Raw genomic sequence first — 55952 nt, 5'->3', positions numbered from 1 at the left:
CGGCAAGGACAGCTGCATCCTTATAACCGTAAGCTCTGACAAGAAAAATATTGGTCTGGGTGTTCGGAGAGGTGATGCCGGCCGTTCCGCTTGCTACATGCAGAAGGCCATTTAACAAGTTGACATTACGCACGCCGCCCCCTATCGCGATGCCGGTTCTTGCGGAATCATGGATAACAAAATCAGAAATAAATACATCGTCGGTCATCTGATCGCCGCCGGTGATATAAATGTCACAATCAGCCTTTTTAAATCCGGTAATGTGCAAGTTGTTTACTGTTATCTTCCTGCTTTTATACTGGAAGGCAATGATCGAGCCGTCTTTGTAGTCATATGTCGGATCGCCAATCGCTTTAAAACCGATTATCTGAACACGCTGGTACGCCGAAACGACAAGGGCTTTCGGAGCTAATCCTTCATAAAGCGAATTATAGACGGGTTCACGGGATGTGCAGTCTACTAACGTCACATCACGAGCCGTCTCGCTCCAAGGGTCTTTTACAAGATGGTGATCAATATGCCGTAAATCAAATGAGCGAACGTCACGAAATGATTCATGACCGCGAATGTGAACGTCACTCGGTGCCGGCCATTCCTTATGAGCTTTTACCTCTACGCCCCGCACATTCCCCTCCGTATAATTATCTATAACCCAGACATGCTTAGAGCCGTCGTCCACTTCAATTCCGTTTGAATTGGCTCCGCCTTTACGGTGTGCAGTACCGCGCGGATTCGTCATCACATTGTTTGTGATGAAAACATACTCGCTGTAATGGGTCGTAATGCCGTCGTCACCATACCCAGAGCCAACACACTTGTCGATCCAAATATATTTGCTCCCTGTTGCCGTGTAATCTTTTGCTGTGATGTTATAAGAAGGCGCTGATACATCAAAACAATGCAAACCTGGGTTAATGCCTTCAACACCACGTGCAATGCCAAACTTTACTTGCGCAAAAAGCAGACAGCTTGAATGTACACCACCGGTTGCGCCTACGCCGCCCTGGCGATCAGGATTCCAGTCAAGCGACATACCTTCCACAACGATATTCCGGTTGCCTTTCGCATGATCAGCATTTGTGACAACCCACTCACTGGCCGGCGTGTCCTCGTGCAGCTTCAGAGTGGTGACGCCCATGCCCTGGCCGATCAAATACGTCCATGACGGCAGTTTGACGCCTCTTATCACGTATTCGCCGGCTGATAGATTGAGCCGCACCTTTCCGTTTCCGATCGCTCTTTTGAATGCTTCTGTGCTGTCTGTCTCCCCGGTAGGGTCGGCCCCGTAGTCGTCTACGTTAACGTTTCTGGTGATTTTACGCAGAAGTTTGTTATATTCCTTATCAAGACGCTCTTTCAACAGTGGAGCAATTTCTCCATCAGCATTAACACGGGCGTCCACTACTTCTTTTACATTTGTCCCGTCGGCATTAAGAATGAGATTACGCACCCGATTATACAGGCCGTCAATATAAGTTCGTAAAGAAAAGCCCCCGTGATCAATTTGCTCAGATGTATGCGCCGTAGCAGCTTTCTTATGACGGGTAATTTCACTTTCAAGTCCGTTTACGCTTCTCTCGATCGCTTCCATATCACCAGATAGCTCATCCTCATAGCGAGAGTTTCTAGTGGTATCGTAATTTTTTTTCAACCTCAACACTGTATTCACTCTCCTTTTCGACAAAATAAAAAACGCCTATCAAAGCGCTGTCAGTATTTGATCAATATATCGTTTTTGTTCTCTCAGCTTCTTCGCCTGATTCACCGCAATATCTTGTATGTCTTTTCTGAAATTAGCAAAAGTCAGCTTCGGGCTGCTGTATGGATTTAGCGGATTGTATTGAATCGTTAAGAGCCGCACATCATCCTCATAAGTCGTTCCGTCTGCTGTGTCGGCTAAAATGTGGACTGTATCGCCTTTCCAGAACGGCTTTTCAATTTTGATCAATTTCGGTTCGTATACATATTGATAATCTACACTGACGACTGTTTCCGGATATGGATTCACATGTTTTTTCAGCGCAGAAACCATGCTGCCCGACTTTTTTATAGTTTCGTCTCTGATCGGGTCGGCCCACTTCGGCTTACCTTCCCGCAGAAATTTCTTTTCCTCTGGATGGATGTACAAGATCGGCTCAAATACGTATTTCGGTTTTTTGTCTGTGCTCTTACTGTCTTTAGACATCGCACCATATCCCCATGCACGGGTAGAGCAGTTTTGCGAGTTGGTTTTGATACTGATGCCCGGCATATTATAACGGGAGTCAAATGTGAAAGGAATCTCTTTCCCCATTTTCTTATAGACATGAATTTTATAATTATCCACGTCAAGCTCTAACTCATAATCATTTATGAGCTGATCTATTAATTCGGTGGAGTTTTTATCACCGAAATTCTCTTCTTCGGCGGTGGCGAATTTGCTTTCAGGCTCTTCCAGCACATATGAAAAATCAGTACCTTTTAACGCAATGTCAAAGGCCTCTTTTACGGTCAGTTTCTTTGTTACAGTGTCATTTACTTGGTTCTCAGCAAGAAAAACGGTAAAAATATGATTGGCCGTGATTGTTTTTGTCAGGACGTTTTTAGCCTGCTTCAAGTCTACATCTGTAATATAGTATTTTTGTTGTTTGAATCTTCTTTCGTCAATGTAAAGAATATTGTCATTGACCAGTAAATCGAATTCAGTCGCATTGCTCTCTGTTTTGGTAATTGTAAAGGTAAAGCTCTTTTTCCCGGTAGTATCGTCTGTAAGATCAACGATCACGCCTGTTACTTCCACAACGTCATTTCCGTCTTTCGTGGAAACATGCAGCTGAGGAAAGTCCACATCTGACGGCAGTTTTTTATTAAGAGGGATGTCGTTACCCGCGTATTCTTTACTTGGAAAACTCGGTTCCTCTTCTGGGGTCTCCGGGGATTCTGGATCATCAGGCTCGTTCGGCAATTCTGACGTATCATCATATTGCATCAACTTATACTGTTCGATCATGGTAATTAATTTATTAGCATAGTTGATGTCTGTTGCGTAGCCAGCTTTTTGAACGGCTCGGCATGCTTTTTTATAATCCGTTTCCCCTACCACTGCTTTATACCGATCAAGACGAGTGTACAAGCTTCCCAGATCTGCCAAACTCTCAGCATATGAAGGGTACTTTCTGAATTTAGCTTGTACCCTCTCAACATTTCCGTATTTGTCCTGCTCGCTGGTCCACATCAACACGTATTTTCCGTTATAGGTTCCCTTTATCCCAAACAAATTGTAAGCTTGTTTGGAAAGGCCGCTCGTGCCGAACCCGCTTTCCAGACAGCCTTGAGCAATGACAAGGCTGGCAAGGACATTATATTTTTTGCATACCTTTTTCGCCCCGGGTACCAGGCTTTTAATAAAGTCAGCCACAGCCATGTCATCCCTCCTTACTTATAATAAAAACGAGTATCAAATAAAATTTCAAAGTCATTTGAGTTTATAATTTCAAAATCGTTCCATCCTACATCCAGTGTCGGCAGACGGCCGGATGTTTTCAGACGCTTATCCCCGATTACAGTGTACTGCCTGATGAATGTGACTTTTTGCGAGCGTTTTAGCTCCTGCTCAATTTTCAATTTTTCCCCGTTCGTTCGGTTCGCAATGGTTACGTTTGTCCCTTTGGCCCACAGAAAGACGTTATAATCATGCTGCAGAGTGTTGACCGCGGCGCCGCCGGGATTGTAAACGCTGAATCGTTTTTGGTTCTTGAAATGATATTCAAGATCATCTCTCCGAAGGATTCCCATACCGGGACTCCAGTGCTCTCCATTGAAATTCTGGATGGTAGAAGAGGTATATTTCGACTCGGCAAGCCCCAGAATATCCGTGAACCCCACTGTGAATGTGGCATGGTTTTTCTGTTTGTCCTTAGCGATAGTAAAATTCCCGTCACACGTAACAAGGAACCGACGGTTAGGCAGAAGGTCCGTTGAAATATAATAAGGAAACGGCTGCACTAACAATGAATAAAGTTCATGCCTGTTCTGATAAAAGGTTTCGGGAATGATGGAATCTAATAAAAAATCAACCTTGATGTCTCTCTCTTTGTAGACAACGTCCCGGGGGTGCTGCGGCAGCACTAAACCGTTTATCCTTGGGAGGGTTGTTGTTTCTCGTTCAATATTCGGTGAGTCAGGCGTGAAGCTGCGCACCTTAAAACGGGGGAGAATTCGTGATAAGCTTTGTTCTCCCATACTGTTATTAAAATCAATATATAAATCTAGCATTATGATCTGACACCGCCTTTATAGGCATTCTGGTTGTATCGGTCTGCAGCTTTCTGGTCAAGTATCCTGCCATCTCCTTTTTCAAAAGCGATCGTCGCAATTTGTTGGCCGTCCATATGCACCGCAGCCGGATGGATGATAATAGGCTGCTGAGGTATCGCGGCCTGGCCTGCCCCGCCAGACTGTTGCTGTGACAGGAGTGTGATTAGAGCATCTAGCTTTTGATTTAAAGCAGGCGTGTCAACTTCATTCCGGATGGTAAGCTCTGACTTCATTGAAATGAGCTGATCAGCAGCCCCCTTTATGTTGAAAGCCATCTGATTTAATTCCTGCTTAAACGAGGTCATTGCGTTCTGCGCCATAAAAGCAGCACTTTGTTTTACGTTTTTGGCTTTGTCCTCTATCCCTAACGCAAACCCATCAGAAAAGTTGTTTCCTTCCGCTTTTGTTAGTTTGGAGGGAGAATGGGAGTCAATAGATTTCTTTAAAGACCTCAAGGCGGATTTCCCCAAGTTCCACGCCGCACTGAAGAGAGAGCCGTTTTGCGATCCCATTCCATTTATAAAGCCGGTTACAAAGTCAGAACCAACACTATGTGTCTTAACGCTTTTCAGCCCCGTTTTTGCGCTGTTTGCAACACTTTTTCCGGCGCTGTTTGCTGTGCCCTTTTTACTGAGAACGCCGCTGGCCAATTCAGTTCCGGCCTTTTTACCGCCTCCGCCGTCTGAGGTTTTGGCTAAATTGCTCGTTACCGATGAGCTGAGAGAGCCGGCCGCAGATGTATTGGCGCCTTTGGTAGACGTTAAACCAGCTTTATGCTTATTTCCTTTGTTTTGTCCTGCTGCATTTGCTTGCCCGCCGCCTTTCTTCATCTCATTTAAAGCAGATTGAAGTATAGACGATCCTGCTTGTGCATTACCGGGCTTTGTAGAATTGATACCGGTACGAAAGGCATTTCCTTTATTTTGTCCGGCCTGTGCGGGCGTGGTGTTATCTGCGGAAAGCGAATTGTTAAGGGCCTGCTGTAAGACCGTCCCCCCGCCAATAACTGCTGGTGTGGACTGCTTCAAGCCAGCGGAAAAGTCCTCGGCAACCTTCTTCCCTGATTGTTCGGCGCTTGTCGGCTTATCTAATTCCCCTTCAACATTGGCAACCATCTGACTTGCTTCTTCACGGGCTTGTTCTTGGGTCATCCCCATGCCTTGGTAAAACTCTTCTAAAGCCTGTTGGGTAGTCTCAATTGCTTCTTCTTTGGATTGTCCTAATTTTTGAAGAAAATCTATTTGCCGGGCTGCCCATCGTTCTTGATATTGAGCTTCTGACTCTTCAGTTTTGACCATAATCCCCATTGAATTAGATATAAACTCATCTTGTTTATCCAATGCCTTTCCGGTCTCTAAATCAAGCAGCTTGCCGTCTCGTGACATTTTGGAAAATAAGGCTCTTGAATTTTTTTCATAGGCATCCGTGTTTTTTGCTAATGCGGTATTATAGTCAGCCGTGCTTTTGCTCAGTAATGATCTTCTTTGTTCCGCCTCTATATATCCCTGCGCAAACAACTTCTCAATAACATCATTTCTGTATTCCATATCTTTCTTGGCGGCTTGTTTACCATCGTCATAGACTTTTTTAATGTCGTTGTTGTACTTCTGAGCTTGTTTAAATGAAAGCTGTCCTTGCTGATCCGTTACTACTTTTTGCATTGCTAATGCTTCTTTTTGATTGGCCGCAAATTTACTTGTAGACAATTCAAAATAGGAAACAATGTCATTGAATTGCTTCTTTTGTGAGGCATTCATATTGGAAGTGACGAGGCCTGTCTCTTTTTGCAGTGCGTTTAACTGCTTTAGTTTATTCCTAGCCTCTTGCATATCTTTATCAATTGCGCCGACCATCTTGTCAGTCATCTTTTCGCCGGCTTTTTTTGTTTTCTCATCGGTGTCCGCATATAGCCCTTTTAAGACAACCAGAGCATCCTTTTTAAGCCCTTCAAGTTCTTGTATTAGCTGGTCGCGCATACTGGCATAAGTTTCAACTAATTTAGCTGACATCTTCTGAGCTTCTGAACCAGATACCCGGGTCAATTCAAACAGCTGCAGTTCTGCCTTTTCTCTTAAGTCCACATAGGTGGAAGCAGATTTTTGTGTTGCTTTAGAAACACCCTCACCGTAAAGCAAGGCAGATTCTCGCGCCTCTTCTTGCTGCTTTTTCTGGTTCTTCAATTGTTCAGTGTAAGCGTAAGTAGCAACCGAAATACCGCCTAGCAGTGCTGTACCTCCGACAATTGCAAGGCCAACAGGACCGGTAAACGCTAAAAGCGCCCCTATTCCAGCTGTAAGCGTGGCGACGGCTGTCGTAACCCCTAATACACCTGTCGCCAGAACGGCTGTTTTCGCTATGGTTTGCACGGTGCCGGAATCCAGATTATTAAACATCATAATCAAGTCGCTGCCCTTGTTTGCTAAATCGCCCAGGGCAGGCAAAAGGCTTTCCGTCAGTTTGATTTTTGCCCCTTCAAGTGCTGACTGAAAAGCTACTATGCTTCCGTGTGCATTATCCAGCATTGTATCCGCCATCTTTTTAGCGGCTCCATCTGATTTTTCAAGCGCCTTAGTATTATCCCCAAGAGCCTTTGAACCTTTTTGAAGAAGGACAGCCCAATGTTTATATGCTTCAGCGCCCACGATCGTTTTTAATGCGGCCGCCTGTTGCTCTTTGGTCATGCCTTTCAGACCTTTTTCCATTTCCTCAACGACTTCCGGCATGCTTTTCATGTTTCCGGCTGCATCGAAGAAATCAAAACCTAATTTTTTGACAAGCTTCGACGCCTTACCCGTTGGCGAAGCGAGACGGATCAAGGATGTACCAAAAGCCTGCCCGGCAATTGAGCCTTGAAGACCTGCGTCACCAAAAGCCATAATGGCGGCCGCTGATTCTTCCATTCCCCAACCAAGGGAATTAGCGTTCGGCGCCAAAAACTTCATGGCTTCGCCCATCTGTTCAACGTTGGTGTTTGCGTTGGCTGCGGCGTAAGCAATGACATCCGAGGCGTGCCCTGACTCTTTTGCTTTTAGAGCAAAGGCAGACATGATATTTGATGTAATATCTGCTGCTGCACCTAATTCCAGTTGGCCGGCTGCCGCCAGACTGAGCATCCCGGGCATTGCGTCATAAATGTCATTAACCTTAAATCCGGCCATTGCCAAAAAACCCTGTGCATCCGCTGCCTGACTTGCTGTAAAGACAGTGGTTGCACCGAGTTCTTTTGCTTGCTCTCTCAATTTTGCGATCTCTGCCGCCGATCCGCCGGAAATGGCCTGGACTTTACTCATTTGCTTTTCAAAGTCCATGCCGACCTGAACAGCATCACGTAGGGACAGAGCCAGCGCACCAAAAGCGATGCCCGATGTCATAGCTACTGACGAACCAACGGAACGCATTTTTCCACCAATTGAATCCATTCGTTCGCCCATGATCCGAACACGGGAGGAAGCTCTTTTCGCTGCCTCCTCTAACGTTTTTATTCTCTGAGTCGTACTATTTAGCGCGTTTTGCGTCTTATTCATTGCGGCAGTAGCATTATTTAAACGGCGGGCGAGCGTTTGCGTTTCTTTTATGTCTTTCCCTTTTTTTATAGCCGCGTCTGCGTAAGCTCTCTCAAGCGCCTTTACTCTGCGTTTATGCGTTTCCAATTGTTGTGTTAATGTTTTTTCGGTTACTTGAGCAGTTTTTAATTCGTTTCCCCACACACCCACTGCCGTACGGTTTTTTTCAAATTCCGACTTCAAATTTTTCATTTGAACAGCACAGGCGCTCATTTCTTTTTTAAACTCAGATGAATTCGAATACAGCCTGACCTTTATGTCTTTGCTCAATCGGGCACCTCCTTATCCGAGAAATTGATCAATATACATAGGTTCATCATTGTTTTTTGCCTTCGTTTGGGTCTTCTCTTGTGATTTTCTCCGAGCCAGTCTTTTCAGATGATAGACAATGTCCATTTCGTCAATTTGATTCTGCGTATATCCTATTTCCTCAAGGGCGTTATACATATCAAGGACTGACTCAGGCAGACTCACTCCCCCGGCTCTTCACCGCTGGAAATTCCCTCGCTATTTAAAAGAGCCGTTGCTTCCGCAATATTCCCCAACACATACTGTGCAGCAGCATAGATTGTTCTTCCTACCAGCCGGGCATCAATTCCTTTTTCAAACTCATCAGGTGTAAATTTCTGGCCAAAGGTATTACAGACAAATTCAACCTGTTCATTAGTAAAAAGACGCTCTGAATCTTGTGATTCAAAATCGTCTGCAATCTTTGCAGCCTTTCGAAACAATAAACCTGTAATGTGGTCAGGTGTAACAAATTTTTTATCTTTGCCATCAAGCCGAAGTGTAATAGACAATGCTTCCATGTAAGTTCCTCCTTTTTCATATAAAAAGAGCGCTCTTAGGCGCTCAATGAATTATTTACCGACATCAACGACAGGCGTTCCCTCTTTCGTGATGTCCTTATAGACAACTTGTTTGAACCATGTTTCAGCATTAATCCCATTGGCCTTATCTTCTTCTGCTTTTGCATCCCATCTGCGCTTACCCTCTTTTACATTAGTAAGAGGCATGAATTTAATTTTGACCTGCGCTGTTTGGGGTGTAGCTTTCCCTTCGTCCGTTTTGTGTTCAATCGGTACTAATTCTGGGGTCCCTTTAAGCACCCAATAGTATCTGTACCCGCCGGTAGAGAGCTTGGCCCGGAAACCAAGAGCAATCTCTAGTGTCTTATCATCAGCACTAGAAAAATGAATGCCATTCTCCACTTGCTTACCGAAAATCCTTGACTGCATGTCAAGAGGAAGGTCGGCAACTTCCATTTCACCATCAATATCACTTAAACTATTAACAGTGGCATATGCCACGTTGTCGGCATAAAAAACCTCCTGTTCTGATTTAGGATCAATTTTTAAGTTAACGGCGCCCGGTATTTCTTCGGGAACAGAAAATTTTAATTCATCTTTTGTGTCTTTTAATACTTCTGCGATATGAAACATATCCAAACCAGATAATACTTTCCCCATCTATTTCCCCTCCTGATAATAGGTTTTTTTATAACGTCTGGCCTTATGAAAGACCTTTGTGTCTGTTTCGTATAAATCTTGCGAATCATACCGGCTGTAGCCGATTTCTCGCATAAGCTTATCTATTTCCGCAGCAATCGCTGTTTCCTTGCCGCGGGTGCTCGCTTGAGTGAAAATACTGATCTGATAACGCACCTCAAATGAATAGACCTGGTTGTCTGCAAAATCCGCATCAGCATCTTGAATCTCCGAAAAAACTACTCTCGGAAATGCGCTGACATCATTCGCAACGAGGTTATGAATTCCGCCAGATGTCAGGCCTTTTAATAAGGCACTGGAATTAAGTGTGCTCACCAATTCAATTTTAGGAGAGTAGGTCATTTGATCGGCGCTGTAAGTATTCGCTCCATTAGTTCCACAGCGGGGCCCTCCCCTTCTTTTCCGCCTTTTTCTATGAACGGTTGCGGCGGCATTTTTGAGGTTCCCCACTCCAAGAACCTCCCGCGATACGCTACCTTTTTATTCGGACCAACGGCCACAAACCTCACTCCGTCCTTGGATTCTCTGACATTGGAGACTGTGATGTTGTCCTGCATATGAGGTTGTTTTTTATCACTCCGGTTAACGTGGGAGCGTTGCCGTTCAGCGATAATTTCACCGCCGGCCTTTAGCGCTACGGGTTCCACCTTTTCGACGTCTCCGCCGATTTTTTTAAAATACTGCGTTAGATCCTCTATGCCGTCAAAGCTCATATCAGCCATTGATTCCCACCTCCTGACAAAGAATCTCAAGCTCTTCCCCCTGATCATCCGGATCGTTAGTGTCCAAAATATCAAAAACGCGTTCCGTCTTTTCTTTAGGAACGCGCTTAACAATCCGCATATTCGGTTTTATATCCTTCCGGTAACGCACCGTGATTTTTTTTGGAGTCTTGACTCCCAATGCTCCGGCAATCATAGTTTCGCTATTTCCGAGAGAGCCAGCCCCCTCTACAGCTCCCCAGACCGTGAATAAGTCCACATAGGTTGCATTCCAATTACCTTCTTCATCCTGTGTCTCGGTTTTCTTTTGAAAGGTCAGACGGTGCCGGAGTTGGCTGATCTTTTTTCTCATTTTCTTGTTCCTCCACAGATACATAACGCAGCTGCGTCAATATATTTTCAGCAGTAAAAGGGATAGATAAGCCGGTTCCCCCGGTCTCATATATCCCTTTGTTTTCATACCAATGTTGGACAAGCATTTGAAGCACCAGCTCAAATTGCGGGTGCCCTTCAATATACCTGCCTATCCCGTTGATAATATAGCTTTTGGCCGCCGCCATTTGATTCAAAAGCTGACGATCATCTTCTTCATGCTCGACCTTTAAATAGTTTTTAATAGCCTCTAAATCCATTCAGGACACACCGCCTATTCTGTCGGTTCTTCTTCTGTTCCTTTCAAAGCAGCCAGGTCACTTTCAAGGTTATTCATTTTTTGTTTCAATTCATCAAGCAATTTTGTAATTTCGCTGTTTAGATGCTCCGGCATCACGCTGCCAGTTCCGATGTTTTTACTCCGGACTGATTTTTCTGCAAGCATTTCATACGTAATGCTGCTTTCTTCAATAACAGCCGGATCACCCTTGTCTCCTTTCTCACCTTGCGGGCCTTGCTCGCCAGTATCTCCCTTTGGTCCGGCCGGTCCCGGTTCACCCTGTGGTCCCTGTTCCCCGGGTTCCCCCTTATCGCCTTTTGGTCCTTGCGGGCCGGGTTCCCCCGGTTCTCCTTGAGGACCTTGTTTACCGATATCGCCTTTGTCTCCTTTCTCACCTTTTTCACCCTGCAGTCCTTTTACAAAAAGAGGATTTTCTTCGCTGTTTTCTTTGAGATAGACCGGCGTTATCGCCTTGCCGTCTTTTCCTTTTTCAGATGAAGTTTTGACTCCATTACTTTCATATAAATAATCTTCAGCCATCTGTAATCATCCTTTTCCTTTTATTTTTTATTCCGTTTTTCCGTCAGACTCAGAACTGGCAAGCTCTTTCAATTTATCCTCAATAGCCTTGAGACGATCTAAAACAGATGAATTTAAGTGTTCTTCCATTACACTGCCGGTGCCGATATTCCTGCTGCGGACCGACTTATCCGCCAGCATTTCATGGGTTACGCTTCCGGGTCCTGGTTCAGATTGGTTGCCGCCAAAACTGACCTCTTGTCCATCTTTAATGACCTTGCCCCCGGCAATTTCTAAAACACCGCCGATGACGGTACGATTTCCCCCGTCGGCGGTGTAGTTTTTTGTTGAATAGCTCATACTTATCTCTCCTTATTCAACCGTGATTTGTCCGAATACTACAGCATCCTCATCCCATTTACGGACATCTTCTCGTTCAATCCCTCTGACTTTTGTTGAATTTGTTTCAAATGCTCCTGCCCCTGTGTCTGTGGATGCAATTGACTGTTGTTCACGATCAAACAGAACAATCGCTTCTTTTAAATTCCCGATGATGAGTGGAGCTTTACCTTTTTGAGTTTTTAATACTCTGTTAGTAAAAGGCACGACAGGTCGTCCATCAAGCAACTTCTTTGTAGGATTGGTTGGGTCTGGCTGTAATAGGTATCTGCCTGTTCCATCTTTAAGCGTGTCTAACCAGTCATATCCGTCTTGGTTTGTCAGCACGATAGAACCCGGCGCCACCATCGGATCAAGCGTGACATTTAATGCTTTTTTAATACCATCCAAACCATCAATATCTACTTTTTTCAATGATGCAATTGCAGCCAAAATCAAATTGTTACGGGTAACAACTGATTTCTTTGCGAACCATTTTGCTACATATTTCATGATCGCTTGGTCAGAGTCATTCAACATTGAATTAGATAGAGTCATGATGCCACCATAATCTATGATTGAGTAGGATACTTTTGTGAATCTAGGCTGATCAATCTCAGGTAAATTCCCCAATTCCTCTACGGGTGAAAACGGCACCATATCAGCATTTTTCTCAAGTAAACGAGTTCCAGATCGAGTTGTGACAGGTTCAACGGTTACATATTGTTCCAACGGCTCAAACTGACGTTTAAATTCATGGATTTGCCTTCCAATATCCTCTGGGATCAAAATTCCGCCATCTTCATCATTTATACCGGACATCGCTCTAAATTCTGGACTATCCAGAAGGTCACGCTCTTCGTCGGTAAGTCTTTTGCCTCTCAATCCTTTAAGGAAAGCTTTGCTGTATTGCTGTTGCCTTTCCTCATTTCCTTGACCTTGTGAACGCTGCCCCTCTGGGTTGCGCTCTTGCTCGGGCACAAAGTTTACACCGCCCGGTAAATCCGGGACATCAAGTGAACGTCCTTCGGTCATCAATTCGATTTGATTTTTAAGCTGTTTCACTTCATCAAGCAATGCACGCGCTTCATCGGTATTGCCCTCCTGCAGCGCCTTGTCTGCTTGCTGCTTCTTTTCAGTAAACTGTTGTCTTAATGCGATTTCTTTTTTGCTCATTTGCATTGGCATAAAATCATTTCCTCCTTGTTTTCTGCACTAAAAAAGACCTTACTCCGGGAGTACAAGGCCTAATAGTTCCAATTCCATTTTTAACGCTTCATCTGATGAATTACGTCTTTCTTTCAGCTGCTCAACCTTTTCTAAACTGCGGGCACCTACAACCGCCTCAGTATCGCTGTAAGCAGGCGTAGTGACGAGTGAAATATCGAAAATGCGATTGATTTTATTGATTCGTCGCTCGTAAATGTCCTCATCTTCATTGATACGCCATTCATCTGCCTCAGCATCCCCATAATCCAATGAAAAAGCAAAGGAGCACTGATTGATCACGCCGCTCCGGACATTCTCCATTAAATCACGCGCATATGACGTGTCTGAGGGCTTGAATCGGAATTTGAGGCCTATCCCGTCTGTATCTAATTCAAGGCGGCCAGTATCCCCGGAAACGGTATTTCTCGCCAAGGGAAAATCTTGCTGATGGTTGAAAAGGGCGATGACGTTAGACATGTCAGCTGAGTCAAGAGCTGTTCTGCTGATTATCTCTTTAAACCAGCCCAAGCGTTCAGACCATTTTTCGAATTTGAGAGCGTACCCTTCGATATATTCACTTTGCCCCTCACCTTCGGAACGCAGCTCGATCGGCGTCGTCAAATGCCGAACCTCTTTATCCTTCATTCTTGTTGTCACCCCCCTTCATGGCGCCGCCAGCTTTAAGCCGCTGATATTCTTCCACAAAATCGAGGAACACATAGTTTAAGCTGGAGATATATTTGTCGCCGTTTTCAATAGGGTTGCGCTCAAGTAATTCTCTGATTTCGTCTTTATTCAGCACTCCTGTTTCATGAAGTGTTTTCAAATACTCCGCTTGCGTCTTACTGTCGCCGCGCAGCTCGCTGTCTATATTGAATTTCACGTAATGGCCGCTTTTCTGATCGTGATCTAAGAACAATTTAACGTTTAGTTCTTGTTCAAAATTTACAATCCATGGCTGCAGCGTGTTTCTGACATATTCAATGGACTGATGCTCAATATTTGAAAATGTCGCTTTATCCAATTCGTTCAGCTTATGCAACGGTACTTTATAAATCATGGAAATCTGTGCTTTGTTAAACTTCATAGACTCAACGAATTGAGCTTCTTGCAGAGGCATGGAAATAGATTGATATTCCAGTCCGTTATCTATAATGGCGATATTTTCACCTTGATTCACCCGTTTCCACTCTTTGCGCACGTTCTCTTTTGGTTTTTCATCCAGGAACGCCGGAACTTTCAATATCCCCCGAGGAGTTGCCTCATTCTTGTACAGTTTGGCGTTATATTTTGTGGCAGCCGCTTGCGCCCCGATATGCTCCCGCACAACACCAATAGGTGATTTACCATGTATTCCGTCAGTCGAAAGCCCTTTAAAATGCAGTACCTCGTAGTCATATAATTCAATGGCTTTCCCGTTTAACACAGTTTGATACCACAGCATCCCTGTTGTCGGATGAACGTAAGCATTCGTGTAATCAGGGCGTAAGGGGAAGAGCGCTTCCGGGTAACCATGTGGTCCGAATTGAATATAGGAATATGCATTCCCCCAAGTCAGAACATGAGTCATCATGAGCTTTTTCCACGTGAAGGCTGTCATGTAAGGATTCGGCCGAGCATAAACAGCATGCGCGGACATGTGCTCGGGTTTCCGTTCTATGCCGCCTTCCGTTCTTTTATATGTGTGAATCGGCAGTTTCGCAATGTCATCCGACAATACATTGACACATGCAAATATGTCCGGCTGCACAAGTGAGTTGCTTTCACTCACTCTTTCGCCGCTTGCTGTTTTCCGGCCGCCGAACATGTTTAATAAAATGTTGTTAAAACCATCTTCATGATCTGACGAGCCAGAACGTTTCTCAAACATTCGTTCGAGTAGCATTTATATCACCTCGCTTTCTTTGATATGAGGTACGCATAAAACATTAAAAAGACACCCGTCAGAATAAGACCGATGTTTGTGCTCCATCTATAGACAGCTGTCAGAATAAAGGCGGCTCCCGCCATAAACAGCAGATCATTTAATATCAATAAGAAAAAAGAAAACCCTTTTTTAAAAACTCTAGGGTTAAACAAGGCAGCAAAAAAGACACTAATCTTTTTCATACTTCTCACATCCTAAAAACTGAAATTGCCGGAGCCAAAATGTTCATTCAAATCAACTCTTCCACTATTGCCGAAATACATCGCACGGGCAAATGCATTTATAACAGCCGCAATAGGGTCAATTCTCTGCGGTGATTTTGCTTTATCCAGCATGATATTCTCTTGCGGGTCCATTTTCGTAATTGCGTTATTAATTGCCCATGTTAAAACCGGATCATCGCCATGCACGACTTTCCTTTCAAATACCTTTTCTCGAAAGCTTTTTGTTGGTAATGAAAGATGATTAATTCTCTGCGGCAGTTCCACCATTGTATGCCCTTTTGATTCAAGCCGCTGCGCTAAATGAAGAGCATTCCACTTGTCATATGCTGTCTCTTGTAGCCGAAAACGGTTTTTATGAATAAATTCAATGATCCATTGTTCAACTAATTGATAGTCAACTGCTTCGCCAGATGTATAAGTGATAAATCCCATCTCTCTCCACAAATCATATGGCACTTTATCCGTCGCCATTTTTTCTTTGGCTCGGGCTTCAGGCATAAAGGAATGTTGACCGACATAGAAAAAGCCGTCTTGCACGGCCACATATCCAACGGAGGTTAAGTCTGTTGTCATTGATAAATCAAGGCCCAAATAAACGGGCAGTCCTTGCAGATCAGGAATTTCCCCGCTGCAAGCGCGCCATTTTGTCATCTTCATATAACCATTGTCCTTCTGGTCAACCCATCGGTTCATATTTTTGGTGAGGAAACTGCGCATCTTTTCAGGCACTTCAAGAGCCACTTTTAAAGCAGAACGTAATGACTCCATCCCCTCGGGGTACGTTGCCACAATTGGGTTGGCCTTAATCCAGTTTGATTCATCTTTTATATCGTCCTCTGGATCAAGCTCACAGATCATAACAAAATAATCATCATTCTCCGTGTCAATGTCTGGATCAAGAATTTTACTCGTATATTGATATTCCTTAAAGCATGGCCGCTCCATGTTGAAACCCGCTGTCGTAATAACAGCCATTAACGGACTGCGCCGGGCGACCATCCCGCTGTCCAGGACGTCGTAAATCTCACTTGTTTCATGTGCGTGGTATTCATCCACAATGCCCAATGATGGGTTTTTACCATCCCCGAGCTTCCGAGCCTCACGGGAAAGAGGCTGGATAATAGAGTTTGTTTTATATTTTTTCACGCGGCCATTAGCAGAGGTGTATTTCCCCTTTAGTATTGGTGCATGATGCAGCTGCTCAAGGATGGCTTGATATACCTCATCTGATTGTTCACGGGACCAGCCTGCGATAAATACCCGGTGTTTTTCTTGTGTCGGGAAAATCTCATACGACGCGATTAAAGCTAAAAATTGCGATTTCGCATTTTTACGGGCCAGTTGGATATAAGCTTTCCGGAACCGGCGGGCGCCATTTTCTTTTTTATAGAATCCGTATATATTGGCCGCAATAAAAAGCTGAAAGTCTGTTAATTCAATCGGCTGCCCTGCAAGTATACCTTCGACATGATTAAATTGCCGCGACCATTCATAAAAATCCACAACAGCTTCAGCATCAAAGTAATAAGGACAGTCATCTTCTGCGAGCCGGTCAACATCTTTAAAAAAACGCTCTACAGCCCATTTTTGCTTTTTGCCTGCCTTAATTTCCCCGGAGCGAATTTTCCCAGCATATGACCAAACCCGCTCAATGAGAATTTCGGCTGTAATCTCTTGCATTACATGCGGCCCCCAAACCGTTCTTCCTCTTTTGACTTCGGTTTCCCATCATCTTTTTTCGGGATAATAAGTTTACAGCGAGAGGAAATGGTCAGCCCTAAATCACTGGAAGCTTGCCTGCATTGTTTGAACAGCTTGTCTTGATTGATAAGCAAATCACTGTATGTCTTGTTCGCTACTTCAAATTTATTTCCGTCATCATCCTCAACTAATGCAGTAATGGGCGTTTCGAGTAAGACTTTGGTCATTTCCAAGTATTGTTTTCGAGCAAACAAAAAACGGGCAAGCGCGTCCACATCTAAATTAGTCATAATTCCGATGTTTTTTAGCTCATCCGCTATCTTTTTAAACTCTCTTTTTAAGTCTTTTGGCAAATACGATGGAGCTTTTACTTTGTCGTTTGGTGCCTTTATTTCTTGTTCCCGACGTTCCTCAATCTCTTGCTTTGTCAAGTTTTTCTTGCCTTTATAAAGTAACAAATCTAAAGGTTCCCGCGGTCTGGCCATTCCCTCACCTCCTTCCGAATTTTCATTTAGGGAATTTTTCAAAATGGGGAGGGGAGCGCGGTCTCCGGCAAAAGTCCTCTAGGGATTTAAGGGTGGGGGGTCTCCATCTCCTTCTTCAGCTGGCTCATGGCTGCTTGTATTTCCGTTTGTGCTGCTTCTATTTTCTTTGAATATAGATCAACAGCTGATTCCTTTTTCATGTTACGACGAAGAGTAAACATCTTTCGTATTCTGTGCTGCATTCGTCTGATGTCCTCGTTCGTATAGAAGGATGTGTACTCAGCCTTGCAGCGTGGACACTTGATATAATGCTGCTTGATTCCGTTGTCGTGCTTCCTGATCTTTGAACAGCCTTTGACAAGAAGTCTGGTCATGCATTGATCACACACGCACGTTTGATGTTCTGTTTCCAAATCCTCCATCCTCCTTTGCCGTCTTCCGGCTATGGCATGGCCCACAGAGAGGCTGCCAGTTACCCGAGTCCCAGAATAGTTTTTTGTCGCCTTTATGTGGAACGATATGATCGACAACTGTCGCCGGGGTTCTTCTGCCTTGCATTAAGCAGGCGGCACATAACGGATGCTTAGACAGGTAGCCAGCGCGCGACTGCCTCCATTTGCTGTTATACCCCCGTTTGGCCGCAGACTCCCGGTATTGATCATAAGCCGGCTTGGTTCGCTTATGTTGTTCACAGTAGCCCTCTCGTGTGAGGTTTGGACAGCCGGGTTCATTGCAAGGCGTCAAAGCTTTCTTCATTCCAATCCCTCCAATCATATTCTTTCTAAACTGCGCCCGCACTCAAGCCGTTAACCGCCAATTGTCTATCCTGAGATCTACCGGCCGCAGTTTACAGAGAATATAAAAAACACCCCGTAGGATGTTTTTCTTCTTTCTTCAAACTCATTATATTTGGTTAAAATATTTTTATAATTTCAATCTCCAGCTTCCGAATCACCAAAAATGATCTTATGAATCTTAGTAAATTCCTTTTGATTTACCTGTTCTAATCTTGAATTGAATTCATCCAGGTCAATTAATTCTTTTTCCACAAGCAATTGAACTAACGTAACAATATCTAATTTGTTGGTAATTGATAAGAACACAGAATTAGCTTGCCAGTTTTCATTAGAATTAGCTTCAGCTTCTTTAAGTACAATTGAAAAGGAGACGGCCGTATTTCTATCTAGTTCTCCTTGGTAATTTGTTGTTGAGCTCTCTAGTTTTGCTACGAACGATCCTCTCGGTGTTACCACGTCTAATTTATTATTCGAGAATAAACTTGAATACAGATGATATTCATTTGCACCATGGGTTAAAAATTGTATTGACAAGTGATTATCTCTTCCATCAATATACTCAGCCTTACAGTTGATTTCAACACCATTAATAGTAATTTTTGTATTTTTCATGCGATTCTCCTCCCTATCTAATTATGAGGTAATGGTAGGGATAATGGAACCAATTGCGAAATTTGTCGAACGATTTACTAGAAATAGTTTTTGCAAAGAATAAATCCTTAATCAGAAACCAAGTTTACTCAAAGTCCACTCTTTCGCTATTTCCACTGCTACACTCGATACTACTGTTAAAGGAGCCGTCTTTAACTGATTCCCCATTTTTTCTTTAATCTTAGAATAAGTTGTCTCATTTTTAATTGTGTCTAAAAAGTCATGGCCTTGATTTGTTAATGACCTTGCATACCACCAAAATCCAGGATTTAAATTAGTATCTTTTCCTTCTATTAATCCTGCTTCTGTTAACAATTTTACATGATAACTTATAACCTTTTGGTCTCTCTCTTCGAGTTGAATAACTTTCCAAGATTCTGGATTATTATCATTTTCTAAAGTAATAAGTATTTCTCGTATTAAATCAAAATCTCTTTTCATCTTAATCCCTCCCACCTTATTATCGGTAAAAGGAAGCGACAAGGGAATCATTTGCGAAATTTGTCGAACGATTAGTAATTAAACTGGATCATAACCTCTTATGCTGTAACAAATGTCGCCGTGCTTGTTGTATTCATTCTTTAAAGAGGGTTCTTCTTTTGTTGACTTGACTTCTAATATTTGACCAGCGTCAAGAATCTGTGTAATTTTGTCCAAAGCCGCTCCCTTGCAATGTGTAACCCGCATTACTAAATTCTTCAATGAAATCCCTCCAATAGAAAAAGCGCCCTCCCGATTGGGAAAGCGCCTGTTTTTTTGCATAGAGAGTTACAGCGAAACAAAAATTTCTCATAAAGCGACTATCAAACTCGCTTAATTTTTAGATGCTTTTTCGTATTTTTCTAGTGCTTTTGCCAACATCTCAGCATTTAGTTTGATCATAGCTTCATAGATATGATACGTTGTCTGCCCTTTAATTTTCTCAATTGTTGGCATGTACTCTTCTATTAACTCAGATGCAATTTTTGCGAACTTAGGATCCAAGATTCCCCCCTCCTTTCTATGTGAATCCTACCATAAATTATATCTAACGACTAAGATTTTCAATAAATCATCTTTACTTATATTCTTTCTAAACCAATCATACTCAAAAGGCTTCTTAAACATCCAATAGTCTATCCTGAGATTTACCGGACGCAGTTTACAGAGAACATAAAAAAGCGCCCCCGCTCATCAGCAGTGCCGCTCCCTTATTTTATTACCTATTACCATAATACCTTATCTAAAACAAAATGGTGTGCCGTTATCGTGCCAAGTTTGTGCCAAAATTATTTTCTTGCCATTCTACCAGGCATTTCATACTTTATTCTTAATAAAAATTCTAAAAACGTTACAATATCTTCTGCTAATTCTTGATTTATTGATGGAATTTTATGAGTTGCAATGTTACCCGCTTGTCTAATAGCATCAACCCAATCCTTACCGTCTTTAGGAATAATGCCTTCACTCTCAAGAAAATTTACATAGGTTACAAAACTTTCTCCCTCTTTTGCACCTGAATCAACAGCTATATTCATTAACAGCTTCCTAGCTAACAATACACCTGCCGTATATAATTGATGAGACATACAATCTCTTATTTCTGTGTAGACTTTTTCGATTTCTTCTGGAAGATGCTCTATTTTATTCCCATATCGCGGTGAAGGAATTTGAGTCCTATCATTACTCATTTCAAAATAAGTGGGTCTGTTGCAGTTAGGACATATATAGACTTTCCCCAATGCACCCCCATGTCGATCACATAAATAACCTGAATCCGGGCCAACTAATGCATCACAGTGGGCGCATTGATATTTACACGGATCCATTCTATCAACATCAACCCATTCTCCCCATAATACCATTATTCCACTTCCTCTTTTTTGTATAGTATAACATATCCACATTATCCACCAATTACTCATATCTTATATACTGTGCAACTGCCCGAAGTGCCGTCAGCCCTTGCCATCCGTGTTTTCAAACAATATCCCTAAAATGAATTCCACGTTTTCTTTTTGAAGGGAATCAATAAAAATATGCAGAAAAAAAGACTCATCTTGTTTATGAGATGAGCCTGCTTATATCTTGAATTTCTTCATGGCGTTGTTCATGGCATCCTGATTGATTCCAATGTATCGAAGGGTTGTCCGCTGATCTGAGTGATTAAAAATCTCCTGCAGCATGGCAACGTCTTTTGTTTGCTTGTAAAAATGGTATCCGAATGTTTTCCTCAACGTGTGCGTGCCTATATCATCCAAATTGACATACTCAGCAGCAGCCCTCAAAATCTTATAAGCCATCGACCGGGAAATGGGCTTGTTGATCCCTTCGCGGCTTTTGAAAAGATATTCGTGATCTTCTTTCCCCTCAATATATGCCTTTAATTCTCTTTGAAGTTCCGGCGTCATTTCAATTCTCTTTTTCTTTTTGGTTTTCTTCTCTATAAGGTTGAAATACGGCCGTCTGGCGTCCCTTACTCTCAGTTCCAATATATCTGATATGCGGAGACCTGAATTTATCCCGGTGACAAATAGCATGTAATTCCGCTCGCTCTGTTCTTTTAAAAACCGTTTGATATAGAAAATGCATTCCGGGTCCCTTATCGGCTGAACAAAATTCATTCCGGCGCGCCCCCGTCCTTATAGACTTCCACGCGAAGAGCAAAGGCCAGCCGGTAAAATGCTTTTGCTTTCGTCCGGTAGTAGCTCCGCTGACTGAGTCTCATTTCTGCATAGACTTCATAATCATACATTTCTTCATTCTGCATGTAGAGCATGACAAGTATTTGCCGCTCCTTTTGGGAAAGCCGGTTAACCGCTCTTTGCATTCTCTTTAAAAACCGTTCCCTCTCAATCTCCCAATCCATACGTTTTAATGCTGCGTCTTCTGTGGAGGAATGAAATTCATTCGAAAAGCTGGGCGGAACAAGGCTGTATGTTGCGGTCACTTTCGGCAAAAAATCCTCCGGCACTTGTAACAAGTACATGCGATATTGTTCGAGCAGCTTTTCTGCTTTCATTCTCGTTGCTTCTTCGTCAATTTGAGGAATATTTAATGTCAATTGATTCATTTCTTTCCCCCCTATGCACCTTTAATATTTGAATTAATGTATCTTGCAATCTTCATTCGTGAACGGTTAATTGTTGTTTGAACAGTTCCTTTTGCAATACCGAGCAGTGCACTAATACGTTCATAAGAAAAACCTTCTACAATATGCAAAAGAAAAATTTCCTTTTCGCGATTCGTAAGTTTGCCGAGACAATCATTAATTATTTTCTGCTCTTCCTCCGTAACTGATCCGGTTTGCTCTGGCTGAATAGAAAAATCATTTGAGAAGACTTCCATTATCTTAGGATCAATGAACATAGTCCTTTGATATGAGGCTCTGCGATCTATTGAGCGACGTGACACGGGTTGCCTCCCACTTTCAAGCCAGTCGATTGTCCATTGGAGATCAGAAATCATATTTCTGAGATTCTTTTTATCTCTCATACCAGCAGCAGAAAGGTCGCTTTCATTTGCTTCCGCAAGTGGCTTATACATTGCTCTTGTTTGTTTTAGTGTACTTTTATAGCTGAAAAGTAAATCTCTCACAATGATCCCCCTCTTATTTACGCTTTAACGCCCCGCCTTTGCCTCTTTTAAGTGTTTGCCTGTCTTGTCCCATCATTTGCCGCCAAAAGCGCTCTGATCGCTCCTGAGCGTTTTTATTGGGCTTTTCCTTCCTCTTCTTCATGCCGTCCCTCCGTTCAAATAAAAAACGGACACCAATCAGAGCACAGTGATTCTGTGCAATGATCAGTGTCCGCAGGCTCTCCGTCTTGGACATATTGATTTTTGATTACTTCACGTAAAAATTTGATGGTCGGTGTGGCTCATTCCGCGCCCTCCTTTTTAAGATTAAAACCTAATAAAAATGCAGTGGAATAAATCGCTTGAGCTGAATTAAGGTTCATATAGTAATCGCCCATATCTTCTATTGATTCGGAAGCAGGTGGATTATTTTTCAAATTGTTATATGTCGCTTGTAGTGTCTCTTCTTTTCTGTCTAAAGTCTGAATAGCCGCCTCCAGATAGACTGCAAGATCAAGAGTTTCCTCAAGTGCATGCTGCAACCAGCCGCGCAGATCATAGGCATTAACTTGGACGGGCTGGCCGTACTTGGCAAGCCCCTTGTCCTGTTGTGCGTTTAGTTTGCTGATGACGGCTGAAATGATCGGGTTGTCAGCGTGGTTCATCAATACCCCTCCTGCTGCCGCTGATGATTGACGGCGTTTTTGTCCATGTAAGCTGCTTCGATCTGTTCAGGCGCGAACCCAAGCAATTTGCCTAAATTCAAAAAGCGCTCAAAAGACATTACATAAGTCCACTCGTCTTCAATCGAAAAATAGAAACCATATACAAGTGACATTAAATGTGAAAATGCTTTTCCAATACCGATATTTGTTTCTAATTCCCTTTCTTCTGCCCGTCTCATGATCTGCTGAATCGTAGCGCCATTATCAAATCCAATTCTATTGCCAATGCTCAAGATAAAATGCAGGCAGTCCACGTATTCCTCAAGCAGTGGGTTTGTATCACGAAAAGCCGTTACATCACCCACTTTGCAAATTGGACACTCCTCATAATCAGGATCGAATAAGTTTTCAAAATCTTTTTTGCTTAAATGCTCTCCGCAATTATCATTTTCACACCGGAAAAAGGATGCATTTTCAGGAGTCGCACCAACATTTGTTGATACTTTTGTTCTTGGCTTTTGGTTATTACTCCAATGCTTAAAGCCGCGCCATTCATTCGCACACTCGGCCAGCTCCACTTGTAAAGCGAGAATGAGGTTCGGCAGCAAGTCCTGTCCCTCAAGCCCCTTTTCTTTGATGATCCGATCGTCAAGCACCTTTTGCATTTCAAACATTTTTTGTAGATTCATTGTTTCCGCTCCCTTATTTCCGCCCGCCGACGGTATTTTGAAGAAATTCATGTACATGACACATCAGCAGCATGCCGCCTGTTTCTGGTCCGTACTTTTCACGGAAGACAGCCAATGCTTGTTCAAAAGCCTGCCTGTAATCCTGTTTCACTATCTCACCCCATCAATCCCGGCAGCACGGAGATAGTGAAGAAGATGAGCCCCACGCAAGCCCCGACCAGCCAGATATTTGTTTTATCCCGTTTAGCGATAATGGTATGATCGCCAATCATTTTCAGATCGTCAGACCGAGCGACAAGCGTCGGGATGTAGTCCGGGTGAACCTTTAAAAGCTCGGCCGCTTGCTCGACGGTCATTGCTTCGTCCTTCGTGGCCTTCACGTTCCGTTGCAGTTCTACTTGTAGTGGCATCATTTTTCTTCCCCCTCGCAATGGCATTCACTTTCTTCATGACCGCATTCTTCGCATATTTTTTCAACCTGCCAACCCTCAAAGCGATATTGGGGCATTGAATAATATTCTTTGTAGCAACTCGTGCATGTTACGATCCCGTCGCTGTCTGAATCCCAGTTAGAAAAGGATGCTTCTTCTGTGCAATCGCAATACGGACAAGTTTGTTCTTGGGATAATTCGCTCATTCCGCGTCACCTACAATCTGAAGATTTTTATAATGAGCTACATGTCCGCAGGGATTTTTCCAAATATGAACCTGTCCAAAGAATCCGTCTTCAGCGTGCTGCGTGAGCTGAGGATTTCCCATTTCCCCGCCACAAGTAGGGCATTCCCAAAGTGCATTGATTGTTTTGAATCCGGTCAGGAAACCATTGGTATCGCGGGCGGGAATCGTTACTTTTTTTGTCTTCATTCCGCAGCCCCCTCCAATGCTTCAACTTTATCTTCCAATTCCTCTATCTCGTCCTCTAAATTGCTGTTTTCAAATTCTAAATCTCTTATTTCTTCTTCCTGTCCCTCGACCTTTAATTTTAGTTCTTCGTTCTCTTTTGTAAGCCGCTGAATCTCTTCCTGAGCCTGCCGAAACTGAATGACCGTGACATCCTGCTGGCGCTGATGCTCCCGATTCATAGCCTGTTGCATGATTAACTCTTCCGCGAGCTTTTCGGCTGCTGCTTCTAAAGATATTTGCTCCGGTGTACTGGCCGCCGTTTTCGAAATGGTGCAAATGTAAGAGCCGGTATATAAAACTTCACCTTTTGATAAGTTGATTTTGAATTCTTTCATGCCCGGGCCTCCCGGTCTAAAAGACATGTTTTGCATACAACCCAATGAGCTGAATAATATATTTTTCCGCAGCGTTCACACTTGCGGGCGATTTCGTTTTGATACATTTTCCGTTCCTCCCCCGCAGGGGAAAACCCCTGCTAATTGAATTTATGGCCGATCTCGTAATCACAACGAGCCAGACCGCCTTTTACTGTTTGAATGATTGTTTTACCGTGTTCCGGTGCCTCAACGACATATGCGGCGTTTTGGTTGCCGTCTAACACGATGACAGACACCTTCCCCGGCTCAATAAATTGAGAAACACTTGTATTTTGATTGAGTGATATATGTTTTGGCTGCATGTTCAAAGCCTCCGTATGGTATAATAAAAGTGTCTAGGTTTTATTTACCATACGGTGGCGGTTGCTTTAGCGGCCGTCCTTACATCCAATAGTTTGACGGGAATAGCTGTATGCCAACCTTTGGTTTTTCCGTCGGAATGATTGGGTGTTTTTTTATATACTCAACGCGTTCCTCTTCGCTCATCACCCGTGTTGTAACTTCTCCGTGCCGACGCAAGTTTTTGTTTTCTGTCATGGTGCTGTCCTCCTATTCTTTATTCATGCCTTTGATTTGAAGATTATATAAGCGCTCAAGCTCTTCATCTGTCTGGCGGTTTAAAAAATCTCTGCCATAAGAACCGATAAGCAAAAGCCATTCCATTAAATGCTTTCGTTCTGCCTGTCCCAACGTCTGCCACTCCCTTCATAATCAGCATTTGTAAAGCCGCGTTCCGCACCTCCGGGGTACAGTCTTCATAACGCACGATGACCATAAGTTGCTGGACCGTTGCTTTTTCAAAACGGAAGCTTTTGCTTGTTGCGTTCATCTTCTGACGCTTCCTTTCCGAGCAAGCCGGATTCCCGAGGCTCAATGAGGTCTCTTTTTGCTTGGTCGATGATAAGGAATAACGTTTCATCTTCATTCCGTTTCAGCTCTTTTGCTATGTTGAGGTAAGACTCATCTGCCGCCCACAGCTCCCGGAAACGCCTGATTTCACTGTCATAAAACATGAAGTTTAGGTCCTGAAAAGGGATATACACCGGGCTTTCTTCAAACAAATAGCGTAGTCGGAACATTTTATCTTTCATGGTTTTCTCGGATATTCTAATTCTTTTGTTAGCGCGTAAACCGTTCTTACGGGCGGGCAGGATGTTTTTTCTTGCAAAGTCCATGACCAGCAAAATGATTTCATCCGAATCCCTGTTTAATAATTCCGACATATCAAGAATTGATTTCCCATCATGCCAGTATTGAACTACCTTTTTCAGCTGGACCATTGACCATTCATAATTCATATCCTCCAAAGCCAGTTCGAACCGTTCGGCATTGACCGCCTGACTCATGCTAAACACTCCTTTTTGTAATTCATATAGCGGTGAACAAGTATGAGGCGGTGTTCATGCTGCAGATTCTTCGTTACAAGCCAGTTGTTTGGATTTAAGCCGTTTGCCTTAATAACATTTTTCTGTGCGCGCGTCGGGCGCTTCCCGTGTTTCACACTGCATTCCCCCTAAAGTTCTGATAGTCTGCTATTTTTTGATCAAGAAGAGCAATAAGATTATCAAGCTCTTGTTTGCGTTCAGCGTCGGTAAGCTTTCGTTCCGCCTTGAATTCCCAAACGCCGGGCATGATCATATCAGCCTTGGTTCCAAGCACTATTCCCACCTCCTTTAATGCGTCTGTCCTCTCCGGTAAACTTGACAACCCTCGTCCCTTGCATCATTCGAGATATGATCCGGCCGCCATGTGTACCGTATTTGCTTTGGAGGCTTTCAACGTTGTAGTTGGTCGTTATGATATTGGGCTTGTCCTCTCGAGACTCAATAATTGTCAGAATCAAGTCAGCAGCCCATGATTCCTCCCCGTCTTTATCCTTCCTGACGTATTCAGCTCCAAGGTCATCCAGCACCAGTAACTCGCATGATTCAATGTTTTTCAAAATATGTGCTTCTGTCTCTTTTGAATCGCCATAAGAGTTTCGAATTTTTCTAAGCAGCATTTTTGTATTGGCGAAGATGACATTTTTTCGTAGGCTCTTCACATGCTGTGCGACACTGTGAGACAGGTGGCTCTTTCCGATTCCATAATTCCCTTGCAATAATAAAGAATCAAAATCACCCCAGTTTCCAAAGTTCTCCGCATACCATTTCAGCTTGCGAAAAGCGTCCTGTTGCGAATCGGATAAACCCTTCAAATTAAAATTTCCGAATCTGGCTTTCTGTGTATCTGGTGGGACAAGACTGTTATTCCAGAAAAAAGCGTCCGCTGCTGTTTCTTCTTGAAATTGAATCATTTCTTTTTCAAGCGCTAAGTTATCGCATGATAAACACCGGCTATGCCTAGCCCCGTTTTGCATGTAGATAGGAACCGTATTGCCGCATGATTCGCATTCTCTTTCTCCGATCTTGTCAGGAAACAAATGCTTGAGCCTGTCGGGGAGCACTTTAGAAAAGGCCTGAGTATTGGTCTTTCTCGGGCTTTCCGCTCTGAGCAATTGAACCCCCTCCTTTTTGGTTTAGGTATGATTCAAATTTTGTCCCGAACAATGTTTGAGGGCGTAGAAACTTATTCATAGTAGGATCATTGAGCCATTCCTCTGTTTTTACAAGAATGACATGTTTAAAATCTTCAAAACGAAAACCTTCGTTCCAGCGTGCTTTGATGTCCTTTTTTGTTTTTTCTGTGGTATATCGGTATCGTGTACCCGCTACTTTGTTCAGCAGATCAATGATCAGCTTGTATGGAATCTCGTCCTTTTCGTTTTCGGAAGAAGATGCGTCGTCGGGTTTACCCGACAATATATCTTTTAATTCTTCTTCTTCTTCTTCTTTCTTCTTTCTTCTTTCTTCTTCTTGTTCGTTACCTTGCGTTACTGTAACGTTACCTGTAACGTTACTAGGTTGAGAAAGCTGTAAAGCCTTTTGTTTTTCCCGATATTTAGCAACTCTTTTGCGTGTATCTTCCCTGATTTTATCCATCGCATCGACGTTCTGATGCTTTTCCCAATTGCAAATACTGATATAGTTCTGATCGTTAATCTCGATCATTCCGAACCGTCTAAATGTATCCAAGGCCATTCTTACAACCCCCAACGGCCGCGAGAAAATAGCTGCAAGCATTTCGTCAGTATACGGAACATTTTCACTAAGAAAGATGTAACCGGAGGCGTTGGTTTTACCAGCTTGAGCGAGTAATTTCACCCAAATAATTAACAAAGTGTCAGCTTCGGGCATCTGTTCAATAAGCTTAATTTTTTCGTCATCAAACATATGGGTGCTGAGCTTTACGAATTTAATTTCGCCCATTCAACTCCCCCCTTTCTGACTTGGTCAAAGACCATACAGACCGCTTGCCGTTGACAATTACAGAGCCGAGGGTGTTTTGCTGACATTGATCAGACAGGCAGGTGCCGCCTTGAGCTTCTAGTTCGGCAATTGCCCTTTCGTGAGTATTAACAGACTCGCTTATAATTACGTGAATTTGATTATGCAGCCAGACGTGGCTTTCTAAAAACACATGTATTCTCCTTTCGGCTATTTGTTGAAAATCTCAGCAAAGTGCTTATCTAAAAAGGCAGCCATTTTAGAAGCTTGAAAGCTCCAGTTTTGCCCTTTGGCTTGCGGGTAAAATACAAAACCCCCGTTTACCGAATCTAAAACTTTGCGGAACCGACTTGGGTATAAAATGTTTTCTTTGATCCACTCGCTTTTACGTGCTGTCTTTTTCTCAAGGTCTTTCATGTTCCAATAGACCCCGGATAACGATTGTTCTCTTAGTTCCTGGAGTTCCACCTTGCTGATGAGAATTTTGTCAGCAGGGATCGGAATTGACAGGCTAACATCAAGAAGTTGTTCCATAAGTTTCTCCTCTCATGTCTTTTAAAAATTTTACTCACTTTTATTTTGTTCCTGTCAGTACCATTATTGTTCAAAAAAAAATCGGATCTTAATATTAAGTTTCTTCGTGACCTTTTCAATCGCCTGCATAGAAAGATTCGCTTTCCCTCTCTCAACTCTTGAGATGTATGAAGCTGTGTACCCTAAGAATTGAGCGAATTCGATTTGAGACATTTTCCGCTTTTTTCGGATTTTTTGGAGCAGACGTCCAAACTCTTTCAGATCGAACATTTGTTTTAACACATCCTTTTTGTACCTGAAAGGAACAATTCGATCTTAACATAGCGATTTTTTTTACACAAGTGCTTTTTAAAAGAATTTTCTCGTGAGGTACACGATATGGTATAATTACCTATGAGGAATAAGGTTAATTTTTCAAAAGAGCAGGTGTTATTATGGGAAATATGAAAATGGGAGAAGCGATTCGGCGTATTCGTAAGGAAAAGAAAAAAACATTAGATGAAGTTGCCGAAGCTGTGGGAATTACACACAGCTACCTTTCAAGAATAGAAAGAAATTTACAACAGCCATCAATACAAGTAATAGAAAAAATCGCTGACTATTTAGGCGTCCACAAATCATACTTGTTTTTTGATGAAGAGAGCCTAGAAAAGTATTCAGAACCAGAGAAGCAGCTTCTTTCACAGAAGAGTATAACAATAGATGATCTCAAGAAGCTAAACATTGTCCACGATAACGGAAGTAAGATAACAGAAGAAGAATTGCAAATGGTTATAAATTATTTAAAGGAATTAAGGGAATTAAAAGAACGACATTTGAAAGATTTAAATTAACCAACTTTAAGTTTTTTTGTGTCCACATTTTTCTCCTTTTCAATTTCCTTTTTTAGATTCCCGATGATGTTCTCGAATGTAATATGCATGATGTGTTTCCCCTCCCAAAACAGAACGTTTGTTCCTATTATATTTAATAACAATTTTAAAATAAATACTTTTTCAGGAATTTCCTATTTTCGTTTTTCCGGAAAACAGGAAATATCCCCGAAAAGTACGAAAGACGTTGCCAGTCATGGCAGCGTCTTTTTGTTTTTTTATGTACTTTTCGGGAGTCAGATATACTACATGCCTACTCTTATCTCAGTCGTTTGAAAACTTCCGCCTGCTTCAGAATGGTTTAACGAAACACCCACAAAAGCAGTAGTCAGTATACCGAACGCTAAAACTAAGGTCAATGACATTTTTCTCATCTGCAACACCTCCCACTTCTAAATATTAAAATTAAATCCTAATTTTATCAAGTCAATTTTAGGAAGAGTTGCTCTAAATTGATCTTGCTGTTGAGAAAAATAATAAAGGGATAGCAATAATTTTTCAGCGTTTTCTTCTCTTTTCCCATCAAAAAGAAGAGCATATTTTTTATAAAAGGAATCCGAATAGAAAGAGTTTAATGGGTCGGATCTTCCTAAAGCCTTTGCGAATTCAGTCACTTGAAACTCCTTTGAAATTTCTTTGTTCCAATAATATTGTAATATGGCTATTTCCTCTTTATTCTGGACCATTTCCTCACTGCGATCAGGGAAATTTGCAAGTAAGTTCAAACACCTCAAATAGTACCTATAAGAATGGCAATATGATTCATTCATATAAGACAATGCCAATATGTACAAAGCTGTCATATTCAAATTGATACTGAGGTCTTTTTCAAGGAGAGAGAAGGCCGCCTCTCTCGCCTTATTAACGTCGTTGTTTTGTTTTAAATATATATTCACTAAGACTTCTTCTATACGAGCAGTAAATGCGATTTTCAAAAATGGATCTGATAAATTTTTAATAAGACTTCGAATGGATCGAATATGGTATAGAGTGATCTCATACCTGCCATTATAAAAGTACCCATACATTTCTAGTATACTCAACAACGTTCTCATTTCGTCACAAGAAGGACTAAACTTCTTTAATCCTTCGGTATACTCAATATTCCCAAAAGAGAATCTTGAATTAAGAATAAATCTATAAATATTAGACCATTGATCGTATTTGCCATCCCTTTCAATCTGGGCGCTTATCAATGCCTCTATAACAGAATATAATTGCTTAGTGTAGCAATATTCCAAAGCAGAAGCATAATTTTTCTTTTTCACTCCAGTTAAGCAGTGCTGTTCCATCAATGCAGTTTCATTTTCTGGATCAACATACCTTATGATCTCTCGAACCATCCAAAAATTAATTTCTTTTCCGCTAAGAAACTTACTTAAATAGCCTTCGCTAATCCCGATTTTAGCAGCTATAACATTCTGCTTTTCATCAGAGGATTTTATTAATTCTTTTAGATGGATCCTTATATCTCTAGCTGCTACTGTTTCCATATGATCACCTTTTCACCTCAAATTTAACATAATCACAAAGAAAATTTTGTCGAACGATGGCGATAAGATTTAGAATTTTTTGATTTTTTACGTTATAATTTATTCCTCTCAATACTTATTATAACTTATTTTACAATGGTTAACTAATCGAAAAGCCTTATTTGGGACAATCTTTTAAATAAATTAAGATAGTGCTATCTTATTATTGAGAACTAAAGTTCCCCTATAGGAGTGAAGAAATGGCTAGTTTCCTAAAACGCGGTAAAACGTGGCAGTATTGCGTTAGCGCTAAACCCAAGCCCATCAGGAAAGGCGGTTTTAAAACTAAGAAGGAAGCTCAAGTAGCTGCCACAGAGGTTGAAGAAAGATTGAGGAAATATAAAACGCCGGGCACTACAAAAGTCCTCTTTGATGAATACTTTAAAAGTTGGGTAAATGTTTATAGAGCTGATATTAGCGCTATCACTCGTGAAGGTTACTATATTACACTTGGAGAAATTTCAGAGAATTTTGCAGGCAGATATATCAATGACATTACTAAACGAGAATATCAAGAGTTTTTAAATAAGTTTGGAGCTGAACACGCAAAAGAAACTGTTAGAAAAATAAATACGCACATTAGAGCTTGTGTGCTAGAGGCAATTGAAGAAGGAATTATTCAGTTTGATTTTACCAGGAAAGCAAAATTGACTGGAAGTGTGGAATCAAAACGCCCCGAAGAAAAACACTTGAATTATGTTGAAAGTCAAAAGCTTTTAAATGAATTATATGTGCGCAAGGATCAGTCTATCGGATATTATTTATTAATACTGGCCCTAACTTCAGGAATGCGATTTGCAGAAATTGTAGGGTTAACACCTGAGGATTTCAACTTTAAATTAAATGAGATTACAATCAACAAAACCTGGGATTATAAAAAAGGAACGGGTTTTGCTACGACAAAAAATGCGTCTTCGAATAGGACCATTAAAATGGATTCTAATACAATGGGTTTATTCAAAAAGCTGTTTGCAGAATCTGAAATACCTGATAACATACATAATCTTGTATTTTATAGTCCTCGCAGCTCTAAGAAAGTCATCACTAACGAATTTGTCAACAAAATATTGAAAAAGACATTAACAGACTTGAAAATAGAATCAATTTCGATACATGGATTGAGACATACACATGCCAGCGTGTTGCTCTATAAAAAGATTTCAATTTATTATGTCTCAGAGCGTTTAGGTCATGCCAAGATAGATACCACGCTTAATTATTATTCACATATAATTAAAGAACTCCGTGAAGAAGATACACGAAACACCCTTGATCTGTTTGAAAAAATGCCAGACGTGAAAAAATCTGTTTAGAAATGTGCAAAATTTGTGCAAAAAAAAATAAAATCATATCGTTTTTCAGCGGGTTCATACACAAATAAAAAACTTACAAAAACGAGAAAAACCCTTGTGTAACAAGGGTTTTTCTGTTTTGCCGACATTATTAATCTGCACCTATCTTATGCTGGAAACGCTCTAGGAGAGATTCGAACTCCCGACCTGCAGTTTAGGAAACTGCTGCACTATCCGCTGTGCTACTAGAGCCTGTTTCTATTATAGTAACGCTGGCGGCCGTTTTTTTCAAGTCTACAGCCCTCCGAACACTTTATAGGCGGCTCTCGTCGTATCTTCATCTATTCCGATATAACGCATTGTAATAGATGGAGAAGAATGATTTAAAATCCTCTGCAGTTCAGCAATGTCTTTTGTCCTCTGATAAAAATGATACCCGAACGTCTTTCTAAGCGTGTGCGTTCCGATTTCCTCCAACCCGCAAGCGGCAGCCGCTTCCTTTAATATTCTGTATGCCTGAATCCGGGATATGGGCTTATTCGTCCGTTTCGATTTAAACAAATAGTCATCCTCTTTCATGTCTTTTGTATAAGCGTATATGTCGGCCTTTAAAGACTCCAGTATCAGAATTTTTCTTTTCTTTCTCGTTTTGCTTTCGGTTGCCCACACGTGGTCTTTGTTCCTTACATCCCTCACGCGAAGCGGCAGAACATCAGAAATCCGCAGTGCGCTGTTCATGCCGAAAATAAATAAAAAATAATCACGATCACTTTTCTTCATTAAATACTGTTTGACTTCCTGGATCTTCTCCAAACTTCGGATCGGCTGTACGATATGCATCAAAAAACCCCTTATAATTGATAAAGTAACATATTGAGCATTATGTTACTATTATAGCCGAAACCCGTTGACTGATAAAGGGTAAAGGGTCTTATGTAACATAATATACATAGTGTTACATAAGGTGAACCAGATACGCAGTTTCAACAAATTCCTCAAAAACATCATTTTCAGCCCGGTGACAAGCTTTTAAACAAATAGAGACCCAAGGCATTAAAAAATGAAAACAACGTCCTTAAAAGGAAATATGAGCATCCGTTTTTTTGTGAGCAACCGAAAAAAATGCAAAAAAAAGACACAATATGAAATTGTGTCCTAGTCTTCATCTTTTACATCAATGTCTTCAGGAAGCGGCTCATTTAAAAACTCTTGAATCATTTCCTTATATTTTTCCAGCTGTTCGAGATGGGTTTGAAATTGTTCCTTGTTGATTAAATATTGCTGTCCGTCATGGACGGCCCTTATTTTATTCGTCAAAACAAGATTGTGCACATATTCTTCAGGAAGACTGGTAAACTCCGCTGTCTCTTTGATCGTTAAATACATGGCTCACGTTCCTTTCATATGTCATGTGAGTGAATTCTGTTTTGTTCATTGTAGCTTATTTTTTGTCTTTATGCTTGTTTCACAGCTTTTTCAGTCCGGTTTCCCATTTAGCCTATTTGCGACTGATTACATTCACACAGAAACTCCGGCTTTTTGCGCACCGGACTATTCCGTTTGTCACTTGTGAAAACAGCACATTTTACTTACTCTATAATTGTAAGCGGAAAACAAAGGAGGCAGACTATGAAAAAGAAAAAGTTTATGAATCTCTGTTTTATCGTTCTGCTCAGTACGTTGCTCGCGGCCGGAAGCATCCCTTATCACGCTCAGGCTAAGAAACACCCGTTTTCCTATGACGACTACAAACAGGTAGATGTCGGCAAAGACGGCATGGTTGCCACCGCCCACCCTCTCGCTTCACAAATCGGTGCCGACGTGCTGAAAAAAGGCGGCAATGCAATTGACGCCGCGGTTGCCATTCAATTCGCATTAAACGTAACTGAACCGATGATGTCGGGAATCGGCGGCGGCGGATTTATGATGGTTTATGATGCGAAGACGAAAGACACCACCATTATCGACAGCCGGGAACGCGCACCGGCAGGCGCAACACCGGATATGTTCCTTGACGAAAACGGCAAAGCCATCCCTTTCTCCGAACGCGTTACGAAAGGGACTGCAGTCGGTGTTCCAGGAACATTAAAAGGACTAGAAAAAGCGCTCGACAAATGGGGCACACGCTCCATGAAACAACTCATCACCCCTTCCATTAAACTTGCCTCAAAAGGCTTTCCGATCGATTCGGTTTTAGCTGATGCCATCTCAGATTATAAAGACAAATTATCACACACTGCTGCAAAAGACGTGTTTCTTCCGGACGGAGAACCTCTGAAAGAAGGAGACACACTCATCCAAAAAGACTTAGCCAAAACATTTACAGCTATTAAGTACAAAGGCACAAAAGCATTCTATGACGGAGCATTCTCCAAAAAGCTTGCGGAAACAGTGCAGGAATTCGGCGGCTCAATGACAGAAAAAGATATTAAAAACTTCAATGTGACGATTGACGAACCGATCTGGGGAGATTACCAGGGCTATCATATCGCAACTGCTCCTCCTCCAAGCTCGGGCGGTGTTTTCCTGTTGCAAATGCTGAACCTCCTGGATGATTTTAAGCTTTCTCAATATGATATCCGTTCTTGGCAAAAATATCAGCTTCTCGCAGAAACGATGCATTTGGCTTATGCTGACCGCGCCGCATTTGCCGGGGACCCAGAATTCGTCAACGTCCCTCTCAAAGGCCTCTTGAATCCAGATTATATCAATGCCCGCAGACAGCTGATAGATATTGATAAAGTCAATAAAAAACCGAAAGCCGGCGACCCTTGGGCCTATCAGGAAGGTTCTGCAAACTATAAACAAGTGGAGCAGCCGACTGACAAACAAGAAGGCCAAACGACTCACTTCACGGTAACTGATCGCTTCGGCAATGTCGTATCTTATACGACAACGATTGAACAGCTGTTCGGTTCCGGCATTATGGTTCCCGGATACGGCGTTGTGTTGAATAATGAGTTAACAGACTTTGATGCGGTGCCTGGCGGCGCAAATGAAGTGCAGCCGAATAAACGTCCGCTCAGCAGCATGACTCCGACTATTTTATTCAAAAATAACGAACCTGTCCTGACTGTCGGCTCCCCCGGCGGAGCAACGATTATTTCTTCCGTCCTGCAAACGATTCTGAACAAAGTTGAGTACGGCATGGATCTGAAAGCGGCGGTCGAAGAGCCGAGAATTTACACAAACAGCATGACATCCTATCGATATGAAAAAGGAGTGCCGGAAGAAGCCCGCACAAAACTGAACGAAATGGGGCATAAATTCGGCAGCAGCCCGGTTGATATCGGTAATGTGCAAAGCATCCTGATTGACCGTGAAAACGGCACCTTCACCGGAGTTGCCGACTCAAGCCGAAACGGAGCCGCAATCGGCGTAAACTTGAAAAAATGTGAAAAATGACAAGACAAAGCCTCGTTTCTCAAGCTGAGAAATGAGGCTTTTGTTTATTCTGCACTGTATTCAGATGAGGTTTTTTCAGACGTTAATGACGCAAGCGAAAGCACGCCGCACATCGCGATGACAACACCCGCTGATCCGATCCATGTCACTGACGCAAGAGACAGATGGGTGACAACAATGCCCCCGATGCCCGCCCCGGCCGCCATAGCCAGCTGCATCACAGACTGGTTGAGGCCAAGTAATACACCCGATGATTCAGGCTCCATCGTTGCCAAATGATACTGCTGAGCAGGCCCAGATGACCAGGCGGCGAAGGACCAAAACATAAGCACTGCCGCCGCTCCGAAAGCAGAATGTGTGACAAACGGCAATAACATGAGCATGATAGCATGAAGCGCCATTCCGCCGGTTAATGTCATACGCGCCCCCCATTTGTCTGCGCTGAAACCGCCTGCTTTAGAACCGGCAAGACTTGCAACACCGAAAATAAGCAGCAATGTACTCAGTATTCCGCTTCCGATATGAGTAACGTTCAGTAAATACGGAGAAAGGTACGTATACGCAACCGAATAGCCTCCGAGCCAAAAAAACGTAATGACCAGCCCGGCAGCCACCTTTCGTTTCTTCAAAAGAGAAAATTGCTGAATGAGCGGCACCGGTTTATCTCCTTTTATCTCAGGCAACGCGAAACGTATAATAAGCATGGCAATGATTCCGATTGCCGCAATTCCGGCAAAAACCACCTTCCAGCCAAAAGCTTCAGACACGGTTCTTCCGATCGGAACACCGATAATGAGCGCCGCCGTAAACCCCATAATGACGGTTGCGAGAGAACTTGCCTGTTTTCCCGGGGGAGCGATTTTTGCTGCGATCGTAAGCGCGGTGACCACCACAGTTCCTGCTCCAAGCGCCATGATCACCCGCGCTCCCGCAAATAAGGCGAATCCCTGCACAAGGAAAGAAATGATATTCCCGATAACAAACAGCCCCAGAGCATAAATCATGAGCTTCCTTCTGTCCAGTTTTGCTGTAAGGGCCATCATGACAGGCGTTCCGATTGCATAAACAAGTGAAAAAATCGTAATCAGCTGCCCTGCCGCTGCCACAGTAACTCCCAAGGAACCTGCAATTTTATCAAGCATCCCTGATATCACATATTCAGACGTCCCCACTAAAAAACTGATAATTGCCAAAATGTAAATCTTCCAGGTATTTTGCACCTGACACACTCCTTCATTGATGATTTATATAAAGATATATTGTGATATATCGATATAAAGAGTTGAACAAAAAGAAACAAATCGCAATATGTCGATGTGTAGTCGGAAAAAGAAACTGAATCCCTCTTCTAAAGGATTCAGCCCTACATTTCGCGCTGAAAATAATCGGCCATCGCCTTTATCGCGTCTTCATCTCTTTTATAATAGGTGTATTTGCCAATCCGTTTTGTTTGGATAAGGCCCGCCCGCTGAAGGATGGAAAGATATTGAGACGCCGTTGACTGTGTCATCTGAAGCTTATCGGTGATCTGGCTGACACATACTCCGATCTCATTCATATCAATGCCATCATGCGGGGCGAAGTGACGGTCCGGCTCTTTCAGCCATTGTAAAATCTCAAGCCGTGACTCATTAGACAACGCTTTAAAAACATCAATAGGTTTCATACGCTTTATTATATCGTGATTTTACGATATGTCAATGTTGTTTTTGTTAAATCTCTATTTTTTGTTTTGCCTCTCTTATGATCCGGGAAATAAAATCACTCACATTCTCTTCAAATGTGTCTTCCCGCCCGTATTGCCGTACATGTACAGATTGATGGCGGCACTCTCGATCTCCCACAACAGCAATATACAGGATTTTTTTCATTTGTGCTTCTCTGATTTTATAACCGAGTTTTTCATCACGCTGATCAAGCTCAGCCCGGATACCCGCTTTCTTTTGAGAAAAACCGGAACGAAAAAATTGGCGTACACAGCTGTCCTGTTTTCTCATCATCCGTTCGGTAATGCTTTTAATCCATTCAGCAGTTCTTCAAACGCCGATGTCAAAAATAAATCACTCCGGTAGATGAATGATATATTCATATCCCGAAACTGTTCAGGAAGCTCATGAAGAAAAAGATTTTTCCTGTTTTGAAAATAACGGACGGCTGATGAAGGCAGAAAGGAAACCCCCATCCCCGCCTGCACCGCCCCAATAATGGCTTCCAACGTACCGAATTCAATGATTTTATGTGCGGGCACTGCCTCTTCTTTCAGTATGTTCTTTATTTTACGGCGGTGCGAACAGCCCGCGGCAAAATACAGAATCGGCTCTCGCAACAAGTCTTGCAAACTGCCTTCCCGCTTATTTGAAACCAAGACCAATTCTTCTTGAAATACAGCGACTTGCTCAAGATCTTCGTATTCGACCGGACCATAAACAAAAGCGCCATCCAGCTCATAGCGTAAGACGTGCTGCACTAAGGTATGTGTATCACCGGTTGACAGAGACAGCTGTACTTTCGGGCAGCGGCTGCAATACTCCGTGAAAAATTGAGGGAGATGGACGGCTGCCGCCGTTTCAAGAGAACCGATTCGAAGCGGGCCATTCGGATCGCCTGCCTCTTGCGCCGTTTTTTGCGCCTCATGCAGCAATTGAAGGATTCTGTCTGCGTCTTTCAATAAGTTTTCACCTGCGGGCGTCAGCGTCATCCCCCGATTTGTGCGGTAAAAAAGCTGTGTTTGCAATTGCCGTTCCAGCTGCTGAATCCGGTTTGTCACATTTGATTGAACATAATGCAGGCTTTCTGCCGCCTTTGAAATACTTCCTTTGCGGGCGACAGCCTGAAAAATCTTTAAGTCTCCGCTTTCCATGTAAGGGCACCTTCTTGCTATGAATTTTATTGATAGCCGGCTATCAATTTTCATTTATTTACTGCAGCTGATACAGCCTGTAAAATCTTTCTCATCAATCATAAAGGAGAGAAGAATGATGAATGCCCTTATCATACACGAAAATGGCTTTGATTTCAGGCAGGCACCTGACAAAAGGCCGGGAAACGGCGAAGTAAAAATAAAGCTGAAAACAGCCGGATTAAACCATCGTGATTTGTTTTTAATGAAAAACCACGAAACCGGAAACCATGAATTTACTCTCGGTTCAGACGGCGCGGGAATCGTAACCGAAATAGGACACGGCGTCCGGTCTCATTTACTGCATGCAGAAGTCATCATCAACCCGGTGCTGAATTGGAAGACTGTTGAGGACGTACCAGCCGTCCCTGATATTTTAGGCGGTCCGAGCGACGGAACCTTTTCACCTTATGTCATCGTTCCTGCGGAAAATGCCGTTTTAAAACCCGAACACCTGACTTGGGAAGAAGCGGGCGTGCTGCCGTTATCAGCATTAACCGCTTATCGCGCCTTATTTACAAAAGGACAATTAAAAAAAGGCGAACACCTTATCCTTCCGGGTATCGGAAGCGGCGTGGCAACATACGCCTTATTAATGGCAAAAGCTATCGGAGCGACAGTCAGCGTCACCTCCCGCAGCGAAAACAAAAAACAAACCGCACTGTCATACGGTGCAGACCGGGCGATTGACAGCTACGGTGACTGGAATGAGGCGCTGAATGGCGAAAAAGCAGATATCATACTTGACGGTGTAGGCCCGGCCTTGTTTCAACACTATCTTGACATTATGAAACCGAATGGCCGGATCGTAACATTCGGCGCCAGTTCAGGCGATCAGCTCGGATTTCCTATTCGCTCGCTGTTTTTTCCGCAGATTCATATTCTCGGTACATCAATGGGAAGCAATGAGGAATTCGCGGATATGCTGGAATTGGTAAACCGCTGCGGCATCCGCCCCATTATCGACCGCATGTACCCTCTCAGTGAAGCAGCTGCCGCTTTTAACAGAATGCGGGAAGGACGGCAGTTCGGCAATATCGGCTTTCGTTTGGATGTCTAAAAAAGAGGAGCGGACCCGTCCGTTTCCTTATTTGTTTATAAGCGTTTCCGCTTGAAATTCAATATGTTTTTCTTCATCAATTCAAATCTGCCCGCAAATCGACTGCAGACACACAGAGACCGTCAGCAGCACCGTGATCAACTGCTCAAGGCTTGCAAATCGTCTCAGTCTGCGGAAGAAAACAATCTCTCCACTCTGTAAAACAAAATTCCATATGTTATCTTCCGCGTTACCCTTATATGACCAATAAAGGAAGAAGGAGGTTTCATTTCAATACGAAAAACCGGCTGATCCCAGCCGGTTTTATAAATAAACCCCTTTATTTACGGTAAAACAGTGCTCCCCATTAAATAACTGTCGACTTCGCGCGCTGCTTCCCGGCCTTCATTAATCGCCCATACAATCAGGCTTTGGCCCCTTCTCGCATCCCCTGCGGCGAAAACACCGTCAACATTCGTTTTATAATCCCCATATGCCGCCTGAATTTTATGATTTGCCGAATCGACACCGAACTGTTTCAATAATGGCTGTTCCGTCCCTTCAAAACCGATGGCGATGAACACCAGCTGAGCAGGCCAGACTTTTTCTGTTCCGGGCAGTTCATGAAATTCATACTTTCCGAATTCGTTTCTGACTTTTTCCATTTGAATGGTGTGAATCTCTTGTAAGCGGCCCTGCTTATCGGCCACCATTTTTGTCGTCTGAATTGAATATTCTCTCGGGTCTTTGCCGAACTTTGCCTGCGCTTCTTCATAGGCGTATTCAAGGGTAAAGACGTGCGGCTGTTCAGGCCACATATTGTCGTTCGTGCGCGTTTGAGGAAGTTTAGGATGTTTCCCGAACTGGTGCACGCTGCGCGCTTTTTGGCGCAGCGCGGTTGCCACGCAGTCAGCTCCTGTGTCTCCTCCGCCGATTACGATGACGTCTTTCCCTTTAGCGTCTATATATTGTTTGTCTTTGAAGTTGGAATCTAAATAGCTTTTCGTCGCCAGTGTTAAATAGTCCATCGCATAATGGACGCCTTTTGCTTCCCGGCCTTCAATCAGCAGATTGCGCTGCTTTTGGGCGCCTGTGCACAAAATGACGGCATCAAATTGATCTTTCAGCTCATCTGCCGTTATGTCAACGCCGATTTCGGTATTTGTTACAAAATCTATACCTTCCTGCGTCAAAAGTTTAATACGGCGTTCGACGACATTTTTCTCAAGCTTCATGCTCGGAATGCCGTACATCAGCAGGCCTCCGGCTCTGTCAGCACGCTCATAGACCGTTACGGAATGACCGGCTTGGTTCAGCTGATCAGCGCTTGCCAGACCTGCCGGGCCTGAACCGACGACAGCGACTTTTTTACCTGTGCGTTTCGCTGGAATTCTCGGCTGAATCCATCCGTTCTCAAAACCTTTGTCAATGATCGTCCGCTCGATGTTTTTAATTGAAACAGCCGGATCTGAAATAGCCAGCGTACAAGATCCTTCACAAGGAGCGGGACAGACCCGCCCTGTGAATTCAGGAAAGTTATTCGTTTTCAGAAGGCGCTCCAAGGCTTCTTTCCAGCGCCCCCGATAGACGAGGTCATTCCACTCCGGTATCAGATTATAAATCGGGCAGCCGGACGTAAAACCGTTGATATCAGCGCCGATTTGGCAAAACGGTGTGCCGCAATCCATACACCGCGCCCCCTGCCGCTTTGACGCTTCATCTGAAAACGGAGCCGAATACTCTTTCCAATCCTTTAAGCGAGTGAGAGGGTCCCGCTCAGCCGGTTTTTCTCGTTTTTCTTCCATGAATCCAGTTGGTTTCCCCATGTTCCTCTCCCCTTTCTTACTGTACTACCGCTTGTTTTTGATCTTTGGCAGGCGTTTGGAGGACCTTTGTATTGGCTTCAAAAGCATACATAATTGCGTCTTCTTCTGATAAACCCGCCGCTTTTTGTTCTTCGATGCTGAGGAGCATTTGTTTATAGTTTTTAGGAATGACTTTGATAAAGGTTTCTGCGGCTTTTTCCCAATTGTCCAGGAGATCTGCGGCTTTTTTGCTGTTTGTCAGCGCCGCATGCCGTTTGACCATTTCTTGCACTTCTTTGATCTCCGCCTCATCCGTCAGCTTTTCAAATGAAATCATTTCCATGTTGCATTTGCGTTTAAATGCTTTGGCATCATCACTCAGGACGTATGCGATACCGCCTGACATTCCCGCCCCGAAGTTTTTGCCGACTTCGCCGAGGACGACAACCCGGCCGCCTGTCATGTATTCACAGCCGTGGTCTCCGATACCTTCTACAACGACATTGACTCCGCTGTTACGGACTGCAAAACGTTCACCGGCGCGCCCGTTAATGTACGCTTCCCCGCTTGTTGCTCCGTAAAATGCGACGTTCCCGATAATAACGTTATCGTGCGTTTCACAATTGAAGGCATCAGGCGCTTTCACGATGATTTTTCCGCCTGAAAGCCCTTTGCCTACGTAGTCATTTGAATCCCCGTTCAAATGAAGCGTCATCCCCTTAGGGACAAATGCTCCGAAACTCTGTCCGGCTGATCCGGTAAAATGAAGTCTGATCGTATCATCCGGCAGGCCTTCCGCTCCGTAGCGTTTAGAAATTTCACTTCCCGTCACGGTTCCGGCTACGCGATTTGTATTATTGATCTTGATTTCAGCTTCCGCTTCCTGTCCGGCTTCAATTGCAGCCTGCACCGCCGGAAGAATAACCGTCATATCAAGCGACTGGTCAATTTTATGGTTTTGCGCCGTACGGAAAGTGCGGACGCCTTCAGGCTGATACAGCAGTGTGGATAAATCAAGCTGGCCCGCTTTCCAATGCGCTTTTGCACGTTCACTGACATGAAGAACGTCTGTCCGTCCGATCATTTCATCAAGCGTCTTAAAGCCTAACTGCGCCATATATTCACGCACTTCTTCTGCGACAAACAGCATGTAGTTTACGATATGATCGGGATCGCCCATAAATTTTTTGCGAAGCTCCGGATTTTGCGTCGCGACACCTACAGGACATGTATCTAAATGGCAGGCTCGCATCATGACGCAGCCGAGAACGACGAGCGGCGCTGTAGCAAAGCCGAATTCCTCCGCACCGAGCAAGGCGGCCATTACGACATCCCGGCCTGTCATCAGCTTACCGTCCGTTTCCAATACCACGCGATCCCGTAAACCGTTCAGCATCAGCGTTTGGTGAGCTTCTGCAAGACCAAGCTCCCACGGAAGACCCGTATGTTTAATACTTGTTTTCGGCGACGCGCCCGTTCCGCCGTCGTAGCCGCTGATGACGATGACATCCGCAGTGCCTTTTGCCACACCGGCCGCAATTGTGCCGACACCGGCTTTTGACACGAGCTTGACGCTGATTCGCGCGCTTCGATTCGCATTTTTCAAATCATGAATCAGCTGCGCCAAATCTTCAATTGAATAAATATCATGGTGAGGAGGCGGGGAGATCAGCCCTACACCTGGTGTAGAACCGCGGACATCCGCCACCCAAGGATATACTTTGTTGCCCGGAAGCTGACCGCCTTCTCCCGGCTTCGCCCCTTGCGCCATTTTGATCTGCAATTCATCCGCATTGACGAGATAATGGCTCTTTACGCCGAAACGGCCGGAAGCAATCTGTTTAATCGCACTTCTTCTGTCGTCGCCATTTTCATCCGGAACGAAACGTTTCGGGTCCTCGCCGCCTTCTCCGCTGTTGCTTTTTCCGCCAAGCCTGTTCATCGCTATCGCTAAAGCCTCATGGGCTTCCTTGCTTAATGAACCGAATGACATCGCTCCTGTTTTAAAACGTTTCACGATGGACGCAGCTGATTCAACTTCCTCTAATTTTAAAGGCTTGCGGTCTTCTTTGAAGGCGAACAGATTGCGTAAAAATCCGATTCGTTCTTCATCCGCTGCATGAGAATACTGCTTAAACAGGCTGTAATCATTTTTGCGGCAGGCCCATTGCAGCGTATGGATGGTTTTCGGGTTGAAAGCGTGGTGCTCTCCTCCGTTCCGCCATTGGAATTCACTTCCCGGATCAAGGGTTTGGCTGTAATCATCCTTGTACGCCGCTTGATGGCGCTGTTTCGCTTCTTGCGCAATCGTCTCGATATCGATTCCGCCAAGCTGAGATGCAGTACCGGTAAAGTATTTGGCGATAACGTCTTCACCGATGCCGACCGCTTCAAAAATTTGAGCGCCCCTGTAACTTTGCACAGTTGAAATCCCCATTTTTGACATCACTTTCACGACGCCTTCTGTTACGCTCTTTCCGTATTTGCTGACAGCTTCTTCATACGGAATATCAAGCCGGCCTTCATCGATTTCCTGCTTATACGTAGCGTAAGTCAAATACGGATTGACAGCATCGGCACCATATCCGATAAGAGCCGCAAAGTGATGAACTTCACGCGCTTCTCCGGATTCAACGATAATGCTTGCTTTTGTTCGCAGACCTTGGCGGATCAAATGCTGATGCAGCGCACTGACGGCCAAAAGCGGCGGAATCGGCGTCAACTCTTTACTCATTGCCCTGTCAGATAAAATTAACAGAGATACGCCTTCCTTGATCGCTTTTTCCGCTTGCTGAAACAAATCCTTCAGGCCTTTTTCTAGGTCATCTGAAAACAGCGTGCGGATGTTCTGGCTCTTAATGTCAGGGTGCACAAGTGTTTTCAGCGCATAAAACTGTTCGTTTGATAATACAGGAGTATAAAGCTTTATGCGGCGTGCATTTCTTTCACTCGGATGCAGCAGATCACCTTCAGCCCCAAGCCAGGTCACCGTAGAAGTTACCAGCTGCTCGCGGATCGCGTCAATCGGCGGGTTTGTGACTTGCGCAAACAGCTGTTTAAAGTAATGAAACAGTGATTGGGCGCGGTCGGATAAAACGGCGAGCGGCGAATCATTTCCCATAGAGCCGAGCGGGTCCTTGCCTTCTTTAATAACAGGGATTAAATATTTCTGAATATCTTCATACGTATAGCCAAACGCTTTTTGACGGACGAGAAGATCATCGAATTGTTCCTCTTCCCGGATTTCCGGGTCAGGATTCACTTGAACCAATTCTTCTTCAAGCCATTTTTGATAAGGGAATTCATTGGCAATTTCTGTTTTCACTTCTTCATCTGAAATAATCCGGCCTTCTTCTAAGTCAATGAGCAGCATTTTTCCGGGCTCCAGACGTTTTTTATGAAGAATGTTCTCCTGCTCTACTTCAATAACGCCGACCTCAGATGAGAAAATAATATGGTCATCTTTTGTCACATAGTAACGTGCCGGACGCAGGCCGTTACGGTCAAGGATGGCGCCGATCTGTTTTCCGTCCGTAAACGAAATGGCGGTCGGCCCGTCCCACGGCTCCATTAAAGAGCTGTGATATTCATAAAAAGCCCGTTTCGCTTTAGACATGTGAGTGTTTTCCGTCCATGGTTCCGGAATCAGCATCATTGCCGTATGTGCCGGTTTCCGCCCCGCCATCACGAAAAATTCAAACGCATTATCAAGAATGGATGAGTCACTGCCCTCAGCATTTAAAATCGGCAGCACTTTGTGAAGATCGTCTCCGAAGCTTTCTGAAACGAACTGCTGCTCCCTTGCTCTCATCCAATTGATATTGCCCCGGAGCGTATTGATTTCTCCGTTATGAATCAGATAGCGGTTCGGATGGGCACGTTCCCAAGTAGGAAAGGTATTTGTGCTGAACCTTGAATGCACGAGTGAAAATGCAGATACGAAGGTTTCATCCTGCAAATCCAAATAAAAAGCGTCAACCTGCTCAGGCGTTAACAACCCTTTATAAACAATAGTCTGGCTTGACAGGCTTGCGAAGTAAAAATCAAGCTGTTCTTGAACGCCCCAATTTTCCGCCTGCTTCCGGATGACATACAGTTTGCGTTCAAAAGCAAGGCTGTCTTTCAAATCGTTTGCGGCGCCGATGAATACTTGACGCACATACGGGCAAGTACTTTGTGCCACTGTTCCGATTTTTCCGACATTTACAGGAACGGTTCTCCAGCCGAGAACGATCTGTCCTTCCTGCTCAATGAATGCATTCACCTGTTTTTCGATCTTTTTTCTTTCCTCTTCATTTTGCGAAAAAAAGACCATTCCTACCCCGTAACGGCCTTTTTCCGGCAGTCTCATTTCTCCGCACTCTTTCTTAAAAAAAGCATCAGGGATCTGAACCATCAGGCCGGCGCCGTCACCCGTATTCGGATCACTGCCCTGTCCTCCTCTGTGATCCAGCTGGCAAAGCATCTTCAGTCCTTTTTTGACAATGTCATGTGAAGGTTTCCCTTTTAAATGGGCATACAAGCCGATTCCGCATGCATCGTGCTCAAATTCCGGACGGTAGAGACCTTGTGCTTTCGGCATTTGATTGTAAGTCATAATTCCTCTCCCCCGATCAGTTTCCGTTAATTATCGGTCATAAAATCTGACAACTTTAAATTAATTGTAAGTTTTCAAAACAATATAAACAATATATAATTTAGATCAAATACATCTCAAAATGAGATAGATAGGTGTGAACGCAATGGAATTACGCCAGCTTCGGTATTTTATGGAGGTAGCAGAACGGGAACATGTGTCAGAAGCGGCTGATCATCTGCATGTCGCACAATCCGCCATCAGCAGGCAGATTGCAAATCTTGAAGAAGAGCTGCAAGTCACTTTATTTGAACGGGAAGGCAGAAATATTAAATTAACGCCGATCGGCAAACAATTTTTAGAACATGTTAAAACGGCGATGAAAGCAATTGATTACGCGAAGGAACAAATTGATGAATATCTTGATCCGAATCGCGGAACCGTCAAAATAGGATTTCCGACGAGCCTTGCAAGCCAGCTTTTGCCGACGGTGATTTCGGCGTTTAAAGAGGAATACCCGAACGTTGAGTTTTTGCTCCGCCAGGGGTCTTATAAGTTTTTAATCGAAGCGGTAAGGAACAGGGATATAGATGCGGCGCTGCTCGGCCCCGTTCCGACGGAATTCCCCGACATAACAGGCAATATCTTATTCACGGAAAAGATTTACGCGCTTGTTCCGCTGCACCATCCGCTTGCCAAACAGAAAAATATTCATTTAATTGATCTGCGCGGCGACCAATTTGTTTTATTTCCTGAAGGGTTTATTCTCCGTAACATGGCGATTGACGCTTGCAGACAGGCCGGCTTTGCGCCGCTTGTATCGACGGAAGGCGAGGATTTAGATGCCATTAAAGGATTAGTCTCCGCGGGGATGGGAGTTACTTTATTACCTGAAAGCACCTTTGCAGAAACCACACCCCGGTTCACGGTCAAAATTCCGATTGAATTTCCTCAAGTGAAGCGCACTGTAGGCATTATTAAACCAAAAGGAAGGGAACTGGCTCCGTCTGCAAATGATTTCTATCATTTTGTCATTCAATTTTTCTCCAAACTTGAACAATATCAATAAAAAACAAACCCGAGCTTCAAAACGAAGCCTCGGGCTTTTTCATATTTTTATAGATCCTTCTCAGCCGATCGGAATGGATAGTTCAACGTGGCAGACAAACGCTTCCGGATCAATGACTGATTGATCGGTCTGTTTGGGCGGCGTTTCTTTAAAAGTCTTCAGCTGGGCTGAGGAATAGTTGACGATGCCGAGTCCGAGCTCTTCTCCCTGCTGATCAAGCAGCCTGACAACCGCTCCGCTGCTGAATCTGCCCTTAATCTGCTCGATGTCATGCGGTGACAGCTCCATATTTCCGTTCGCGACATCACGGCTGCTTTCTTTTTCCATCACAATTTCGCCTTCGGGGCCGGAATTAAATGCAAGCCATTGTTCTTTGTGGTTTAACGGCAGGGTTCCTTCCGCTTCAAAATAAGTTCCTTCAGCCGCCTCATCTACCGCTTGAAGCAGAATGTCCGGAATGTTAGCCTGCCCGAGAAAGCCTTTAATACCGGAGGCCATCACAATTTTAAAAGCATCCAGTTTCGAACGCATTCCGCCGGTTCCCATTTCACTCCCGGCATCTCCCGCGCTTGCTTCTATTTCCGGAGTGATGTCACTTACATGACTGATTCTTTTCGCTTTCGGGTTGCTGCGCGGATTATCATCATATAAACCGTCAATGTCTGATAAAATCACAAGCATGTCGGCATCAATTAAACCTGCCACCTTCGCTGCGAGTGTATCGTTATCTCCGAATTTCAGCCGGTTGACTGTGACCGTGTCATTTTCATTAATAATCGGAATAATGCCCCGTTCCAAAAGGACGTTCATCGTATTGCGGACATTATGGTAGCGGCATTCATCGGAAAAGTCGCTTCTTGTAATTAAAATTTGTGATGCGACATAACCGTGCGCTAAAAACAGCTTTGAATAAGCCTCCATTAATAATCCCTGCCCGATGGAAGCAGAAGCCTGTTTTTCAGGGAGGCTTTCCGGTTTCTGAATAAATCCGAGCTTCCGATAACCTGCCGCCACTGCGCCGGAAGATACTAAAATCACTTCATAGCCGCTGTCTTTCAGCTGTGCGATTTGATCCACCAATGCTTCCAGCTTTCTTCTGCTGATTTCCCCGTGCAGGCTCGTCAGTGAGCTGCTGCCGATTTTCACCGCGACTCTTTTGATCTTCGTCCGAGACGTCACTGTATCACTCCTGTTTTTTAACGATTATAGTGCTGCCGTTTTTTCAATTGTTTTGCTGATCTCAATAGAACGTTCGGTCGCGTGTTTGATGGCTTTGGCAATGGCTTCTCCGCCGCCTTCTGACCTGAGCGCATCGAGGCCGGCTTCCGTCGTGCCGTTTGGAGAGGTGATGTTTTCCCGAAGCACATCCGGTTTTTCACCCGTTTCCATCAGCATTTTAGCGGCGCCCAATAACGTTTGCGCGCCGATTTTGCGGGACAGCCGTTTGTCTAAGCCGGCTTCTTCACCTGCTTTTTCAATAAACTCCATTAAATAATAAAAGTACGCCGGTCCGCTGCCTGCGATGCCGGTGAAAATGTCCATCTGATCTTCCTTGATCACGTACACTTCCCCGAGGCATTCCAAAAGGGATACCGCGGTTTTTGCTGAACCGTAAGAGACATGGTCTCCGAAAGCCGCAGCTGTTGCCGATTCGCCGATCATGCTGGATGTGTTCGGCATGACTCTTACAACCGGCTGATTATCATGTAATGATTGTTGTATAAATGAGGTTGTTATGCCTGCCAGAACAGACAGGATGATTTGATGAGGTTGAATACGCCGTTTCAGCGCAGCCAGAGCGATTTCAGCATCCTTCGGTTTCATGGCTAAAATAAAGACATCAATGTCTTCGGTTTTCATACTGTCAAAAGCAATGCCCTGAATACCGTATTGATGTTCCAATTCAGCGAGTCGCTCTGTATTGCGGCGGTTTGTCACGCAGATGTTTTGGTTGGGAATTTTTTTTGCGCGGACCATGCCTGATATCATTCCTTCAGCCATTGATCCTGCTCCGATAAAAGCAACTTTCTTTTGATCTAAGATCGGTAACATCTCCCTTGTTCGTATTTTGTTCGTATTTTTCACACGTTTTTTATGTTACCACTTCAGGAGTTGATGTCAAGTTTGAGGGTATTATTGATATGTATTGTTCCGAGCCTGCTATTATGTATAATGAATCACAGAATCACCTTTTGAGCCCGGGAGGCCGGGTGCGTTCCGGCCGGATTTAAAAATTATCTGAAATGGCTTTTTCTATCAGCTTTTTGCAGCGGTCAAGCTCTGTCTTCAGCTGTTTTTTGTAAAGCTTCGCAGCTTCATAGTCTTTAAATTGATAGAGAACGACTTCCTGGAGTTTGGCTCCCTCTTTTTTCACTTTTACTTGCTTTAAAATCCCGTCATCCAATAGTTCGTGAAGTGAACGGTACACCTCGGTATGATTCGGCTTAAAACCGATGGGTTTAAATTCCGAACGCAGCACCTCGAGAAGCTTCAGTCCGTAAAGCCGTTCCTGCTCTGTCATTGTAATCATGTAAAGCTTTAAAAAAGCTCTTTGTTTCACTAAAAAACCGGTTGAACTTCTTTTTTCTTCTTTCAATATGTGCACACCCTTCCTTCTAACAAATTATTCCATGTACTAAATATTCTCTTTCTATCCCGTTTTCCCTTTTATTGTTCGGACAGTTTGGTTTGTATTGATTTGTTTTTTAGAGGCGGGGAAAAATAATTTTAATGAACATTTGGTACATAGTTTATTTAGTTTAATTATAGCTGATATCGGTTTCTTTTTCACTCTTTTTTCTGCAAAAACGGATCTTTATGCCCATTTATTCGGGTTGCGGAAACAAAAAAAGACCCGTCACGAAGGGGACTGACCCCATAATATGAGACAAACAAAAAACACCTTCAAGTTTGAAAACGGATCGTTGTTATCCGAAATTAGACTTGGAGGTGTTTTTCTATGAGGGCAAGAGTGAGTTATCCGGTTGAAGTCAAACAGAAGGCTGTAGAAATGAGATTGGCGGGCGTGCCTGTGAAGGAGATCATGCAGGAATTGAATATAAAGAATAAGACGCAGGTGCAGACATGGGTCAGGTGGTATAAAGCTGGGGACACACATCGATTCGAACAACCTGTCGGAAAGCAATATTCTTATGGAAAAGGTCCAGAGTATTCTTCCGAATTAGAGAAACTGCAGGCAGAAAATCGTTATCTGAGACAAAAGAATGAAGTGTTAAAAAAGTACAACGAATTGGAAAGGAAGCTGATAGCGAAACGCCAGTCGAGCTTGTAGAAGCATTGCGCGGCACAATGACCATACAGGATATCTGTATTCATTTAGGTATCTCACGAGCATCTTATTATCGTTGGAAGAAGAATCTGATGAAAGATAACCCTAAATACCATTTAGAAAAACAAATCGGCACGTTGTGCCGAGAACATAAGTATCGATATGGCTATCGGAAAATCACAGCCATATTAAAAAAGGGAATGCGTATTAATCATAAAACGGTTCAGCGCATTATGCAGAAAAACCAGTGGCAATGCCGGGTTAAGGTGAAAAAGCGCAAGAAGAATGGGCAGCCATATGCCGTGGCCGAGAATATATTAGATCGGAACTTTCAGTCTGATCGCCCTCTGGAAAAGCTAGTAACGGATATCACATATTTGCCTTATGGGCAGAAACAATTGTATCTTTCCAGTATATTGGATTTATACAATGGAGAAGTGATTGCTTTTACGATTGGCGATAGACAGGACACAGATTTTGTCTTACACACACTTGATCAGCTGCCCGTACTCCCAGAGAACTGCGTGTTACATAGTGACCAAGGTTCTGTTTATACATCTTATGAGTATCAGAAAGCTGTTAAAACAAAAGGCATTACCATGAGCATGTCCCGTAAAGGGACACCCGCTGATAATGCCTCCATCGAATCGTTTCATTCCTCACTAAAGTCTGAAACGTTCTACCTCGACAGGTTGGAAAGCACTACGACGACCATCGTAGAGCAAACTGTCGAAACCTATATATACTATTATAACAACATTCGTATTCAAACGAAACTAAACAACCAGCCGCCGGTCACATACCGACAGCTGGCTGCTTAAAGGTGTTTTGATCCCTGTCTCAAAAACGGGGGTCAGTCCCAAGACAGGTCCCCTTTTGTTTAAGGATTAGTTGACCACAAACCGGCAGTTTTGATGAAAATGCGCGGATGTAATTTCAATTGAGCAACCATGTATTCTGCAAGATCCTCAGGCTGCATGACTTTTTCCGGATTGCCGTCTGTCAGATTTAATTCAATAGACATGTCGCTGGCAACCGTGCTCGGAGTCATTGCGCTGACACGGATATTGTGTTTTCTGACTTCCTGCATGAGAGATTCAGTCAGACCGAGAACGGCAAATTTAGAAGCGCTGTACGCACTTGTCGCCGCGGCGCCTCTTTGGCCCGCCGTAGAAGAAATATTAATGATATCTCCTGATTTTCTCTCAATCATTTCAGGTAGAACGGCGCGTGTCACGTGGTATACACCCATTACATTCACTTGAATGATGTCTTCCCACTCTTCAGGCGTAAGATCCAAAAATCCGCCGAATTTGCTGATTCCGGCATTGTTAATCAAGATGTCAATCTCACCGAGTTCTTCTTTAATAGAGGAGACGGCTTGCTCTACCTCTTTTTGGTTTTTTACATCGGCAGCAGCGAATGATGCCTTTACACCAAGGGCTTTCACTTCTTCCGCAACCTTTTCGACATTTGCTTCTGTGCGGCCGATTAAACCGATATTGACTCCTTCTTTGGCTAAAGCGATAGCGGCGGCGCGGCCGATTCCTCTGCCCGCACCCGTGATAAGAGCCGTTTTGTTCTGTATGCTTTCCACGTCTTTCACCCTTTCTGAATGTCCTTATGTACGATTTCACATTATAAGCAGAAAAAAAACAATTAGCAAATAAAATGATTCAACACGATCCGTAAAGGGTATCAACTGAAAAAAAGGAGTGAAAAGCAATGATCATCATTTTGTATATCAGTGCTGCCGTTACGGCTGCCGCATTCATTTATGCAGCCGTATCCGCCGTGCGTTTTAAAAGAAACACAGCGCCTGATATAAAGAAGATTAACGCCGCGACAGCGTCCATGCAGACGGCCGTTGATGAAATCAAAACAGAAACCGATCTGTTATCGCAAAAGCAGAAAGAGCTGAAAGAAGATTTTCTCACTAAAAAAACAGCCGTGCAAACGACGGCGGCCGAAGTTAAAGGAACGCCTCATGTCCTGAAGATGCTCTGGAACGCCGGTAAAAGTGATGTATGAGCCTGCATGTCATCCGACTTTTTTGATGACACTAAGAGAAACCGGCGGATTCAAGGAGGCATAACATGATTTGCGATCGTGAGCGGCTTGCGCATTTTTTGCAGCAGCTTAAAGCACTATCATCTTCGGGAGGGTTTACAAAATCGGATTTGCTGACTCCGGCTTTCCATTTAGCCAAGGACGGAGATCTGGATTTGTATTATTCGCCTCATAATGAATATATTAACCCTCATGCAGTCGTTGCCATTTCCGGAATCACACCCGGTTTTTTTCAAATGCAGCTGGCTTACAAAAAAGCGGCACAGCTTTTAAAAGATGGCGAAACACTTGAAATGATAGCCTATGAAACAAAAAAAGCGGCCGGACTTTCCGGTTCAATGAGACAGAACATCATCGAAATGCTTAATGAATGCGGTCTGCCGGCCGCGCTTCACGTTGAGGATTCATCCCGGTTATTTGATTCAAAACGGGAGCTTCTTCATACGACGTCCGTTATCAAACACCCTGTTTTTTATAAACAGAAAAACTATACGGGACATCGGCCGGCAATCAGCAGGTCAGCTCTTCTCAGCCGTTACGCGCTGACATGTTTTCCGGATGAAATAGAAATGATGAAAAAGGACATTCTGCTTATCCCTCTCGGCAAAGCAGCAGAATCAGCCTGCCGCATGCTGAAGAAGAACGGCAGAATGGGTCATGCGGTCATTCTGGAAGGCTTCCCGCATCCGTCCGGAGCAAACGGACATCGTTTCAAACAATTTCACGAAAACAAACAATCGTTACGTGAACAAATTCAACGCTTTGCCGGGTTTCTTCAGCAGCTGTAAAAAAACGCCCCGAATTTTCGGGGCGGTGCTGTTAAGAAGCGTATTCAGGCAATGCTTTATTGTGTTTTGCCGTTTTCTCTTCAGGTATTTTGATTTGATTTGTCAAGATTGCACTTACGAAATAGAGCGCTGCGAAAATCCATACAACGCCTTGTGCGCCGACAAGCCCGATGAACGCCCAGGCAAGCGCGGGGCCGACAAATGCCGACAGGCCCGCAGCCAGATTTAACACAGACATGGCAGCACCTTTATCGCTGCCGGCCGCCGTCGGCACGATAGCCCCGATCGGAACGAACCCGGCGAGGAGCCCTCCCCATATAAAACCGACAATGCTGACGAAAAGCAAGTTCCCATGTGATACAACAGGAGCATAATATAATAAAAGAGTAAAAATGCCGCAGCCCACTCCCCCGAACCACATGACAGTCTTTTTCCAGCCGAATGCATCGCCGACTGCGCCGAATATTAAGTTAAAGACGATATTTCCGAGAAAGATCGTTCCCCAAATTTGAAGCCATACATTTGTAGAAATGCCGTGCTGCGCCATATGCATCGGAAGAAATACCGGAAATCCGTATGTACCAATGCTGTTAATGATCCGAATGATCCCCCCAGAGAGCACGCGCGGATTTTCAGCAAGGATGGTGATTCCCTTCATTAATTCCTGCGCCTTTTCCCGCTTATCTGCCTTTTTCTTTTCAAAGCGGTCCCTATTTAAAATCAAAGCAAAAAACGCGCCGAGGCAGACCCAGAAAATTGAACTCCACAGTGTATTCAAATAGCCGAAGGATTTGATGGCCCAGCTTGAATACCAGGCACCGAATACAAACATCCCGCAGCAATATGCAATCCAGAACCAGCCGACCGCCGTACTGAGCCTGTTTTTCGGCGACCGGTAAATCACCCATGTCAAAAAAGAATAGGCAAACAGCGGATAACCCAGCCCTTTAATAAAATACGTGACATACATCACCGGCAAATTAAGATTTTCAAATCCGTATGCGATAAACGCGGCTGTTCCGATAACATAAAACAACAGCCCCATAAACATCGTCCGCTTTGCGCCGAAGGCTTCGAGGCAGACCCCTGAAAACCAAGACGCCACAGCGAGAGAAATACCGTAAACTGTAAACAGGGATGCTGATTGCTGTACCGTCAAGCCGTTTTCAACTAAAAACGGGCTGAGCCAGCCTTGTTCAAGGCCGTCCCCCATCATAAACAGCACGACTCCCAAAAATCCCCATGCGAGCTGTTTCGGAATTCCTATTTTATTAAGCATTTTTGTTCCTCCTCAGCAATCTTTCATGTTGTCATCTCATCCCCAAGTCAGGCTTTCACCGCCGGCTGAAAATGAGTAAATAATTTTTGCGTATGTTTCCATTCTTCATATAGGAAGAGATCCGTCTGATCCGCTTCCGGCTCAATTACCTTTGTGCGGCTCGAAAGCTTTGCTTTCACACCGAGAGCTTCGTTGCAAATCATCGCCGCTCCCATTGCGGATGCCTGGCTGAACCCCTCTCTCTTATAGATTTTCTTTTGGAGAAGGTTAGCAAGAAACTGCGTCAAAGCATCACTTTGGAAACCGCCGCCGCACACCTTCACATCATCTTGTGAAAAGGAAGCCACCTCTGTTAACGCCTCATAGTTCCATTTGATTGAAAAAGCGATTTCCAGCAGTGCGGCTTTGACAAAATGGGCTCTGCTTAAGTTTTGGGACAGCGGAGCGTCAAAAATAAATCCGCCTTTTGCCAGTGCGTTTTTCTCAGGCGATAAATAGGAGCCTAACGCAGAAATACAAGCATGATCATGTTTCGGCAGACTTGCGATTTCCCGTTCCATAACGCCGTAGGATTCATTCGGATAAAAAATGGATTTTAATTTTTGATAATTGAGTCCTGTTACACCCGGATTCGTTTCAAGAAGCCATTGACCTTCTTCTGTATGGCAATTCAGCCATGCATTCTCTAAACTTTCGGTTCCGGCCTCCGCTGTTATCTTTGTAATCGGCGTCGTCGTGCCGGATACGATGACGATATCTCCCGGCTTTGCATCTGCACTTTTGATGGCAAGCTGTGTGTCTCCCCCGCCTGCAATCACAGGCACTCTTTCAGAAAGACCGAGAACCGCCGCTTTCTTGAACGTTAACATTCCGACAACCGTCCCAGATCGGACGAGTGAAGGAAGAATGGCAGAAGGCACACCGAAGATGTTGCATAATTTCTCTGACCACGCCTTTTTCCTTACGTCAAACAGCAGTGTTTCAGCAGCCTGTGACGGTTCATAGCTTAAAATACCGCTCAGCTCAAATGTCACCCAGTCACTGATGCTTGTGATGTACTTCACTTCTTTCCATAAAGACGGCTGTCTGGCTTTTAATCCGACAAGTTTCATGGCGGAAAATAAAGCGCTCGGAAGACGTCCGGTTTGCTGATGCACTTCTTCTTTTGCCTCAATCCCGTCTTCCCATTCACGCCCTCTGTTATCAATGTTGGGCAGACCGAGAAATGCCTTTTTATCTTTATTGATCAGAACAATTCCCTGCCTCTGGCTTGTAGAGGTGATTCCGATTAATGTAATATGAGGGCTTTTGCCAATAACCTTCCTTGCCATAGCGCTGATTTGCTTCCATAACCCT

Annotated in this window: 68 protein-coding genes, 1 tRNA gene and 1 pseudogene (2 of these 70 running past the window's edge); 8 read left to right on the top strand and 62 right to left on the bottom strand. The window is 43.8% G+C overall.

Going from position 1 to position 55952, the window contains the following annotated elements:
- The 46 genes from BZ167_RS19915 to BZ167_RS19710 all read right to left on the bottom strand — a co-directional run.
- Window positions 1–1591: the 5' portion of a peptidase G2 autoproteolytic cleavage domain-containing protein gene (locus tag BZ167_RS19915; protein WP_225562145.1), read on the bottom strand. The gene continues 902 nt to the left of window position 1, outside the view; the window shows 1591 of its 2493 coding nt (coding positions 1–1591); the start codon lies at window positions 1589–1591; its stop codon lies off the left edge, out of view.
- Window positions 1592–1699: 108 nt separating this feature from the next.
- Entirely contained in the window at window positions 1700–3403 is a 1704-nt protein-coding gene (locus tag BZ167_RS19910; RefSeq protein WP_039251303.1) for a glucosaminidase domain-containing protein, read from the bottom strand.
- Window positions 3404–3414: 11 nt separating this feature from the next.
- Complete coding sequence (locus BZ167_RS19905) at window positions 3415–4254, bottom strand: phage tail family protein (RefSeq protein ID WP_039251302.1); 840 nt, start codon at window positions 4252–4254, stop codon at window positions 3415–3417.
- Window positions 4254–8129, bottom strand: a complete 3876-nt coding sequence (locus tag BZ167_RS19900; RefSeq protein WP_039251300.1) for a phage tail tape measure protein — start codon at window positions 8127–8129, stop codon at window positions 4254–4256. The genes BZ167_RS19905 and BZ167_RS19900 overlap by 1 nt, the downstream gene beginning before the upstream one ends.
- A 12-nt stretch (window positions 8130–8141) precedes the next feature.
- Window positions 8142–8327 (bottom strand): hypothetical protein, encoded by a 186-nt coding sequence (locus BZ167_RS19895; RefSeq protein ID WP_172437946.1) that lies wholly within the window; start codon window positions 8325–8327, stop codon window positions 8142–8144.
- Window positions 8328–8329: 2 nt separating this feature from the next.
- A complete protein-coding gene (gpG, locus tag BZ167_RS19890) occupies window positions 8330–8668 on the bottom strand; it encodes a phage tail assembly chaperone G (protein WP_039251296.1) in 339 nt (112 codons plus the stop codon).
- Window positions 8669–8719: 51 nt separating this feature from the next.
- Window positions 8720–9328: a major tail protein gene (locus BZ167_RS19885; protein WP_039251295.1), complete on the bottom strand. Its 609-nt coding sequence runs from the start codon at window positions 9326–9328 to the stop codon at window positions 8720–8722.
- Window positions 9329–9709: a tail completion protein gp17 gene (gene gp17 / locus BZ167_RS19880; protein ID WP_039251293.1), complete on the bottom strand. Its 381-nt coding sequence runs from the start codon at window positions 9707–9709 to the stop codon at window positions 9329–9331.
- Window positions 9706–10089 carry an HK97-gp10 family putative phage morphogenesis protein gene (locus tag BZ167_RS19875; protein WP_039251291.1) on the bottom strand — a complete coding sequence of 128 codons (384 nt, stop codon included), beginning with the start codon at window positions 10087–10089 and terminating at the stop codon, window positions 9706–9708. Before BZ167_RS19875 ends, gp17 begins: the two co-directional genes overlap by 4 nt.
- On the bottom strand, window positions 10082–10441 hold the full coding sequence (locus tag BZ167_RS19870) for a phage head closure protein (RefSeq protein ID WP_039251289.1): 360 nt from the start codon (window positions 10439–10441) through the stop codon (window positions 10082–10084). The genes BZ167_RS19875 and BZ167_RS19870 overlap by 8 nt, the downstream gene beginning before the upstream one ends.
- The gene (locus tag BZ167_RS19865; RefSeq protein WP_039251288.1) at window positions 10374–10721 is read right to left on the bottom strand and encodes a head-tail connector protein; all 348 of its coding nucleotides are present in this window, start codon (window positions 10719–10721) and stop codon (window positions 10374–10376) included. Before BZ167_RS19865 ends, BZ167_RS19870 begins: the two co-directional genes overlap by 68 nt.
- Window positions 10722–10735: 14 nt before the next feature.
- Window positions 10736–11281 (bottom strand): collagen-like domain-containing protein, encoded by a 546-nt coding sequence (locus BZ167_RS19860; protein WP_039251286.1) that lies wholly within the window; start codon window positions 11279–11281, stop codon window positions 10736–10738.
- 27 nt (window positions 11282–11308) lie between these two features.
- Window positions 11309–11620, bottom strand: coding sequence for a hypothetical protein (locus tag BZ167_RS19855; RefSeq protein ID WP_039251284.1), 312 nt, complete (start codon window positions 11618–11620; stop codon window positions 11309–11311).
- A gap of 12 nt (window positions 11621–11632) precedes the next feature.
- A complete protein-coding gene (locus BZ167_RS19850; protein WP_039251281.1) occupies window positions 11633–12826 on the bottom strand; it encodes a phage major capsid protein in 1194 nt (397 codons plus the stop codon).
- Between the two features lie 39 nt (window positions 12827–12865).
- Window positions 12866–13492 (bottom strand): HK97 family phage prohead protease, encoded by a 627-nt coding sequence (locus BZ167_RS19845; RefSeq protein WP_039251280.1) that lies wholly within the window; start codon window positions 13490–13492, stop codon window positions 12866–12868.
- Window positions 13482–14732: a phage portal protein gene (locus BZ167_RS19840; RefSeq protein WP_039251278.1), complete on the bottom strand. Its 1251-nt coding sequence runs from the start codon at window positions 14730–14732 to the stop codon at window positions 13482–13484. Before BZ167_RS19840 ends, BZ167_RS19845 begins: the two co-directional genes overlap by 11 nt.
- 5 nt (window positions 14733–14737) lie before the next feature.
- Window positions 14738–14956, bottom strand: a complete 219-nt coding sequence (locus BZ167_RS19835; protein ID WP_015968213.1) for a hypothetical protein — start codon at window positions 14954–14956, stop codon at window positions 14738–14740.
- A gap of 12 nt (window positions 14957–14968) precedes the next feature.
- Window positions 14969–16678: a terminase large subunit gene (locus BZ167_RS19830; RefSeq protein WP_039251276.1), complete on the bottom strand. Its 1710-nt coding sequence runs from the start codon at window positions 16676–16678 to the stop codon at window positions 14969–14971.
- The gene (locus BZ167_RS19825) at window positions 16678–17184 is read right to left on the bottom strand and encodes a phage terminase small subunit P27 family (RefSeq protein ID WP_039251274.1); all 507 of its coding nucleotides are present in this window, start codon (window positions 17182–17184) and stop codon (window positions 16678–16680) included. The genes BZ167_RS19830 and BZ167_RS19825 overlap by 1 nt, the downstream gene beginning before the upstream one ends.
- Before the next feature lie 86 nt (window positions 17185–17270).
- A complete protein-coding gene (locus BZ167_RS19820) occupies window positions 17271–17606 on the bottom strand; it encodes a transglycosylase (protein WP_225562146.1) in 336 nt (111 codons plus the stop codon).
- Entirely contained in the window at window positions 17566–17940 is a 375-nt protein-coding gene (locus BZ167_RS19815) for an HNH endonuclease signature motif containing protein (RefSeq protein WP_039251271.1), read from the bottom strand. The genes BZ167_RS19820 and BZ167_RS19815 overlap by 41 nt, the downstream gene beginning before the upstream one ends.
- 176 nt (window positions 17941–18116) lie before the next feature.
- A complete protein-coding gene (locus BZ167_RS19810) occupies window positions 18117–18593 on the bottom strand; it encodes a hypothetical protein (protein ID WP_039251269.1) in 477 nt (158 codons plus the stop codon).
- A gap of 111 nt (window positions 18594–18704) precedes the next feature.
- Window positions 18705–19073 (bottom strand): DUF2513 domain-containing protein, encoded by a 369-nt coding sequence (locus BZ167_RS19805; RefSeq protein WP_052250224.1) that lies wholly within the window; start codon window positions 19071–19073, stop codon window positions 18705–18707.
- 78 nt (window positions 19074–19151) lie between these two features.
- Entirely contained in the window at window positions 19152–19334 is a 183-nt protein-coding gene (locus BZ167_RS19800) for a hypothetical protein (RefSeq protein WP_039251267.1), read from the bottom strand.
- A 111-nt stretch (window positions 19335–19445) separates the two neighbouring features.
- Window positions 19446–19616, bottom strand: coding sequence for a hypothetical protein (locus BZ167_RS20255; protein ID WP_153952963.1), 171 nt, complete (start codon window positions 19614–19616; stop codon window positions 19446–19448).
- A gap of 284 nt (window positions 19617–19900) precedes the next feature.
- Window positions 19901–20476 (bottom strand): DUF4145 domain-containing protein, encoded by a 576-nt coding sequence (locus tag BZ167_RS19795; protein WP_039251265.1) that lies wholly within the window; start codon window positions 20474–20476, stop codon window positions 19901–19903.
- A gap of 216 nt (window positions 20477–20692) precedes the next feature.
- A complete protein-coding gene (locus BZ167_RS19790) occupies window positions 20693–21235 on the bottom strand; it encodes a tyrosine-type recombinase/integrase (RefSeq protein ID WP_039251262.1) in 543 nt (180 codons plus the stop codon).
- A complete protein-coding gene (locus BZ167_RS19785) occupies window positions 21232–21684 on the bottom strand; it encodes an ArpU family phage packaging/lysis transcriptional regulator (RefSeq protein ID WP_039251261.1) in 453 nt (150 codons plus the stop codon). The genes BZ167_RS19790 and BZ167_RS19785 overlap by 4 nt, the downstream gene beginning before the upstream one ends.
- An 11-nt stretch (window positions 21685–21695) precedes the next feature.
- Window positions 21696–22208, bottom strand: coding sequence for a sigma-70 family RNA polymerase sigma factor (locus BZ167_RS19780; RefSeq protein WP_039251258.1), 513 nt, complete (start codon window positions 22206–22208; stop codon window positions 21696–21698).
- Between the two features lie 13 nt (window positions 22209–22221).
- Window positions 22222–22350 carry a hypothetical protein gene (locus BZ167_RS20755; protein WP_099686887.1) on the bottom strand — a complete coding sequence of 43 codons (129 nt, stop codon included), beginning with the start codon at window positions 22348–22350 and terminating at the stop codon, window positions 22222–22224.
- A gap of 139 nt (window positions 22351–22489) precedes the next feature.
- Window positions 22490–22852: a hypothetical protein gene (locus BZ167_RS20565; protein WP_225562147.1), complete on the bottom strand. Its 363-nt coding sequence runs from the start codon at window positions 22850–22852 to the stop codon at window positions 22490–22492.
- Window positions 22852–23541, bottom strand: coding sequence for a dUTP diphosphatase (locus BZ167_RS19770; protein ID WP_039251256.1), 690 nt, complete (start codon window positions 23539–23541; stop codon window positions 22852–22854). Before BZ167_RS19770 ends, BZ167_RS20565 begins: the two co-directional genes overlap by 1 nt.
- Window positions 23542–23554: 13 nt before the next feature.
- Complete coding sequence (locus BZ167_RS20395; protein ID WP_172437940.1) at window positions 23555–23692, bottom strand: hypothetical protein; 138 nt, start codon at window positions 23690–23692, stop codon at window positions 23555–23557.
- A 4-nt stretch (window positions 23693–23696) separates the two neighbouring features.
- Window positions 23697–23954 carry a hypothetical protein gene (locus BZ167_RS19765; protein WP_039251254.1) on the bottom strand — a complete coding sequence of 86 codons (258 nt, stop codon included), beginning with the start codon at window positions 23952–23954 and terminating at the stop codon, window positions 23697–23699.
- Between the two features lie 220 nt (window positions 23955–24174).
- Window positions 24175–24405 carry a hypothetical protein gene (locus tag BZ167_RS19755; RefSeq protein WP_039251250.1) on the bottom strand — a complete coding sequence of 77 codons (231 nt, stop codon included), beginning with the start codon at window positions 24403–24405 and terminating at the stop codon, window positions 24175–24177.
- Window positions 24402–24779 (bottom strand): hypothetical protein, encoded by a 378-nt coding sequence (locus tag BZ167_RS19750; RefSeq protein WP_039251249.1) that lies wholly within the window; start codon window positions 24777–24779, stop codon window positions 24402–24404. Before BZ167_RS19750 ends, BZ167_RS19755 begins: the two co-directional genes overlap by 4 nt.
- A gap of 140 nt (window positions 24780–24919) precedes the next feature.
- Window positions 24920–25123, bottom strand: coding sequence for an XtrA/YqaO family protein (locus BZ167_RS19745; RefSeq protein ID WP_024085436.1), 204 nt, complete (start codon window positions 25121–25123; stop codon window positions 24920–24922).
- 79 nt (window positions 25124–25202) lie between these two features.
- Window positions 25203–25358, bottom strand: coding sequence for a hypothetical protein (locus BZ167_RS20390; protein ID WP_015387919.1), 156 nt, complete (start codon window positions 25356–25358; stop codon window positions 25203–25205).
- Window positions 25359–25370: 12 nt separating this feature from the next.
- Window positions 25371–25511 carry a BH0509 family protein gene (locus BZ167_RS20250; protein ID WP_015387918.1) on the bottom strand — a complete coding sequence of 47 codons (141 nt, stop codon included), beginning with the start codon at window positions 25509–25511 and terminating at the stop codon, window positions 25371–25373.
- Between the two features lie 107 nt (window positions 25512–25618).
- The gene (locus BZ167_RS19735; protein WP_039251246.1) at window positions 25619–26167 is read right to left on the bottom strand and encodes a hypothetical protein; all 549 of its coding nucleotides are present in this window, start codon (window positions 26165–26167) and stop codon (window positions 25619–25621) included.
- Window positions 26164–26322: a DUF6906 family protein gene (locus BZ167_RS20385; protein WP_165869033.1), complete on the bottom strand. Its 159-nt coding sequence runs from the start codon at window positions 26320–26322 to the stop codon at window positions 26164–26166. The genes BZ167_RS19735 and BZ167_RS20385 overlap by 4 nt, the downstream gene beginning before the upstream one ends.
- Window positions 26319–26480: a hypothetical protein gene (locus tag BZ167_RS20245; protein WP_154018700.1), complete on the bottom strand. Its 162-nt coding sequence runs from the start codon at window positions 26478–26480 to the stop codon at window positions 26319–26321. The genes BZ167_RS20385 and BZ167_RS20245 overlap by 4 nt, the downstream gene beginning before the upstream one ends.
- Window positions 26461–27318, bottom strand: coding sequence for an ATP-binding protein (locus BZ167_RS19730; RefSeq protein WP_039251244.1), 858 nt, complete (start codon window positions 27316–27318; stop codon window positions 26461–26463). The genes BZ167_RS20245 and BZ167_RS19730 overlap by 20 nt, the downstream gene beginning before the upstream one ends.
- Window positions 27269–28129, bottom strand: a complete 861-nt coding sequence (locus BZ167_RS19725) for a phage replisome organizer N-terminal domain-containing protein (protein ID WP_039251241.1) — start codon at window positions 28127–28129, stop codon at window positions 27269–27271. The genes BZ167_RS19730 and BZ167_RS19725 overlap by 50 nt, the downstream gene beginning before the upstream one ends.
- 228 nt (window positions 28130–28357) lie before the next feature.
- Window positions 28358–28681: a DUF771 domain-containing protein gene (locus tag BZ167_RS19715; RefSeq protein ID WP_017417255.1), complete on the bottom strand. Its 324-nt coding sequence runs from the start codon at window positions 28679–28681 to the stop codon at window positions 28358–28360.
- Between the two features lie 63 nt (window positions 28682–28744).
- Window positions 28745–28894 carry a helix-turn-helix domain-containing protein gene (locus BZ167_RS19710; protein WP_228842159.1) on the bottom strand — a complete coding sequence of 50 codons (150 nt, stop codon included), beginning with the start codon at window positions 28892–28894 and terminating at the stop codon, window positions 28745–28747.
- Window positions 28895–29115: 221 nt separating this feature from the next.
- Between BZ167_RS19710 and BZ167_RS19705 the strand changes: the two genes are divergently transcribed.
- Window positions 29116–29514, top strand: a complete 399-nt coding sequence (locus BZ167_RS19705; RefSeq protein WP_014305167.1) for a helix-turn-helix domain-containing protein — start codon at window positions 29116–29118, stop codon at window positions 29512–29514.
- Window positions 29515–29945: 431 nt separating this feature from the next.
- On the opposite strand, the gene BZ167_RS19695 is transcribed toward BZ167_RS19705, so the two are convergent.
- A complete protein-coding gene (locus tag BZ167_RS19695; protein ID WP_032858781.1) occupies window positions 29946–31046 on the bottom strand; it encodes an AimR family lysis-lysogeny pheromone receptor in 1101 nt (366 codons plus the stop codon).
- A 239-nt stretch (window positions 31047–31285) separates the two neighbouring features.
- On the opposite strand from BZ167_RS19695, the gene BZ167_RS19690 reads away from it, so the two are divergent.
- On the top strand, window positions 31286–32398 hold the full coding sequence (locus tag BZ167_RS19690) for a site-specific integrase (protein WP_039251237.1): 1113 nt from the start codon (window positions 31286–31288) through the stop codon (window positions 32396–32398).
- A gap of 158 nt (window positions 32399–32556) precedes the next feature.
- Here the strand turns inward: BZ167_RS19690 and BZ167_RS19685 are convergent.
- The 3 genes from BZ167_RS19685 to BZ167_RS19675 form a co-directional block, all read right to left on the bottom strand.
- Window positions 32557–32629: transfer RNA gene (locus BZ167_RS19685), tRNA-Arg, on the bottom strand.
- Between the two features lie 42 nt (window positions 32630–32671).
- Window positions 32672–33217, bottom strand: a complete 546-nt coding sequence (locus BZ167_RS19680) for a site-specific integrase (RefSeq protein WP_003153850.1) — start codon at window positions 33215–33217, stop codon at window positions 32672–32674.
- A 315-nt stretch (window positions 33218–33532) separates the two neighbouring features.
- On the bottom strand, window positions 33533–33763 hold the full coding sequence (locus BZ167_RS19675) for an excisionase family DNA-binding protein (RefSeq protein ID WP_003153848.1): 231 nt from the start codon (window positions 33761–33763) through the stop codon (window positions 33533–33535).
- 243 nt (window positions 33764–34006) lie between these two features.
- On the opposite strand from BZ167_RS19675, the gene ggt reads away from it, so the two are divergent.
- Window positions 34007–35782, top strand: a complete 1776-nt coding sequence (gene ggt / locus BZ167_RS19670; RefSeq protein WP_007407357.1) for a gamma-glutamyltransferase — start codon at window positions 34007–34009, stop codon at window positions 35780–35782.
- A 44-nt stretch (window positions 35783–35826) separates the two neighbouring features.
- Here the strand turns inward: ggt and BZ167_RS19665 are convergent, their stop codons facing one another.
- The 4 genes and pseudogenes from BZ167_RS19665 to BZ167_RS19650 all read right to left on the bottom strand — a co-directional run bounded on the left by BZ167_RS19665 (window position 35827) and on the right by BZ167_RS19650 (window position 38642).
- On the bottom strand, window positions 35827–37002 hold the full coding sequence (locus tag BZ167_RS19665; RefSeq protein WP_077392197.1) for an MFS transporter: 1176 nt from the start codon (window positions 37000–37002) through the stop codon (window positions 35827–35829).
- Between the two features lie 143 nt (window positions 37003–37145).
- A complete protein-coding gene (locus BZ167_RS19660) occupies window positions 37146–37448 on the bottom strand; it encodes an ArsR/SmtB family transcription factor (protein WP_003153841.1) in 303 nt (100 codons plus the stop codon).
- A gap of 46 nt (window positions 37449–37494) precedes the next feature.
- Window positions 37495–37725: pseudogene (locus tag BZ167_RS19655) on the bottom strand (His/Gly/Thr/Pro-type tRNA ligase C-terminal domain-containing protein); the annotation flags it as partial.
- A 53-nt stretch (window positions 37726–37778) separates the two neighbouring features.
- A complete protein-coding gene (locus tag BZ167_RS19650) occupies window positions 37779–38642 on the bottom strand; it encodes a LysR family transcriptional regulator (protein WP_077392195.1) in 864 nt (287 codons plus the stop codon).
- Window positions 38643–38760: 118 nt separating this feature from the next.
- On the opposite strand from BZ167_RS19650, the gene BZ167_RS19645 reads away from it, so the two are divergent.
- Window positions 38761–39741 carry a zinc-binding dehydrogenase gene (locus BZ167_RS19645; RefSeq protein WP_039251230.1) on the top strand — a complete coding sequence of 327 codons (981 nt, stop codon included), beginning with the start codon at window positions 38761–38763 and terminating at the stop codon, window positions 39739–39741.
- A gap of 323 nt (window positions 39742–40064) precedes the next feature.
- On the opposite strand, the gene gltD is transcribed toward BZ167_RS19645, so the two are convergent.
- Window positions 40065–41546, bottom strand: a complete 1482-nt coding sequence (gene gltD / locus BZ167_RS19640; RefSeq protein WP_014418084.1) for a glutamate synthase small subunit — start codon at window positions 41544–41546, stop codon at window positions 40065–40067.
- 16 nt (window positions 41547–41562) lie between these two features.
- Window positions 41563–46122: a glutamate synthase large subunit gene (gltB, locus tag BZ167_RS19635; protein WP_077392194.1), complete on the bottom strand. Its 4560-nt coding sequence runs from the start codon at window positions 46120–46122 to the stop codon at window positions 41563–41565.
- A gap of 145 nt (window positions 46123–46267) precedes the next feature.
- On the opposite strand from gltB, the gene BZ167_RS19630 reads away from it, so the two are divergent.
- Window positions 46268–47170: a glutamate biosynthesis transcriptional regulator GltC gene (locus tag BZ167_RS19630; RefSeq protein WP_007611897.1), complete on the top strand. Its 903-nt coding sequence runs from the start codon at window positions 46268–46270 to the stop codon at window positions 47168–47170.
- A gap of 60 nt (window positions 47171–47230) precedes the next feature.
- Here the strand turns inward: BZ167_RS19630 and proB are convergent, their stop codons facing one another.
- From proB to rtp, 3 genes are all read right to left on the bottom strand, one after another.
- Window positions 47231–48349, bottom strand: coding sequence for a glutamate 5-kinase (proB, locus tag BZ167_RS19625; RefSeq protein ID WP_039251224.1), 1119 nt, complete (start codon window positions 48347–48349; stop codon window positions 47231–47233).
- Between the two features lie 24 nt (window positions 48350–48373).
- Window positions 48374–49222, bottom strand: coding sequence for a pyrroline-5-carboxylate reductase (proC, locus tag BZ167_RS19620; RefSeq protein WP_007407345.1), 849 nt, complete (start codon window positions 49220–49222; stop codon window positions 48374–48376).
- Window positions 49223–49397: 175 nt separating this feature from the next.
- Window positions 49398–49766 (bottom strand): replication termination protein, encoded by a 369-nt coding sequence (gene rtp / locus BZ167_RS19615; RefSeq protein WP_003153833.1) that lies wholly within the window; start codon window positions 49764–49766, stop codon window positions 49398–49400.
- Window positions 49767–50129: 363 nt separating this feature from the next.
- Between rtp and BZ167_RS19610 the strand changes: the two genes are divergently transcribed.
- Window positions 50130–51280 (top strand): IS3 family transposase gene (locus BZ167_RS19610; RefSeq protein ID WP_148660071.1). Its coding sequence is split into 2 segments (ribosomal slippage): window positions 50130–50403 and window positions 50403–51280, totalling 1152 coding nucleotides; the frame shifts between segments, so codons are not numbered across the junction.
- A 59-nt stretch (window positions 51281–51339) separates the two neighbouring features.
- Here the strand turns inward: BZ167_RS19610 and BZ167_RS19605 are convergent.
- Window positions 51340–52056 (bottom strand): 3-ketoacyl-ACP reductase, encoded by a 717-nt coding sequence (locus BZ167_RS19605; RefSeq protein WP_031379054.1) that lies wholly within the window; start codon window positions 52054–52056, stop codon window positions 51340–51342.
- Window positions 52057–52184: 128 nt separating this feature from the next.
- On the opposite strand from BZ167_RS19605, the gene BZ167_RS19600 reads away from it, so the two are divergent.
- Window positions 52185–52490, top strand: a complete 306-nt coding sequence (locus BZ167_RS19600) for a DUF948 domain-containing protein (protein WP_060674301.1) — start codon at window positions 52185–52187, stop codon at window positions 52488–52490.
- Window positions 52491–52555: 65 nt separating this feature from the next.
- Window positions 52556–53317: a hypothetical protein gene (locus tag BZ167_RS19595; protein WP_077392193.1), complete on the top strand. Its 762-nt coding sequence runs from the start codon at window positions 52556–52558 to the stop codon at window positions 53315–53317.
- A gap of 31 nt (window positions 53318–53348) precedes the next feature.
- On the opposite strand, the gene BZ167_RS19590 is transcribed toward BZ167_RS19595, so the two are convergent.
- A complete protein-coding gene (locus tag BZ167_RS19590; protein ID WP_007407341.1) occupies window positions 53349–54596 on the bottom strand; it encodes an RbtT/DalT/CsbX family MFS transporter in 1248 nt (415 codons plus the stop codon).
- Window positions 54597–54643: 47 nt separating this feature from the next.
- Window positions 54644–55952, bottom strand: the 3' portion of a protein-coding gene (locus BZ167_RS19585; RefSeq protein ID WP_060674307.1) for an FGGY-family carbohydrate kinase. 158 nt of this gene lie beyond the right edge of the window; 1309 of the gene's 1467 nt are visible here — the last part of the coding sequence; the start codon falls outside the window, past its right edge; its stop codon occupies window positions 54644–54646.

Source organism: Bacillus sp. 275 (assembly GCF_001999205.1).
Taxonomy (GTDB): Bacteria; Bacillota; Bacilli; order Bacillales; family Bacillaceae; genus Bacillus; species Bacillus velezensis.
This window is presented reverse-complemented; position numbering and strand designations above follow the sequence as displayed.

Excerpts from the sequence above, each read along its gene's own strand:
- BZ167_RS19910 (WP_039251303.1), bottom strand. The coding sequence starts at position 3,403 with ATGGCTGTGGCTGACTTTATTAAAAGCCTGGTACCCGGGGCGAAAAAG.
- BZ167_RS19905 (WP_039251302.1), bottom strand. The coding sequence starts at position 4,254 with ATGCTAGATTTATATATTGATTTTAATAACAGTATGGGAGAACAAAGC.
- gpG (WP_039251296.1), bottom strand. The coding sequence starts at position 8,668 with ATGGAAGCATTGTCTATTACACTTCGGCTTGATGGCAAAGATAAAAAA.
- BZ167_RS19885 (WP_039251295.1), bottom strand. The coding sequence starts at position 9,328 with ATGGGGAAAGTATTATCTGGTTTGGATATGTTTCATATCGCAGAAGTA.
- gp17 (WP_039251293.1), bottom strand. The coding sequence starts at position 9,709 with ATGACCTACTCTCCTAAAATTGAATTGGTGAGCACACTTAATTCCAGT.
- BZ167_RS19875 (WP_039251291.1), bottom strand. The coding sequence starts at position 10,089 with ATGGCTGATATGAGCTTTGACGGCATAGAGGATCTAACGCAGTATTTT.
- BZ167_RS19870 (WP_039251289.1), bottom strand. The coding sequence starts at position 10,441 with ATGAGAAAAAAGATCAGCCAACTCCGGCACCGTCTGACCTTTCAAAAG.
- BZ167_RS19865 (WP_039251288.1), bottom strand. The coding sequence starts at position 10,721 with ATGGATTTAGAGGCTATTAAAAACTATTTAAAGGTCGAGCATGAAGAA.
- BZ167_RS19860 (WP_039251286.1), bottom strand. The coding sequence starts at position 11,281 with ATGGCTGAAGATTATTTATATGAAAGTAATGGAGTCAAAACTTCATCT.
- BZ167_RS19855 (WP_039251284.1), bottom strand. The coding sequence starts at position 11,620 with ATGAGCTATTCAACAAAAAACTACACCGCCGACGGGGGAAATCGTACC.
- BZ167_RS19850 (WP_039251281.1), bottom strand. The coding sequence starts at position 12,826 with ATGCCAATGCAAATGAGCAAAAAAGAAATCGCATTAAGACAACAGTTT.
- BZ167_RS19845 (WP_039251280.1), bottom strand. The coding sequence starts at position 13,492 with ATGAAGGATAAAGAGGTTCGGCATTTGACGACGCCGATCGAGCTGCGT.
- BZ167_RS19840 (WP_039251278.1), bottom strand. The coding sequence starts at position 14,732 with ATGCTACTCGAACGAATGTTTGAGAAACGTTCTGGCTCGTCAGATCAT.
- BZ167_RS19835 (WP_015968213.1), bottom strand. The coding sequence starts at position 14,956 with ATGAAAAAGATTAGTGTCTTTTTTGCTGCCTTGTTTAACCCTAGAGTT.
- BZ167_RS19830 (WP_039251276.1), bottom strand. The coding sequence starts at position 16,678 with ATGCAAGAGATTACAGCCGAAATTCTCATTGAGCGGGTTTGGTCATAT.
- BZ167_RS19825 (WP_039251274.1), bottom strand. The coding sequence starts at position 17,184 with ATGGCCAGACCGCGGGAACCTTTAGATTTGTTACTTTATAAAGGCAAG.
- BZ167_RS19820 (WP_225562146.1), bottom strand. The coding sequence starts at position 17,606 with ATGGAGGATTTGGAAACAGAACATCAAACGTGCGTGTGTGATCAATGC.
- BZ167_RS19815 (WP_039251271.1), bottom strand. The coding sequence starts at position 17,940 with ATGAAGAAAGCTTTGACGCCTTGCAATGAACCCGGCTGTCCAAACCTC.
- BZ167_RS19810 (WP_039251269.1), bottom strand. The coding sequence starts at position 18,593 with ATGAAAAATACAAAAATTACTATTAATGGTGTTGAAATCAACTGTAAG.
- BZ167_RS19805 (WP_052250224.1), bottom strand. The coding sequence starts at position 19,073 with ATGAAAAGAGATTTTGATTTAATACGAGAAATACTTATTACTTTAGAA.
- BZ167_RS19795 (WP_039251265.1), bottom strand. The coding sequence starts at position 20,476 with ATGGTATTATGGGGAGAATGGGTTGATGTTGATAGAATGGATCCGTGT.
- BZ167_RS19790 (WP_039251262.1), bottom strand. The coding sequence starts at position 21,235 with ATGAATTTTGTTCAGCCGATAAGGGACCCGGAATGCATTTTCTATATC.
- BZ167_RS19785 (WP_039251261.1), bottom strand. The coding sequence starts at position 21,684 with ATGAATCAATTGACATTAAATATTCCTCAAATTGACGAAGAAGCAACG.
- BZ167_RS20755 (WP_099686887.1), bottom strand. The coding sequence starts at position 22,350 with ATGAAGAAGAGGAAGGAAAAGCCCAATAAAAACGCTCAGGAGCGATCA.
- BZ167_RS20565 (WP_225562147.1), bottom strand. The coding sequence starts at position 22,852 with ATGAACCACGCTGACAACCCGATCATTTCAGCCGTCATCAGCAAACTA.
- BZ167_RS19770 (WP_039251256.1), bottom strand. The coding sequence starts at position 23,541 with ATGAATCTACAAAAAATGTTTGAAATGCAAAAGGTGCTTGACGATCGG.
- BZ167_RS19765 (WP_039251254.1), bottom strand. The coding sequence starts at position 23,954 with ATGATGCCACTACAAGTAGAACTGCAACGGAACGTGAAGGCCACGAAG.
- BZ167_RS19755 (WP_039251250.1), bottom strand. The coding sequence starts at position 24,405 with ATGAAGACAAAAAAAGTAACGATTCCCGCCCGCGATACCAATGGTTTC.
- BZ167_RS19750 (WP_039251249.1), bottom strand. The coding sequence starts at position 24,779 with ATGAAAGAATTCAAAATCAACTTATCAAAAGGTGAAGTTTTATATACC.
- BZ167_RS19745 (WP_024085436.1), bottom strand. The coding sequence starts at position 25,123 with ATGCAGCCAAAACATATATCACTCAATCAAAATACAAGTGTTTCTCAA.
- BZ167_RS20390 (WP_015387919.1), bottom strand. The coding sequence starts at position 25,358 with ATGACAGAAAACAAAAACTTGCGTCGGCACGGAGAAGTTACAACACGG.
- BZ167_RS19735 (WP_039251246.1), bottom strand. The coding sequence starts at position 26,167 with ATGAGTCAGGCGGTCAATGCCGAACGGTTCGAACTGGCTTTGGAGGAT.
- BZ167_RS19725 (WP_039251241.1), bottom strand. The coding sequence starts at position 28,129 with ATGGGCGAAATTAAATTCGTAAAGCTCAGCACCCATATGTTTGATGAC.
- BZ167_RS19715 (WP_017417255.1), bottom strand. The coding sequence starts at position 28,681 with ATGGAACAACTTCTTGATGTTAGCCTGTCAATTCCGATCCCTGCTGAC.
- BZ167_RS19710 (WP_228842159.1), bottom strand. The coding sequence starts at position 28,894 with ATGTCTCAAATCGAATTCGCTCAATTCTTAGGGTACACAGCTTCATAC.
- BZ167_RS19705 (WP_014305167.1), top strand. The coding sequence starts at position 29,116 with ATGGGAAATATGAAAATGGGAGAAGCGATTCGGCGTATTCGTAAGGAA.
- BZ167_RS19695 (WP_032858781.1), bottom strand. The coding sequence starts at position 31,046 with ATGGAAACAGTAGCAGCTAGAGATATAAGGATCCATCTAAAAGAATTA.
- BZ167_RS19690 (WP_039251237.1), top strand. The coding sequence starts at position 31,286 with ATGGCTAGTTTCCTAAAACGCGGTAAAACGTGGCAGTATTGCGTTAGC.
- BZ167_RS19680 (WP_003153850.1), bottom strand. The coding sequence starts at position 33,217 with ATGCATATCGTACAGCCGATCCGAAGTTTGGAGAAGATCCAGGAAGTC.
- BZ167_RS19675 (WP_003153848.1), bottom strand. The coding sequence starts at position 33,763 with ATGTATTTAACGATCAAAGAGACAGCGGAGTTTACCAGTCTTCCTGAA.
- ggt (WP_007407357.1), top strand. The coding sequence starts at position 34,007 with ATGAAAAAGAAAAAGTTTATGAATCTCTGTTTTATCGTTCTGCTCAGT.
- BZ167_RS19660 (WP_003153841.1), bottom strand. The coding sequence starts at position 37,448 with ATGAAACCTATTGATGTTTTTAAAGCGTTGTCTAATGAGTCACGGCTT.
- BZ167_RS19650 (WP_077392195.1), bottom strand. The coding sequence starts at position 38,642 with ATGGAAAGCGGAGACTTAAAGATTTTTCAGGCTGTCGCCCGCAAAGGA.
- BZ167_RS19645 (WP_039251230.1), top strand. The coding sequence starts at position 38,761 with ATGAATGCCCTTATCATACACGAAAATGGCTTTGATTTCAGGCAGGCA.
- gltD (WP_014418084.1), bottom strand. The coding sequence starts at position 41,546 with ATGGGGAAACCAACTGGATTCATGGAAGAAAAACGAGAAAAACCGGCT.
- gltB (WP_077392194.1), bottom strand. The coding sequence starts at position 46,122 with ATGACTTACAATCAAATGCCGAAAGCACAAGGTCTCTACCGTCCGGAA.
- BZ167_RS19630 (WP_007611897.1), top strand. The coding sequence starts at position 46,268 with ATGGAATTACGCCAGCTTCGGTATTTTATGGAGGTAGCAGAACGGGAA.
- proC (WP_007407345.1), bottom strand. The coding sequence starts at position 49,222 with ATGTTACCGATCTTAGATCAAAAGAAAGTTGCTTTTATCGGAGCAGGA.
- BZ167_RS19600 (WP_060674301.1), top strand. The coding sequence starts at position 52,185 with ATGATCATCATTTTGTATATCAGTGCTGCCGTTACGGCTGCCGCATTC.
- BZ167_RS19595 (WP_077392193.1), top strand. The coding sequence starts at position 52,556 with ATGATTTGCGATCGTGAGCGGCTTGCGCATTTTTTGCAGCAGCTTAAA.
- BZ167_RS19590 (WP_007407341.1), bottom strand. The coding sequence starts at position 54,596 with ATGCTTAATAAAATAGGAATTCCGAAACAGCTCGCATGGGGATTTTTG.